The following is a 43,128-nucleotide window of genomic DNA, read 5'->3' on the forward strand; positions in this document are numbered from 1 at the left end:
GAGACAAACGATGCTAAAGTGAATATTGAGGCGATTGCTTCCTAATAGTCACCGATTACGGGTGACCTTCTCAAACACCATCTCCCTGGGCGCGGCCCCAGCTTGTTCGCTGTGCGGCGCTATATCTTCACGCGGGGTTCATAGATCCCCAGCAAGTCTCGTGTGTCGAGGCAGATCATCTAACTGGCCGTAGGCGTGTCCTCCACCACGCTGCTCATCACGGTGCCGTCGGGTGAACGCAGATCAGGGTTCGTCACCTCGGCGAACTCATGGATCGCTGGCCCGAGCTCGCCCAGAGAGATCGGCTTCTGGTGCCTGGCATCTGGCGGAAGCGGTTCGTAGCAGCGCTAAAGGGTGTCTGCCTAGACTCGTACTTTGTGACTGGCTCCATGGAGATCGCTGAACATACGTGTGAGGACGCTGCGATCGAGCGGTCAGCGAAGCCGCTGATGCTGCTGGTGGCGGGCGGCAAGTTGGGCTGCTGCCGAATTTTCGATGATGTCGGCGAGGTTCTGGATCCCGGCATCGGCGAAGCTGGGGGTTCGTGCCGCGAGGAAGAGGGTTCGTTCGATCGGTGGGTCCGGTCGGACGAGTTCGACTCCGTCCGGGACGTGCTCGATGGTCAGTTCGGGAGCGAGCGCGACGCCGACGCCTGCGGCGACGAGGTGGAGCTGGACGGAGAAGTCCATCGACTCGGCGACGATTCTGGGTGTGAAGCCGGCCAGGCCGCAGGCGCGTTCGACCATGTCGAAGCAGGTGACGTCGTCGGTCGCGGAGACCCAGGGATGATCGGCGTAGTCCTCGAGCCGCGTCGAGGATCGCGCTCCGTCCCGGTCCTGGGGGCTCCGGGTCGCGAGCCAGACGGGCTCGGTGCCGATCGTGCGGGTGGTGATGCCGCGCGGGATGTCACGGGGGACGTTGGAGTAGGAGTGGATCACGGCGAGGTGGACGGCGCCGGAGGACAGGGCGTCGAGGGCGTCTTCGGGTTCGGAGGTCGTGATGCGCAGTTCGAGCGCGGAGCCGTCATCGCCGAGGATGCGGCGGCAGGCATCGGCGATGATGGTCCGCGCGGCGGAGGGGAAGGCCGTCACCGTATAGAAGCCGGCGGTTCCGGCGCGGAGCGCTTCGAGTTCGCGCTCGGCGAGCGAGATGCGGTCGAGGATGTCGTGGCCGTGCGCGGCGAGGACGTTCCCGGCTGGTGTGAGGGTGACGCGGCGCCCCTGTCTCTGCGTGAGTTGGAGTCCGAGTTCCTTCTCCAGGGCGGTGAGCTGCGTGGAAACGCCGGGAGCACTGAGCCGGAGTTCGTCGGCGACGGCGGCGACGGTGCCGAGTCGTTGGAGTGCGGCGAGCATCCGAAGTTTGCGTACGTCGATCACGGCCACCCCGTTAGATAAGCTCTGGTTACTGTACTGATTAAAATCACTTATTTGTGCTTATCTGTCCAGTTTGGCATCATCGAATTATGCAGGTCAACGCGGGTCTCGTCGTCGTGGCGCTTGAGGTGACGACGTTCTCGGCGATCCCGGGTCGCGGCGCCGGCCATGGACGCGATCGGGGTGTCGTTCACGCGGCTCCTCATCGCGATGCTTGCCCTATCCGTCGCTAGGCCGCGACTGCCTCGGAAGCGCGACGACCTCGGCTGGAGCGTCGCCTACGACCTCTTCGGGATGACGGTTGACCTGCCCCGTTCGACGGTTTCGACCGAACTGATGAGGAACCTGCAATGATCGACCTTCGTTCTGACACATGCTCTCGTCCCACCGCCGCGATGCGTGAGGCCATCGCGCGCGCCGATGTCGGCGACGACGTCTACGGCGACGACCCCACGGTCAGGCAACTCGAGGCGGAGACGGCACGACTGCTCGGCAAGCAAGACGCGGTCTACATGCCGACCGGGACCATGACGAACCAGGTCGCGATCCGCGCTCACACCGAACACGGTGACGCGGTCCTGTTCGAGCAGTCCGCGCACGTCTACATGCTCGAAGGAGGAGCTCCATCGGCGATCTCGGGCATCCTGCCGCGACTGATCCCCGGCGATCGTGGCCTCTTCTCCAGCGACCAGGTCGTCCAGGCTGTCGGGGCGCCGCATCCGTTCTTCCCGTCGACGGTCACGTCACCGATCACACTCCTGTGCGTCGAGAACACCCACAACAACGGCGGCGGCACGGTGTGGCCGGTCGGCTTGAGCACGGACGTCGCCGAAACCGGCCGACGCCTGGGCCTCGCGGTCCACCTCGACGGTGCACGCCTCTGGCACGCGACCGCCGCGACCGGGATCTCCGAGGCGGAATACGCCGCGGCGTTCGACACGGTGAGCGTCTGTTTCTCCAAGGCGCTGGGCGCCCCCGTCGGGTCGTGCCTGGCGGGCTCGAAACAGATGATGGACCGGGCCCGCAGATTCAAGCAGAACTTCGGGGGCGGATTCCGGCAGGCCGGGATCATCGCAGCCGGCGCTCTGCACGCGCTCCACCACCACCGGGACCTGCTGCCGCGCACGCACGCGATGGCGCAGCGTTTCGCCGCCGGCCTCTCGGGGATCGACGGGATCCTGATCGACCCGTCCACGGTGCAGACCAATATCGTCCGATACCGACTCGACGGCGTCAGCTCCGCAGCGTTCGTCGACGCGCTCCATGAGCGCGGCGTGTGGATGCTGCCCTCAGGAGGCGACGGCGTCCGCGCGGTCTTCTACCTCGACATCACCGATCGCGACATCGACGACGCCCTCGACGCCATCGGCAGTGTCATGACCACCATCGAGCGCGACGCGGCGCCGATCGCCACCGCAAGATACTGAGGCCGCAGCGAGATACGGACACGTTGCGCTGGGCGATGATCACGCATCGGTAGGGCTCTGCTCGCCCAGACCGGCGCGGTGGGCGGCCTGCTCATCTACGGGCCCGATCGCCATCTGGCTGTTCGGCCGCGAGTCCAGCGACCATACCGCCAAAGACCCCACCATGGAGTGCCACCGGCGCCAGGCGAGGACCCCACTCGGGCGGATGAGACCACGCTCGGCTGAGCTTCGGCGCACCACGAGCGCGAGGAACCTGCGGTTGACCTCGGCGCGGATCTTCTTGGTCAGCTCGTCCAGCGTTGGAGGCAGTTTGTGACCAGCGGCGCGATGCGGCCGTCGTTCTGGCCGTGCAGGAGACGCAACTGTCGGCCGAGCTGGAATAATTCGCTGGTCTGTACTGCGGAACGCCTGCTAGTTTCGCCTCGTCGTTTCGTTCCGCCTCGGGCCACGCGCCCCGGAAAGGGGGGCTACATGCCCAGGCCCGCGCCGAGCGCGCCTCACCGCACCGTCTGACCGCCCAACCACTGCAGCCTCTGATCCAGACTGCAGCCGGATGTGTGGCCCGGTGTCCCGCAATCCGATGAGGCCGCTCGGCCTGCTCTTGCTGTCATCGCAGTTTTCCCAGCAAGGAGCACTCCGGGTGTCCAGCAACAACACTCTCAAGATCGATATCTTCACCTGCGTATGGTGCGGTCTGACCGTATCCGCCTCCGCTGCCGACGGCGTCCGGCGTAACCACTGTCCGTCGTGCCTGCACTCCCAGCACGTCCTCGGCCACCTCGACGGCGGCCCGAGCGAGTGCCACGGCCGGATGCCCCCGATCGCCATCGCCGTACTGCGCACCGGCGACTGGATGGTCATACACCGCTGTGTGCGCTGCGACGAGCTCACCTCGAACCCGATTTGCACGGACGACAACCAGCTCATCCTCATGCGTATGGCTGTACGGCCCCTGGCGCAGCCTCCGTTCCCGCTCGAAGTCTTCGGCACGCTCTCATGACCGCTGCCGGGAGAGAGGGAGAACCGGGCCATGCCCCGAGGCAAGACCAAGAAAGCGCGAGGGCGAACCGAGGCCGGATGGCGCCCGCAGCGCTACAAGGACGTCCTGCGCAGCCAGGGCCGCCGCCGGGCGAACGACTTCAGGTGCGTCGGCTGCAGGCTCGATGTGTCCCTGGACGCGCCGGGCACCGCCCACCGCAATCACTGCCCGAACTGCCTGGCCAGTCTCCATGTGGACCGCCGTGTTCCCGGCGACCGCGCTTCGGAGTGCCGTGGCCGGATGGAGGCGCTGGGCCTGTCGGTGCGGCCGGACGGCGAGTGGCTGATCATCCATCAGTGCCTGTCCTGCGGTGAGCTCAGCGCGAACCGTATTGCTGGGGACGACAACCCCCTGACCCTGATGCGCCTGGCGCTCAGGCCGCTGAGGGACAGCAGAATCGCCAGCCGCACGCTGCTCGCCCTGTGATCTTGTCGTTCAACGTCGGGTGTCGATCGCGCGCCGAACCTGGTGCGTGACACGCATAGCCCCTCCCGCGGTTCACGCTGCGGGAAGGGCTATGGTTCACGAGGTGTTGCAAACGGCGGGAGGTCTGAAACGCCCTCGTGAAACCGTCAGGGCTCGTGAGCGACGAGTTCCGTGCTGCTCATGTCTGCTGTGGGCCGGGTCGTACGCGTCGCGGGGGGCGAGGACTTCGTCCCGCACGGGGTGTGGCAGGCCCTCGGCACCATCGCCCCCCACTGCTGGACTTCGGCCTGATGCCGGGGATCAGGAACTGGCAGGAACCGCCGGGGTGTCCGCCAGCAGGACGATGGGTTCGGACATCACGCCGTCCACCTCGACCCAGCCCACGAACGGCGGGGCGGCCTCATAGCCGAGGAGTCGCTGCACCGGCTCGGGCAGTGCCTTGACCGTCTCACGGGGCAGGGCGAGGTAGTGGTTCTCCTCCTGGCGCAGGAATCCGAGGTCGAGTGACATGGTGATGCCCATACGTGGTGCGTCGCTGCTGTTGGAGCCCCCGCCGTGGTAGGTGGCGCCGATCCAGATCAGGGCGGAGCCGGCGGTCATTTCGGTTGGGACCGTCTCCTCGGGGCGGGGCGCCCGCTCGTCGTCCCACTTGTGGCTGCCTGGGATGACCCGCGTGCCGCCGTTGTCGGCGGTGAAGTCGGTGACGGCGACCATGATCTGCACGCGGGCCTGCCGGCCGCCCTCGGGGTGACGCCAGTGCCACACTGAGTCGTCCCGGTGCAGCGGCTGGGCTCCCTCTCCCGGGTAGATGTCGATGGCCTGGGTCATCCCGATCTGCAGGTTCGAGGGCAGTTCATCCTGACTCTCCCCCGACCACACGGCGGTCGGGAGGATGAGGAACCGTTCGGCGACTTCGTGGTACAGCGGGTGCAGGGCGATGTCGGCGACGTGCTGTGTGTGCTTGAAGAGCGCGCCGAGCCGCCGGGTCCGAACTCCCGTGAATTCGTGGCTTCCCCAGCTCGCCTTGTCCAGGGCGGGAGTGATGTCGGCCTTGAGCGCGGCCAGCGTTGCGGCATCGATGAAGTCCTTGACGATCACGCCTCCGTCCCGCTGGATCACTTGGTACAGATCGTCCACGGTCGCGTCCGGCGTGAGTGTGGTGAGAGTCATGGTCTGTTTCCTCGCGTGGTGGGGCCCGCCTCGCTCCGGATGTTCTTCCGGAGCAGGAAACGGGACGGTGGAGTTCGGGTACTGGGTGCGCGGGAGAGGCGTCTCCCAGGTCATGTCGTGACCGCGACATGACCTGTCGTTTCGCTCGTCCGGTCTCTTCACGTTCCCCTGTCCGGGATGCGATGCGCCGGCGCGCAGACGGCACGCGGAAGGACCACTCGGCGCCTTGGTGGCGTCGCGCTTCGTCTGACGGGGTTCTGCATTGCCTTGAGGGGGCGTGCCGATTTGCCGACAACGACGCCGAGGCACTTCTGCGAAGGCGTGCAGGCCTTCGCGGACGTCCCTCAGCCTGGCGTTCTTCCCGGAGAAGGGTGTGCCGGACTGTTGCGATGCCTACGGGTGGTCGTGTGCGGTGACGTCGAATTCCCGGGGAACGAGCCGGTGGACGAGTACTGCTGTGGCGAGCAGGCCGCCACCGACGATCGGCCCGAGAGCGGCACTTGTGGCGGCGACGGCGCCCCAGAGCCCGAGCGCGGTGGCTCGTTCCTTCGGGTCAAGGAACAAGGTGCGGATCATGGACAGGGTTGTCGGCAGGATCATGGCCCCGCCGATCCCCAGGAGGGCGCGCACGGCGATGACTGCCAGCGGCCCCGTGGCCAGCAGGACACACAGGGATCCGGCTCCGAACACCACGAAACCAGGGTGCGTTACCGAGTCAGTAGTCGGTTCCGATATCGACCCTGTACGTCGGGCCGAAGTTGTAGGTGTTGAATGTGCCGCTGGTCGCGCCGACCTTCAGATCGACGGTGTCGCCGGCCTGGTGCCTGTACCCGAAGGCGTGGATGGGGACTGGCGTGTCAGCGCACCAGAATCTGTGGATCGTCCCGGCGCCGTGTGTGGCGCCGGCGTCCAGCCGGACGGACTGGTGCGTCAAGGTGCCGTGGTGGCAGTAGGCGTCGAGTTCGCCCTGGATGATGTACCCGTTGGGGCCTTGGGAGGTGACGGTGCCGTTGAACCGGACGTCGTACTGGATGTTGCCCAAGCCGTCCGTGTCCATGTACTGGACCTGGACGGGGACGCTGGCGGCGCTCGCCGGTGTCGCGGTGGACACCGTCAGCAGAGCCGAACCGAGGATAGCCCCGGCGATTCCCGCGCAACGCGAGCGGCGTGATGAGGTACGGGCCATGCGCACTTCCTTCCGGCTGAAAGGGGGCGGCTGCTGTCCACGCCGCCACTGTCGACTCTAAGTAATCATGTGACAGCGTTGAGTGATGTTTCCTGAAGGTGAGAGCCTGCTGGCCCGCGACAGAAATTCCATTGCCTGTCACACACCGCAGGCCTCGCTGAACCGCAAGGCGCAGCGCCTAATGCGGGAGCTGGACATGAAGCAGCAGCCGATGCCGAGCGCACGTCAGCGCCTCCTCCTCCGCCTGGATCTCCAGGAGTTTCGCGCTGAGGTCCCGGCGGCTGCGGACCCCGAGTTTGCGAAACACCCGGGTCATGATCGAGATCCCCCAGAGGAACCGCACTCGTACAGGCGCGGGAGCGCTGTAACGGCCGTGTGACTGCCGTGTCGGTAGTCTGGCGATCGTTACGGTCCCGCGGTCGAACAGAGTCGAACAGATCGGGAAGAAGACGGATGAGGGTCCTGGTGGTTGAGGATCATGTGCGGCTGGCCGATTTGGTGGCGCGGGTATTGCGACGCGAGGGCATGGCGGTGGATGTGGTGCACGACGGGACGGCGGCGCTCGACCGCACCGTCGAGGTGGACTATGACGTGGTGGTCCTCGACCGGGACCTGCCGGGTGTGCACGGCGACGATGTGTGCCGGCAGCTGATGTAATGTGCCCCCGATCGGGATCTCTGGCGTCATACCTGGGCGCGTCCGTGCGTGGGCGGCCGCCGCCCTCGGGGCCTGGCAGGGCTGGCGCGGCGGAGGAGAGGAAGGGTGCCAGGCGCCCGCGTCCCGGAGCGGCGCTCTCCGAGCGGGCGGGGCAAGGTTGAGGGTTGGCGCTGAGAACGATCTCGCGCGTACCGGGCTGCGGCGATAATCAAAGAACGTCAAGGGTGACTGTCAAGCAGGGTGACTTCGGTGGTTCTGACACTGCCGTCGGGCCTGCGGTAGGTGACGGGGACCGTGGCTCCCGCGCGAACCTGTCCGATGCGGGCGGCACGCTGCTTGCTGGCGTTGGTGATGGTCTTGCCGTTGAAGGCGATGATGACGTCACCGGCGCGGATCCCGGCCTTCTCGGCTGGGCCGCCCGGCCAGGTGGCGGTCACCAGCGCGCCGCTGTTGTCGGGGGTGTCCTGGGGCGCGATTCCCCACACGCCCTGCTTGCCCTCGGTAATGATCACGTCGAGGGGCTGCTGCTCGCCATCGACGTTCAGGCTTCCGCTGTAGCGGGCCCGGGGCATGGGGGCGTTGGGGTCGGACTGGAGCCAGACGCGTACGGGCGTTCTCCACCGCCACCGTCCCGGGGGTGTGCGGATGGTGGCGGTGGAGCCGTCCGCGGCGATGGCCTCCGCGCACAGGCGGGGGCGGCAGTCCATCTCCAAGCGGGTGATGCACTGGTGACGCTCGACCTAGAGCTGTGTGCAGATCGGACGAACAGCCCCTCGCGCCTGCGGGGGGCCGTTACTTTCACGCACGCACCCCCGAGCGATGGGGACGGCCACTACCTGGGTACGGGGGCGCTGTCGGTGCTGGCTGCCATCCATCGCCATTACAGAGAGACAGTATATTATTACTGTGAGTTATTGGTGGCGAGGGTTAACAATGAGAAAGGAGCGCTGACAGGGCGCAGCGGATAAGGCGAAGCAGAAGACGATGGATACGGATCTTCCTGAGCTTGGATCGGGCCTTGGGTACCGAGCCCAGCTTGACGAGGCAATCGCGGCACACGCCGATCGGATAGATTGGCTGGAGGTGATCAGCGAGCACTTCATGTTCGCCCCGCCGGAGCGGCGGGAGAAATTGCGGTCGCTCGCCGAGCGGTTCCCGATCGTGCCGCACGGCATCGAACTGTCCGTCGGCTCGCCGGGGCCGCTGGACGCTGACTATGTCGACGCGTTGGCCACGCTGGTGGCGGAGGTTGACGCGCCCTGGTTCAGCGACCACCTGTGCTTCACCCGTACCGATGAGGTGGCACTGAGCACGCTGGTGCCGTTGCCGCGCACCCTGCAGGTGGCACGGGCGGTGGCGCGCAAGGCGCGACAGGTCCAGCGGGCGGTGGGTGCCCCTCTGCTGCTGGAGAACATCACCGACTACCTGGGCATGGCGGCCCCGCTGACCGAGGCGCAGTTCATCTGCGAGGTGCTGGAGCACTGCGAGTGCGGGCTGCTGCTGGATCTAGCGAACCTGGACATCAACGCCCGCAACCATGCGTTCGACCCGGTGGAGTTCCTGGAGAACATTCCGCTCGAAAGGGTTGTCCAGGTGCATCTGGCAGGCGGGATCGAGGACGGGCCGCTGGCGATCGACAGCCACAGTACGCCTGTGCCGCCCGGCGTGTGGGCGCTCCTGCGGGAGCTGCGGGCCCGCGCGCCCGTCCGCGCGAGCCTGCTGGAGCGCGACCAGGACTTCCCCGACGACTTCGGCACCCTGCTCGCCGACATCAACCGGGCGCGTGCCGTGCTGACGGGACAGTCCCATGCCCTCCCCGGCAGGGAGGCGCTCGATGGGAGTGCGTGAGGCGCTGAGCGCTTTGCTGACCGACGAGGCTGAACTGGACCTCCTGCGCCGGGACCCGGACGGGCTGGGTGCGCGCCATGGCCTGACGGCTGAGGACTTGGCCATGCTCACCAGCGTGGCGTCCACCGGCTACGACGTGATGTACCGGGCTGTGCGTGGCAAGTTCGCCCGGCTCGTCGGCGTGTGCCTGCCGGGCACTGTCGCGGAGCTGCGCGAGCAGCACACTGCCAGGTGGCATGAGTTCCTGGACGGCACGGTGCGCCCGGCGCAGCCGGTCCGCAGGGCACTGCTGGGAGAGGGCGAGCAACTGGTCGCGTGGCTCGCGGTCCACGGGCCGGCCGCGCTCGCCGACTACGCCGCCTATGAGCTGGAGCGGGCGCGCCTGGCCCATGAGGGCCAGGCGCTGGAGGCCGTACACCCGGCCGAGGACCCCGCCTGGCAAGGGCTGGTGGCGGTCAGCCCGGCGGCGCGCGTTCTGCGGTTCGGCCATGACGTCACCGCCGGCACCGCGCCGAGCCGGCTGCCCCGCCGAGCCGTTACCGTGCTCATGCTGCGCCGGCAAGGCGATCGTCCCGTGGTGGTTCACCGGATCGGCGGGAAGACGGCGAACCTGCTGGCGCTGTGTGACGGCAGCCGTACTGCGGCACAGGTGGTCGTCGCTGCCGGAGGAGACCCCCGCAGCACCGGCGCGACGCTCGCCCGGCTACAGGCGGCGCACGTGCTCAGGGCCGCACCTGTCAGCCAGGCCGTGCCTACGGGAAGGACATGATCGATGCGCATCTGCGCGATCGTCAAGTATCCGCCGATCCAGGGCGGTGTCAGCGCCATGGGTTATTGGACGGTCCGCGGCATGGCCGAGGCCGGCCACCAGATCACGGTGGTCACCAACGCCGAAGCGGTGGAAAGCGACTACCGGATCTGGATCCCCCCGGGCGATCGGGCGATGCTGCAGGGCGACTTCCCCGGCGGCGGCAAGGTCAGGCTCACGACCACCGCTGCGCGAACCCCGGCCCACATCCCGCATTCACCGCTGTATGTGACCAAACTGGCCGCGCGTGCGGCCGAGGCGATCCGCCGGGACCACTGCGAGATCATCTACTCGCACTACCTGGAGCCGTACGGTATGGCGGCCTTCCTCGCCTCGCAGTGGACCGGCGTGCCGTACGTACTGCGCATGGCGGGCAGCGATCGGACTCGGCTGCTGGCAGACCCGGAACTGAGCACCGCCTACCGGGAGATCCTCCGCGCGGCCGACGCGGTGGCGGCCTCACCCGAATCGATCCAGGGCTTCGAGGCCCGAGCAGAGCCCATCCCCTACCCGCCGGGACGCTTCGTCCCCGCCTGCTGGCGAGCGGCCGAACCGCTCGACGTTGACGCGTTCCTGGCCGACCCGCACGTGCACGACCATCCATGGACGACCAACCGGGCCCCGCTGCCCGCGGACGCGCCGGTCATCGCCGTCTACGGCAAGCTGGGGGAGTTCAAGGGCAGCTTCGACCTTCTGCGAGCCCTGCGGCGACTGCACGACGGCGGACGACGCTTCAGCCTGCTGGTGCTGGGCGGAGGACGCGACCGCCAGGCCTTCAACGAGGCGGTGCGCGAGAGCGGCCTGGCCTCCGTCACCTGGACCCTGCCCTTCCTGCCTTCGTGGCGGGTGCCCGAACTGCTCCGCCGTGCCGACGCGGTCTGCGTTCTGGAGCGGGAGTTCCCTGTCGCCATCCACACGCCGTCCCAGCCGACCGAGGTGCTGGCGGCGGGACGGTGCCCGGTGGTCTCCGCCGAGATCGCCGGCAAGCAGTCTCCGGAGAATGCCCTGCGCGACGGGGTGAACGCGCTCGTCGTCCGGGACCCTCGCGACACGGACTGCCTGTCCGGCGTCCTGAGCCGGGTGATCGATGACCCGGAGACCACACGGAAGATCGGCGCCCGCGCCGCACTCGACGTGGTCACTTTCGACGAGCAGCAGCTCGGCGAGGCCACCGTCAGCATGCTGGAGCGGACACTCAGCACCCACCGTGACGGATTGTCCCCGCGGCCGCGGCTGGAGCAAACCGGCCTGCTGGGCAGGCAGATGCCGGCCGCGACGACGCTGGCCGGCCTTCCCGCTCCTGCCGAGCTGTCCCATCCCGCGGACATCTACCGTGCCGCTTGGGAACTGGTCACCCGGATCGACAGCCGCCACGAGGACCTGCCCGAGGGAGCGGCAGAGATCGCCCGCTATGAGCTGGACCGACTCTGGCTGTGCCTGGATCTGGAACTGGATGACGGCCAGGCCGTGTTTCCCTCCCCGGACCCTGCGCTGCCGCTGGCCGACATCGTGCCGCAGCGCAGCGTGTGGGCGCGTAGCCGCCGCTACCGCACTGACATCACCGCGGCGGCTCAGGCCCTGGCCGACGGCCGCGAAGCCGCCCCCCATCCAGGAACACAACAACGCCTGCTGTTTTGCAAGCTGCCCAGCCTGTTCGGACGGATCGTCAAGATCAATGACCGCACCCATCGACTCATCGAACTCTGCGACGGCCGCAACAGCCTGCGGGCCATCGCCACCATGCTCCGTGCCGACCTTGACGAGGTCACACGCGCGGCACGGACCCTGGCCCGGCTACGGGTCATCCATGAATGACCGCGAAAGGAGGAAGGCAGATGGACAGCGAGTTCGAGTTCGCCCTGGTCGAGGAGATCACCGGGGGCAACGAAGAGTACGCGATCTGCAGCTGCAGCTGCAGCTGGCAAGGCGGCTGAGCACTGAGGCACGAAGCGGGGCCCGGCCGGGCCTCGCTTCTGCCCCGAACCCACCGCAGATCCCTGATGTATGACGTGATCGTGGTCGGTGCCCGTTGCGCCGGGGCCAGCATTGCGATGCTGCTGAGCAGGCAAGGACGTAGGGTGTTGCTGCTGGACCGGGCCGGCTTGCCCGCAGACACCGTCTCCACGCTGCTCATCCAGCAGCCAGGACTTCTGCGGCTGCACCAGTGGGGACTGCTGGACGACATCCTCGCCACTGGAGCACCCGTTCTCAGCCGGGCATCCGTCACCGCCGGTGCTGTGCGCCTGACCGGCACTGCGCCCGTGCTCGATCCGACCCGCGGCCCCTGCGCGCCGCGGCGCTACGCGCTCGACCAGATCCTCCTCGACGCCGCCATCGCCGCCGGCGCGCTGTTCCGGCCCCGTGCCAACGTCTCGGACCTGCACTGGGACGGCGGACGAGTGGCGGGCGTGGTGCACACAACCCCGTCCGGTCGCCGCACCCTGGAACGAGCCACTCTCGTGATCGGAGCGGACGGCCGTCACTCCACGGTCGCTAAGCTCGTCGGAGCCGCCTACCTACGCCACACCCCGCCGGTCACCCGCGCCATCTACACCTATTACAGCGGCCTGCCACAACAAGGCCTGAGCTTCTACTCCGGGGTCCGCAACAGCGCCGTCTGCCTCCCCACCCAGGACGGGCTCACCCTCGTCAACACCACCATCCCGCACTACCCCGCCAATCGCGACGTGCAGGGCTCGCGGGAAGAGATCTACCGGACGATGATCCGACGCCTGAGCCAGGAACTTCACGAGAGCCTGGCCCAGGCCCGCCGCCATGATCGCCTTTACTACTGCACCGACTTGCCCAACTTCTTCCGTCAGCCATACGGGCCCGGCTGGGTCCTGGCCGGCGATGCCGCACACCACAAGGACCCCCTGCCGGCCACGGGCATCTCCGACGCCTTCGCCCAGGCGGACCAGCTGGCCTGCCTGCTCACCGGCCCGCTGGACGATCACGCGCACGTGGCCGCCAGGCTGGCCGGTTACGCCGATTATCTACGGCGCGGCTTCACCCCCACTTACGAACGGATCCTCGCCATCCCTCACCGGGAAGGCGTCATGCATCAGGCGATCCACGACAACCAACACAATCCGCACTTCGTCAACGACTGGATGAACCGCTTTGCAGGCCTTCGATGAGACAAAGAGCGCGAGCCCGGTGAGTCCTCACCGGGCATCCACCTGCTGGGACGATGTGGACAATGCCGACAGCTACGCACGGTTCGTCCAAAACTACTCGCCCTACGCCGACGCAAGCCGCGACCTCGCGCTCCGCGCCGGTATCGGCGGCGAACACGTGGTCATCGATCTGTGCGGCGGGACGGGCGTCGCCGCCGTCACCCTACTGGAGGGCATGCCACCCCACGCACGGATCATCTCGGTCGACGGCTCGGCGGCCATGCAGGAAGCTGGCAGGCGCGTCTACGACGACCCGCGCATCACCTGGGTCACTTGCAAAGCCGAGCAGCTCGCTGACCACATCCTGGAGATGGTAGATGCCGTGGTGTGCAACTCCGCCATCTGGATGACCGACACGCGCGCGACGTTCGCGGCAGTCAAGGCGATCTTGCGGCCGGGCGGCCGGTTCGTCTTCAACATACCGGGCAGAGCCGCCGGCCTCAGAGACGCGGCACCGGCGCTGCTCGAAATGATCGACGTCATCGCAAGAGCCGACTACGGCTACGTGCCTCCGCACGATGAGCGTCTCAACCGGCCCCTCCTACCTGGCCTGCTCCAAGCGCAACTGGCGGAAGCCGGCTTCTCCACGCTCGAGACGGAGATCGTTGCTCAGCCCTGCAGTGTGGAAGCGATGCGGGCCTGGCTGTCCATCCCCTGCTTCGCGCGGCCCGCAGGGCAGCTTCGTCACGAACAGCGTCTGGAGATCCTGGAGAAGGCATACTCCCTGGTGGATCGGAACCAGGTCAGCCACATCGAGTGGTTCGTCGCCGCCGCGACGGCCTGAAGGCTGACCGTCACGAAAACCGTCCGCACAAATGCACGATAGATGGACACGCGACTCCATCAGATACCGAGGGCCGATACGCCTGGGGCCCGGTGCCGGGCAGGCATGCCGGTCACCGGCGCGCGCCGTGTGCTTCGGCGACGGCCTGCACGATGACCAGGCCTAGTCCGTGGCCGTCGGCGGTGTGGGTTCGTTGGGTACCGAGTCGCTGGAACGGTTGGAACAGCCGTCGTAGGTCCTGCGATCGGATGGTTGGGCCGGTGTTGCCGACCGATTAAGGGGGTCCCGGTAGCAATGGCGGAAAATCCAACGGATATGCCCCTGGCCTGCGGTGGCTCGCTATCTGAGCAGGTCGGAGGGGGTTGACGACTACCTCGGTACGCATCCGATGCTGAACTCACGGGTGCTCGCGGTGAAGGTTCTTCAGCAAGGGTGAACCCGAGGTGGAGGGACGTGCAGGCTGGTTTCGGCTCGAACACGGCGGGATAAGTCAGGCTCGATAACGATCAGTAGCAGGTTTCCGCAGGTAGCACTGCTCGATATCTTGTACCGCGTCAAAATGCAGCCACGACGGCTCTGACCTGTGGTTTGACGAGGTCCGTACCTGCGGGCAGATCGCGTCTTGTGCTTGTCCGCCTGCTGTATCTGATCGCACTTCGGGTGTTCGGCTGGCTGATGTTGCTGGGCCGCGGCCAGGCGTCGAAGGACGTTGAGATCATGGTGTTGCGTCATGAGGTGGCGGTGCTGCGGCGTCAGGTCGGGCGCCCGAAGCCGGACTGGGCCGATCGGGCCGTTCTCGCGGCGCTGGCCCGGTGGTTGCCGGCGGTGCTGCGCGCTCATCGTCTGGTCACCCAGGCGACGTTGCTGGCGTGGCATCGTCGCCTGGTGCGACGGGCCTGGACGTACCCGCATCGGCCCGGGCGTCCAGGAACGACTCCGGAGCTTCGGAACCTGATCGTGCGCCTGGCGCGGGAGAACCCCGGATGGGGCCATCGACGGGTGCACGGGGAGTTGGTGCGGCTTGGGTTCCAGGTCAGCGAGGCGACCGTGCGGCGCATCCTGCGCTCGCACCATTTCGGTCCGGCACCCCGGCATCTCGACACGTCATGGCGCTCCTTCTTACGCTCGCAAGCCGAAGGGCTCCTGGCCTGCGATTTCTTCCATGTTGACACGATCTTTCTGAAGCGCTTGTACGTGTTGTTCGTGATGGAGGTCCGCACGCGGCAGGTGCACATTCTGGGCGTGACCAGCCATCCGACCGGCGCATGGACCGCTCAGCAGGCCCGCAACCTCCTGATCGACCTTGGCCAGCGAGCAGGGTCCTTTCGTTTCCTTATCCGCGATCGGGACGCTAAGTTCACTGCCGTCTTCGATGAGGTGTTCGCCGCCGTGGGTATCACGGTGTTGAAGACACCGCCGCGGACACCAAGGGCGAACTGCTACGCCGAGCGCTGGATCCGGACGGTACGCGGCGAGTGCACCGACCGAATGCTGATCTACGGCGAACGTCACCTGCGCGTGGTTCTGAACGAGTATCTCGATCACTACAACGCGCATCGGCCACATCAGGGCCGTGGACAGCGACCGCCGGATCACGATGAGCATGTAGTGGTGCCGATGGAAGGCCGGATCGAACGCCACGCGATACTCGGGGGAGTGATCAACGAGTATCGCCGAGCCGCATAGCTCGGTCGGAGAAACCCCAGCTCAAACCATGCACGCGAGTTTTGACGCCCTACACGCCGCCATGAAGGCACGTGGATTTGGCCGGAGGCGGCTTGACCTGTGCTTGGACGGGACTGCGGTCAATCCGGGCGTGTCTCGCCCGCCATCTCTTCCGTCATGGTCATCTGTTGGGTGTCGCTTGGGTCTGGCTTGACGATCCGGTCTCAGGCGACCGATGCCCGGCAGCGCAAACCGGCGCATTTCGATTTTGCTGTCAGCCCGCCGATGTGCCGGACGCGTGCCGAAGAGCATGTGGCGAGCATGGACTCGGCCATCTTCGCCTCGCAGGAGACGGTCGAGAACCGAGAAAGTGCAGGTCGGATGGGGTTTGGAGTGGTAGGGCGCCCGGGGCTCGAACCCGGAACCTACGGATTAAAAGTCGCCGTTTTAAATGCCGACCACTATCGAATCGTGTCTCATTGTGTCGCGGTGTCATGCATTGCCCGCAGTCGAAATGTCCAAGAATGCCGCCCGGTGTTATGCCGTATCAGGTGCCGACGAGCATCGAACGAGCAACTACGGGGCGGATAGCATCCCTTGACCGTTCTTACTTTACCTCCGATTGGCGAGCTGATATCCCGGATGGTTTGCGGTCCCCAACGGACCTGCGATGATCGTTCAGAAACGAGCGAATCCGGGATGGGGCCGCCACGCACAGTTCGACGACCACGTCACGGCACCTGGCCGGCAGATCGGCCAGGCGCCGCTGGTAGAGCCACTAAAGCCGGATGACCTGCGCGGATGGCATTATCGGCAGGCGCACTGCTGTCCAAGCGGCTGCTGGGGCGGGGCCGTTCGGCTCGGCACCGCGCCCAGCAGGTCCTCACCAAGGGCAACGGCATTCCGTACGCCGATGTGCCGCTATGGAGCATGCCCCTGGTCCGCCTCTGCACACCGACGCGGGCGTCGGGCAGCTACACCCCGACCCGTGGCAGGTCTATCTCCTGCTGGCTGACTGGGCCAACGTGCGCAGCCAGGTCGCCGCAACCTCGGCACGGATCGGAAAGCAGCTCGGCGTCAGCGGCCGAACCGTCCGCAGCGCCTCCGGCACCTCCTGGCCGACGAGGGGGCACTCCTCCCACCGGACGCCATCGCGCTTTGCCGCCAGCTCGCCGTCGCCGGGCTCGCCACCGCTCGCGGCGGCAATGGTCGATTCAGTAGGTGCCGTAGAGCCAGTTTCCAGGGGCGTCGGAGTCCGTGCTCGTGAAGAACTCTTCGACCAAGTTGCGCCACTCGTCCAGGTCCAGGTAGCCCCGACCTTGGAGATCCAGGCGCTGGAACGCCTGAATCATGTCTCGCCGCGCCAGCCCGCACCCGACGGCGAAGATATCCACATACTCGTCCTTGATCAGGCGTCCGTCCCCGTTGGCGTCGGCGACCTCGAAGAACGCGTCGCCGGCACCACGGAACGCCTCGGCGCCCTTGACGTCGGAGAGCGCCGCCGCCACCCTCTGCGCGACCTCCTCGCGGGTGATTCGATGATCGCCGTCGGCGTCCATGGGGCACAGGACTGTCTTCCACCAGTGCTCCAGAGCCGCGCGCAGGCGCTGCGCCTCGGCGGAAGTGGGGGCATAGCCGCGGATCCGGGCGTAGCGGTCACCGATGGCTACGATTGTTGGCAAGGTCAGCGCGCCGGACCCATCCGGGTCGAGTACGTTGAAGAAGTGGTTGATCTTGCGCTCTTGAAGCTTGGTGAACATGGGGGATCCTTTCCGTTGTGACTCTCCGATAACACACCGTTGCGTCGATTTTTAGTCGCCTGCATCACGAAGAATGTCGATACTGGCCTTCTGAGAGAGGGTTTGGACAGCTGCGATAAGGAACAGGCCGGGCATCTTCGGAAATACCGAAGCATCTACGATGCGCAGCCCTTCCACTCCATGGACCTTGAAGGAGCTGTCGACGACCGAGTCATCGATGGTCCTTCCGAGCGGGTTGGAGCACGCCGCATGGTGGCCGTAGTGCTCCTTACGAATGAAGTCGCCGAGATCCTGGACGTCGGGGCCGGGGAAGATCTCGCCTTCGCCGGGTTCGACGCGATTCAGCTCGCGGCACATCTCGATGGCCTGTGTCAGTGCGGCAAGGTCCTTTTCTCCACCCGCACCGTTGCCGAACGCACGGAAGTTGATATCCGGACAGCGGGTTGGGTCGCCTGAACGCAGGCGCACGTAGCCGTTCCGATCCCCGGTGTACCCCATGAGCGTCAACCAGGTCCAGGACTGCCCGACGTGTGCGAACGCCTCCTTGACCCAGCCCGGGTGGTGGGCCCGGAACTGGATAGGCACGCCTATCGTGACGCAGTTGGTGGCGGATCCGTCGGCGCCCTCGGTGCGATAGGTGATGCAGGGAATGCCGAACTGGCCCAGCTGAGAATTCTCTGGGTCGGCCCGCCACCCGGACAGGCAGACGCTCAGCCGTGGTCCTGTCGGGCTGAGCGACTTGATGAGTGCGCCTACATAGGGATTTTCCGCCAGCTCCGGTAGGGGGTAGCGGTCGATGACTGAGATTTCACGCCGGTCCTGCAGGTTGGTGCCGACGCAAGGTGAGTCGACGAGGACTTCGATGCCGTGGGCCCGCAGGTGGTCGGCGGGGCCGATTCCACTCAGCATGAGGATCTGCGGGCTGTTGTAGGTGCCGCCCGCGATGATGACCTCGCGACGAGCTCGGACCACCTGTCGAAGAGCTGCCCGCTCCTCCTCGGTCGTTTCCTGATATTTTGGTGAGGCTTCGTATAGATGACGTCCGTTCAGGAATTGGACGCCTACCGCCCTAGGGGCTGTCTGCCCGGGCTCGAAGAGGATTTTCTCTACCAATGCATCGCACTGGATTTCCAGCATCGGGCAGTTTCGCTCGGCCGAGATGAGGCGATCCCGGACACCTTGGCGCACGCCGGCCTTGATCCCGATCTGGAGGTTCCAGGGTCCTGCGGTGCCGACGTTGTCCTTGTCATTGAGCTCTCCCGAACGTTCGGCATCCCCCATTGACTTGAGGAACCAGTTCGGGCCCTCAAGTGACGTGATCAGGCTGCCAGGATCGGTTCGCGGAGACTCCAGCGGGGCGAACGGGTTCTTGGAGGAAACGGCCTGCCATTCGAGCACCTTTTGCCAGTGCTGCCACATGGCTTCGTGGTGCCATCCATTGTCACCCGTCAACTCCATGATGTCGTCCCAGTCGCTGTGCGCTGGGTACATGATGATGCCGGAATTGTGAATGGCACAGCCGCCGAGGGCCGACGCTCGGGGATAGAGGACCCCGTCCTTTTCATCGACCCACATGTCACCATGAGCGGCTTTGCCCCCGTCGTTATGCTGAACCCAGTACTCCCAGGCCACCTCAGGGTCCTCGGTGGCTTGTGCGAAGAATATGGGAACGTCCCGGTAGACCTCGTTACCGCTGGGCGGACCCGCCTCGAGAACGAGTACCGAGAAGCCAGCCTCGGCGAGATTCGCGGCGACAGATCCGCCACCAGGCCCAGAGCCGACAACGATGTAGTCGTAGGTGGACGTTTCGAGCGAATCATCTGTTGGAAAGTTTTCCATTTGATGTCCCAGAGAATCGCAGGTCCGGTCCCTTGCGCATTAAACCGCCACAGGAACCGTTGGGTACGGACAGTGTTCACTTAAGCACGTAGCGTAATGAGCGTCTGTGGCTGCCTGGTGACCCTTTGGTAGCCAGCTAGGCGGCGAAGGACCCGGTGAATGCCTGCGGGCAAGGGCAAAGCGATCCTCGGAGCCAGATCCACGAATGGCCCGTGATCGTCGTTTTGGTCGCTTTCGATCTTGCTATCCTGGTAAGCCGGGCAGCCCTATGAGCCGTCTGTCGCTGCGGTGGGCGGAGGCTCCACGGGCCTCGGGGGTTTCCGGATCGAAGGGGCCGATTAGTGCTGGTCAGCCAGGGTCGGGCAGGAGGGCGAGCCGGTTCAGGACCGTGCTGAGGAGCCGTGCTCCGGGCGGCAGATGCACCTGGAGGCGGCGGGCGTGGGTGGCGATCCGGGCGGGCGCGGACCCGAGTGGTGGGCCTTTCGGCTCGCAACTCGGTGACTCCTCGTGGATCCGGGTCAGAGAAGGCCTCCGGTGGCACTGATGGTCTGCCCGGTGATCCAGCCGGCATCGGGGCCCGCGAGGAAGGCGATGATGCCGGCGATGTCGTCACCAGTTCCCAGACGGCCCAGGACGGTGTTGCGTGCGGCGCGTGCGTGGAGCTTTTGCGGCAGCGATTGCTCTAGCATGGCGGTGTCGGTGGCGCCGGGGGCGACACAGTTGACCGTGATGCGGCGTACTCCCAGTTCCAGAGCGGCGATGGCGGTGAACTGCTCGACAGCGGCCTTGCTGGCCGCGTAGATGGCGTTGCCCGGGGCCGGACGCTGCGTGCCGATCGAGGACATGTTGATCACGCGGCCCTCGTCGGCGAGGCGGATTGCCGCGTGCTGGAGTGCAAGGAATGTGCCTTTGGCGTTGACGGCCATCACCGTCTCGTAGGTTGCTTCGCTGGCCTCTTCGATCCGTCCGCCAGGCAGCCAGACCGCGGCGTTGTTCACCAGGATGTCGAGGCGCCCGACAAACTGCTCGGCCAGGTCGAACAGGCCGGCGACGTCGGAGGCTACTCCGATATCGGCTTGTATCGGCCGTGCGCCGGTGGCGGCCGCGACCTCGTGGGCCGCATCCGCGGCTTGGCGGTATCCGAAGGCGACCTGTGCTCCTTCTGCCGTGAGCCTTTCGACGATGGATCGTCCGATACCGCGAGATCCGCCAGTGACCAGTGCCGTCTTACCCGACAGTGAGCCCATGCCCATCCCTTGACTCTGAGTTTTGATACACATACACAGGGTAACCATCATGGCGAGAAACCCTACGTCTGGGAGGGCATCTGTTGAGTGCCCGGAAAACGAACAGCCAAGCGATCCTTGAGGTCCTGGTGGCAGCTGTCCGCAGTATCCGGCCGGAGTTGACCGGGCCGATCAGCGGCGAGGAGCACATCGCCGCCGAACTGGGCCTGGATTCGATCGATCGAGTGGAGCTGCTATTGGCGCTGGAAGAGGCGTTCGGCATGGAGGAGGAAGTGGATCCGCGGATCTTCATGACCCCCCCGACCCTCAACGGCCTAGTGGAGCAGATCTGTGTCTCACAGGTGGCTTCCCGATGAGCGGTTGCCCGGTTCCTGGATCGCGGATCTACCTACGTGGCTCGGCCATGGCCGAGCACTTCTTCGACGCCGCCGACTCGGAGCTGTCCCACGCTCATGGCTGGGACCTGATCTTCGGTGACCGGTTCGGCAGAGGACTGCTGAACCTTGACGATGAACCGCACAGAGCAGCCCGCAGAGCGTTGATGGCGGTCCTGAACCGGAAGGCGACGGCCGAGTACGCCTCGGTGGCCGGCGAGATCCTCGACCGCGTCGTCCCGGCACTGCCCGTCGATGAGCCCGTCGACCTGCACGCCTTCACCAAAAAGGTGACATTCGAGGTCGCGGCGGCTGTCTTCGCGGGGCTGTCGGCCTCGGAGGCGTCGGAACTCCTTGGTTTGTTCACCACGCTGCAAGCGCCCGATCTCGAACTCGGCACACCCGGCGGGGACCGTCTGATCCGTGACATCGCCCGGAGCCGCCGCCGGGTTCGCGCGCTCTTGTTGACCGCGGTCGACCGGGCACACGCCGTGGAAGACTCGCGGAGCTACGGGGTGGCGAGGCTGGTGGCGCGCCTGCGCACATTGCCCGGCCCTCCGACGGATGAGGAGATCGCCGGCCACATCACGATCTTGCTTCTCGCTGGATTCGAGACAACGGCGTATCTTTCGGCCCGATTGTTGTGGCTGCTCGCTCGCCACCCGGCAGAGCAGAGCGCCGTTCGCAGGGATCTCGCTGCCTCGGAGCCAGGCGACTCACAACTCTTGGAGGCCGCCTTCTCCGAAACCGCGCGGCTGCACCCGCCGCTGTTCTGGTTGCCGCGCCGAGCCGAGACGGACCTGATCTTCGGAGACACATTGCTACCTGCCGGCACTGAAGTGTTCTACTCCATCGCCGACACACAGCGCGATCCCGCGTCCTTCGCCGATCCAGACGAATTCCGACCCCAGCGATTCACCTCAACCGACACCACGCGCGGCCGCTTCGCGATGACTCCGTTCAGCGCAGGCCGACGGCTCTGCGCAGGTATCCACGTGGGGACAATGGAGACCAAGCTGATCGCCGCTACCGTACTGCACCACTTCAGCCTCCATGCTCCACCAGGCCCTCACATCGGCGACACATCGCCCAACGGCACCAGCATCACCCCCTCCGAGCCGCTCCTGGTGCGGCTGCAGGAGGTCATGCGATGAGTAGCGGAGGCGACAGGGGCCGAGCTCTGGACTGTGCCACCCTGGCCGAAGCAGCGTCCTTGCTGGATCCCGGTGTGACGGTGTCCTTCCCCGGCACCGGAGAGCGGCTCACGGCTGCCGACCTGGACCGCAAATCCGAGCGATTCGCGGCCGGGCTGGTGGCCGCCGGAGTGAAACCTGGCGAGGTCGTCGGACTGCTGCTGCCCACCGGCCCTCAGGTGTTGCTCGGGTTGCTGGGCGTGGTGCGCGCCGGCGCCGCAGCCAGCATGCTGAGCGCGGCCGCCGGGACACCCGAACGGTCCGCCGAGAGGCTGGCGCTCGTTGTCAGCACCGCTCGGATGCGCTACCTCGTCGTGCATGAGGACCACTCCGACATCGCGCACATCCTCCAGCGGATGTCCCCCGGCCTTGTAGTGCTGGACGCGAACCTGACCGCGCCACCCGGCCGGCTTCCGGAGGTCGCCGAGGGTGACCTGGCCGTCCTGCAGTACACCTCGGGCAGCACCGGCCATCCCAAAGGGGTGATGCTGCCGCACTCGGCCGTGCAAGCCGCGCTCCGGTCGATCGTCGCCTCCGCGCGCCTGACCCGGCAAGACACAATGGTGACCTGGCTGCCGCACTACCACGACATGGGCCTGTTCGGCCTGCTGGCGCCGCTCATGGCCGGTGGCAGCGCCCAGGTCCTGCCCCCGCTGGCCTTCATCCGGCGGCCGGCCCGCGTCCTGCAACTCCTGTCCGACCACGGCGGAACCCTGCTCATGGGACCGAACTTCTCCTACGACCGGATCGTGGCCGCCGCCACCCCCGAGCTTCTGTCCAACCTTGACCTCTCCCGCTGGAGGCTGGCGTTCAACGGCGCCGAACCGGTGAAGGCCTCCACCGTGGAAGCCTTCACCAAATGCTTCGCCTCAGCGGGAGTACCGGAGTCTGTGATGTACCCGGTGTACGGAATGGCCGAAGCCACCCTGCCCATCACGTTTCCCGAACCTGGAACCGTCCCGCGCATCATCCACGTGGACCGGACGGAACTCTCCGACCACGGCCGGTGCGCTCTGGTAGCTCCCCACCATCCAGCCGCCAAACCACTAGTGAGCGTCGGCCGCCCGGTCCAGGACATGCAATTGAGACTCATCGATGCGACCGGAGCCGACTGCGCGCCGGGACAAGTCGGCGAGATCCAGATCAGCGGCCCTTGCGTGACCTCCGGCTACTTCGCCAACCGATCCGCCACCGCCGCACTTTTCGAAGGCCCATGGCTGCACACCGGCGACCTCGGATTCCAACTCGACGGCGACCTGTTCATCGCCGGACGCACCAAAGAAATGATCATCGTTCGAGGGCAGAACTACTTCCCCGAAGACGTCGAAGACCTCGCCGCCCGGCAGACCGGTGTACATCGCGGCCGGTGCGTCGCCTACGCCGAGAACGAACACGTCGTGGTCGTCGCCGAAATCGCCCCCAACTACGACCCGTCCGTCGTCTGCACCGAAATCCGCCAGTTGATAGCCGATCACCTGGCGCTAACGGCCGTGCACGTCCACCCGGTGCGGCCGGGCTGGCTGTCCCGCACCACCAGCGGGAAATGGCAACGTGCCCTGACCCAAACGCGGATCAGAGAACAGAACACCATCCTCGCCAGCACCGACCCCGACGCCCCAGGCGACTAGCGATCTTTGGTCGCGGCTTTCTGTAGGTTTGCGTCAAGTTTCACGACGCCCGGGGAAGGCGAGCTTGGGCGGCGTAGCCGTCGGCGCCCAAGTAGCGGCGGGCTTCGATCTATTCGTTGGTCTGCTCGGCCGGCACCGCGTCGACCAGCCGGATGATCGAGGCCCGGTCCGTGTGGATCCGTTTGGTAGCTCGTCCAGGGTCTTTGTTCTCGCCTGGTTGTCGGCGGGCGATATCGGTGTTGTCCTGCCCTTAACGGCGATCAAGAAAGGACGGGACAATGAGACATCGCCAGGATCGCATCGTGGTGTACAAGCGATGTGGATGCGTCGATGCGCGTACGAGTAGGCAGTTGGGCGGACGCTGCGTGCAGCTGGACAAGGACGGGCACGGTAGCTGGTACTTCGCGGTCCAGGTAAGTGGCCCGGCCGGGCGTCGCGAGCGGCTCCGGCGTGGCGGGTTCACCACTGCCGAACAGGCTTACCGCGCGGGTGGTGAGGTGATCGCGGCCGATCAGGACGGTGGGCTGGGGGCGGGATACACGGTGGCGCGATGGCTGCGCTGCTGGCTGCAGGCTCAGCAGGGACTGCGGCCCAGCACCCGCGAAGGCTACGCCGATCACGTACGCCTGCATCTGATCCCGTATCTGGGCCGGATCGAGTTGGCCCAGCTGACCACCCGGGACATCGGCCGCATGTTCGCCGCCCTCGCCGGACGGTGCACCCGCTACGGCAAGCCGATCGCGCCCTCCACCCTGCACCGCATCCGCGCCACGCTGCGCGCGGCATTGAACGCCGCAGTGCGCGAGGGCCTGATCGCCTCCAACCCGGCACGCATGATCCGGCTGCCCGCGTCCTCCCGGCCGTATCCGCAGGTGTGGACCGACCGGCGGGTGGCCGCCTGGCGGCGCGAGGGCGAACACCCGACGGTGGCGGTGTGGACCGCCGACCAACTGGCCGAGTTCCTCGCCTTCGCCAGCAACGATCGGCTGCACGTGCTGTGGCAGTTGATCGCGCTGCGCGGGCTACGCCGCGGAGAGGCAGCCGGGCTACGCTGGATCGACCTGGACCTGGACCGGCGGGAACTGGCCGTCAACCGGCAACTAGTGCACACCGACGCCGGGCTGATCGTCTGCCCGCCGAAAAGCGCCGCCAGCCAGCGGATCATCGCCCTGGATACGGAAACCGTTCGCTTGCTGCGCCGTCACGAGCAGACCGAGCGGCAGCGATTGGGCGACGCCTGGCGGGAAACGGGCCCGATCTTCACGCGGATGGATGGATCTCCACTTCGGCCGGACTATCTCACCGTCCGGTTCCGTAACCTCGTGCACGCGAGCGGTCTGCCCCCGATCCGATTGCACGACCTGCGCCACGGCACCGCCAGCCTCGCCTTGGCCTGCGGCTCCGACCTGCGGGTCGTGCAGGGCACGCTGGGACACGGCAGCATCGTGGTGACCTCCGACATCTACACCTCGGTGTTGCCAGAGGTGTATCACCGCTCAGCGCAGGCGATTGCGCGGCTGGTCCTGGGTAAGGCGCGCAGGACCGCCCGCAACCTCCGGAAGGCGGCGGCATGACGAAGTGACCCAGGTGTGACCCACATGTGTCTCACGATCAGCAAGAAACCTTCCCATAAGGGAAGGAGTCGCAGGTGGAGGTGGTAGGGCGCCCGGGGCTCGAACCCGGAACCTACGGATTAAAAGCTTTATGTCATCCCATGCCGCAGCGTATTTTATTGTATCGCTCCGCCCGCAAATGTCGCTTTCAAAATGTCCAAGAATGCCGCCCGGTGCTAGCCCGTATCGCGGGCCGAAGAGCATCCACCGAGCATGTAACCATGGCGTCGGTGGCGGTACCCCGATGCTGATTGCATGGCCTTGACTATTCAATTTGCGCTGTAAATGCGTCTTTGGGCTCGATCTCAAGCTGCCCGCTCATGACCATGCTCGGGGATCGCGCTCGCACTGGCGGCAGCCATAGGTGGCATGGTCGCCGGCGCGTGGTCGCTGCGTGTGGTGGTCGTGCTGTCGGTCGTGCCGCAGGTGCTGTGCGTGCTCGTCGCCTTGCGGGTCCGGGAACCGCGGGTGCACGACCCGCTGGAATCGAACGTGCTGGTGCATCTCGGATCGGCCGTGCGCGGCATCCGCCGTCATCCGGTGCTCCGCCGGATGACTCTGGTGTCGGCGCTTCGTTACAGCAGCGAAAGCGCGGCCCAGTTGTCGCCTGTTTTCGTGGCAGGGCTGTGGCTGCTCTGGGCGCTGGGCCTGTGGCGCGCCTTCGGCCATGGCGTGGCCTTCGTCGGCTTCCGCGTCAGTGGTTGGGTGATCGGCCGGGTGGGCGCGGCCCGCACTCTGTTGTTCGGTGAGCTGTTCGACAACGTGGCGAACTTCGTGGCGCTGGTCAAGCCGACGGTATTTTCGCCCGTGCTGCTTGGGTCACCGGCCTACGGCATGTCGACAATCGCCCAGCAGACGTTGCTGCAGCGCGAGTTCACCGACCGGGAACGCGCGACGATGGGTTCGCTTGCGTCGCTGCTCGGCAGCGTGCTTTACGCGCTCGTCGCCCTGGGAGCCGGCCTGGTGGCAGACCGTTGGGGTATCGTTCCGGCGTTGCTCGCGATCCAGGCGGTGGTGCTGATCGCACTTCCGCTCGCCTGGTGGGTGCACGCGCACGCTTCTTCGCTCCCCGCGGGCGCTGGGACGGTGACGGGATGAGCGCCTTCTCGGCCCCGGTCAGGCCTGCGGTCGACGTCGCAGTGCTGCAGGGTGAGATCGAAGCGATTTTCGGCTTCCGCTGCTCGGTGCCCTCTTTCGTCGCTGGCGGGCAGGACACCGATGCCGAGCTAATCGAGGTTGGGCAGGTGGTCGGGGAGCAGGTGGACCGCCAGGCGGGTTAGGCTTCGGTCGCCACAGCCGCAGGAGAGGGTCTGACATGACCGGACTGACCGACCCCAACCGTCGCCCCGACTGGGAGTACCTCGTGCAGTGCGAGTTCCGCCTGCGAGAGCTGGAGCAGATGGTGGACTGGGTCGTGAAGTATCTTCCGGACAGTGCCGAGCACTGGTGCGCGAACCGCTTCATGGGGCACGTGAAGGCGATCATGGAGCCCTTCGTGGGCATGACGCGCGGCTACCCGGTCGAAGAAGCGCGGAACCCGGCCGATCGGAAGATCGAGATCAAGACGCTGGACGCCTTTCTCGCCGATGATGAGGACGACCAGTATCTGCGCCCCGCGAAGACCGTTCAGGAGAGCTTGCTCCGCAGTTCCGAGGCGTACGATGCGGTCTCTTCTCATCTGTACGCGAAGTTGCCGCACTGCCGCGGCTGCTCCTGCATCTGAGTGCCGCGGTGCGCCGGTGGCTGGCTACCTGGGAAACGCAAGGCGGGCCGACCGCGGGCGTCGTCTGAGCGAGCGACCTGGCCGTCACAATCCGCAACGAACTCAGCGCGAGACGTAAACCGGGATGATGGTGTCTACTCTCTCCGCACGTCCTCAACGAGGACCAAAGACGGAGGTGACCCCAATGTCCCGCACCAAGGGACAGCTCGCCGGCGAACTGGTGGCCCGGGCGCAGACGGCGGGGATCGGCTTTCGCGCGCTGGTGGCCGACTGCTTCTACGGTCCCGGCGAAAGTCCGCACTTCATCGCCGGGCTGGAGGCCGCCGCACATCCCGTACGTGGTGGCCGTCAAGCCGAACACCCCGATCCGGATCGACACCGGTGGCACGCTGACCCCGGCCCAGCGCGTCCGGCAGGCCGGATGGTCCTCACGGTCTCATCTAGGCCGCTGGCGTCCGGTCCGGCGCCGCTTCCGCGATGGGCATACTGAGTCGTGGTGGGCCATCGAACTCACCCTGGGCCATTACGGCCCGAGCGCCCCCATCGACTCATCGTGGCCACCGCCAGGCCAGCCACGATGCCCAAGATCGGCACGTACTACCTGGTCACCAACATCCCCCGCCGACATCACCGCGGCGCCCCGCCACCGGCACCGCTCAGCGAGATCGTCCGCCTCTACGGTCTGCGCGGCTGGATCGAGCAGGACTACAAGCAGGTCAAACACGAACTGGGCTGGGCCGACTTCCAACTCCGCTCCGGCCGGGCCATCCGACGTCATTGGGCCCTGGTCAACCTGGCCTTCAGCTTCTGCTGGCTGCACGACGACCATCCGGACGACCGCCTAAAGGACCTCAGCCGCCAACCGGCGCCTGCTCGCCCCCGGCCGGCCAACTGGCCACAGCGGCTGCGCCGCGTCCGCTCTTACCTCACCCCGCTACGCGACCTCACCCGCCTGGCCCGCGCCGGAGCGATCAACCTGTGCACCCGCGAGCTCGCCGCCCCCTCACGGCCGACTTGACCAGAGGTATCGGTGTCAATCTCTACCTGCCGCCCTAGCATCCAGATCAACGATCACAACAGACTAGGGATGGATGCATAGCCACGCCTTCGTCAGACAATCAGATCCGAGCGGTTTAAAAGCTCCTTGAGGAACCTGGTTACGCGGGAGAATCCTGAGGGGTCGGGCAGTCGCCTCGCGGGCGGTTGGTCAGGACGTAGGCCGAGCGTCGCCGCAGGGCAGCTGCTGTGGCTCTGAAGGGAGGGTTAACGTGGCCGTTCCAGTGGCAGAGCAACGCAAGCTTCTCCAGCGCTCTGGGGGTGTTTGCGCGTTTCCCCAGTGTCGCCGGGCACTAACCGCCGAGCCAAGCGTGGTCAACCAGATCGCTTCGCTAGGCGAGATCGCGCACATCGTGGGAGACAGTCCGAACGGACCCCGTGGCATCTCGCCTCTCACCCCTGAGGAACGCAACCGCTGCGATAACCTCATCCTGCTGTGTAGCCACCATCATCAACTTATCGACTCCCAGCCGAGGACCTGGACAGTCGATCGGCTCTTGGCCATGAAACAGGCACATGAGCAGCGAGTGTTGCGACGCCTAGGAGCGATTGACGCAGTCACCACAGCTGGCACCGGCGGCGAACCCGTAGACAGTGATTTCCTAGACTGGTTCGTGCGCGTCGGTGACGCCTTGCCCAGGGTCTGCGACGTGACCAATCGCGCCATTCTTGGAATCCATGCTGCGAGACCGCTTCCGAAGCAGGCCAGCGAGGAGCTCTCGCCTGAGCTCCCGACCTATATCCGACGAGACATCGATGGCGAATTGCGGAGGTACCTCGAAAGTGCCCGCAGCGGCGGAGGCTTCGCGGTCTTGCTCGGTGCCGCAACCGCAGGAAAGACGCGCAGTGCCTTCGAAGCGATTCGCGCAGTGCTTCCGGAGTGGGGCTTCATCCTGCCGCCATCTCCCGACGACCTGGCTTCTTTGATCGACTCTGGGATCCCGTTCGGTCGTTGTGTGATCTGGCTCGACCGTCTCGCTGGCTTTCTCGAATCCGGGCGTCTCTCAAGCAGCACGGTGCGAAGGCTTCTGGGAAACAAGCAAGAGCCAATCGTGCTGATGGGCACTCTGTGGTCCATTGACTATGAACGTATCCACGAACAAGCCAGCGTCAGCGGGATGATGAGCACGAGCGGAGAGGCGCGGGCCGTCCTCAGCTTGGCGCAGCTTATCGATCTCCCTGAGCGTTTCTCGGACTCGGAGGCCGCCCGAACTCGCGAGATCGCCCTCGTCGATCCACGCGTCATGGAGGCGGCAGCGGCCGTTGGCGACGGTGCACCCCCAGCGGTGTTGGCATGCGCCCCGGAGCTGCTTCGCCGCCGGGCGGCTCCCGGCAACGCGATGGGAGCCGCAGTGATCACAGCTGCTGTGGAGGCCCGACTCTGCGGCCACCCTGACGTGATTCCACCCAGCGTATTGCAACGCCTTGCAGAGGAATATCTGACGCCAGCTCAGCGCGCGCTTGCGGAACCAGACTGGTTCGCCTCAGCAATTAGCTGGGCTTGCAGGCCCGTACTCGGCGAGGTGGCCCCAATGTCTCCGTCAGCTCTCAAGGTCGGCGAACTGGATGGCTACGCTGTCTCAGACGTGCTCGTCTACCACGAATCCAGAAAGTGGAGCACGGCCAGGCGCGTGCCGGACACTCCATGGGACATCCTCGTCGCTCACACGGACTTGGACGCCTGCGCCCAAGTAGGAATGCGAGCGATGATGTACGGCCTCGTGCAGTACGTCATCCCCGCTCTGAAGCGTGTGGCCGATGCTGGGGATGAGGATGCCCTCTTCGTCTTCACCCTCGCCATGGCGCATTACGATCAGGGTGATCTGGAGTCGGCCCGGACTTGGTTCCTGAAGGCACACGATGTTGGATGTGTCGAGGCGGCGGGGATGCTGGCCGTCATGCACAAGGAACTGGGCGACCTGGATGGCGCGAGGTCATGGCTGCGGCGCGGAGCCGAAGCCGGAGATCCTGGTGCGATGGCCGGCTGGGGAAGCGAACTTGAGGACGATGGCGACCTGGACTCCGCACGTTACTGGTACGAACGATCCGCTCAATCTCCAAACGGCTATGGTTCGCTCTTTCTAGGAACATTCCTGCGGAACCACGGAGACTTGGAAGGCGCGCGCGATTGGTTCCGAAAGGCAGTCGATCACGCCCAAGCCGAGGCCGCCTACGTCCTGCCTCACCTCCTAACCGATGACGGCGACCAAGACGCGCCGGGAACCAGGATCCGTCAGACCTATCTCAACAACTTCGCCGATGCCGCTGCCAGGCTCGGCGAAGTACATCGCGCCTTGGGCGAGTCGGACACGGCGTACACGTGGTTGAACCAAGCCGCTGGGCTCGGCAACATCCAGGCCATGGCTCAACTTGGGGCGATGCTGTGGGACCTCGGCAGGTACGACGAGGCTGTTCGCTGGCTTGAACCGGCCGCCGACGCTGGGGTCCACGACGCCATGTTCTACCTCGCCCTCATTATGGACGACCGAGGCAACACAGCACGTGCAGGAGCATGGCTGGCTAAAGCCGCCGACGGCGGCGCCCCGTACGCGATGGGCCGGTTCGCACTTCACCTGCTCGAACACGGAGACATCGATGAGGCAACGAGTTGGGCGCAACGAGCCCATGAGGCTGGCGATCCTCTTATCGAGCATGCCTTCGCGGCGGTCTCCGAACGCATGGGCCAAACTGAGGAAAGGCCCCAATCCACTAACAGCACGGGCGATATCTACTGGACGCCGTTTGAACACCCATGCGGATGTGTCATCGACTGGGGTTGGTCAAGCCAAGAGGCCGATCCGCGTTCCTTCATCGCGTGGTGCACGTACGTCATCAATGAGGTCTGCCCGTGGCACGCTGAGGGTTCAACAATCGCTCCAGAGGCACGGAAGTCGATGGTTTTCCTGCGGTGGCGCGCTGAGCAGGGCGGATTCTTTGCCCGCGAGGCAACGGGCCACGATGTTGAACTAGGGTGCAGCCTAACTGAAAGCTTGCGGACTCTCATCGGACAACTCGCATCCGCCACTGACAATTCGATTGATGTAGAGATCCCGGCGGCCTACAGTGCGGCGCTCAGGCGCCATGGCTTCGATCCTCGCTCCGCATGGTTCGAGCAGCGGTTGACCGACATAATCCTCAACCGCGGAGAGTCGGAATTGGAGCCGCTGCTTCGTACTCTGGAATCCCGCGAAGGAGACCCGGAACGATAGCCAGAGCCGTGCCGTCGCCGATGGCCAGCACCGGCGCGCGCATACTTCGCCGCTTGGCATCGTGCAGCAGATCGCAGCTGCGTGTCATGATGAACTATTTAAGGAGAACGCTCTTTAGGATCTCGTAAGCAGCGTTTCCTGCAATCCCACTGAGCAGGGCAACCGATATGGCCTTCAGGCCGGGTTGAAGTGAGAGTGCAGATATATGTAGCGGAAGTTCTCCGGGAGCCAAGTCTCGTATAGGTGGGCTATCCTCTCTCCATTCGGCCAGCTCTTCGACGACTTCAGCCAGGCTATATGCAGAGTAGGCCCCACTAGAATCCAGTAGACGAATATAGCGCAGCGAAAGCCAGTCTATATCCCACCCATGAACCATGAAGCTAACAAGATCGGCAGTCCCAGAAAATTTCCACCCCAGGATGCCTTCGACGGGCCGCTCGCCCAACAAAGCGGTGGCGTGCCTATTTTCGATTTCGCGGCGCACATTATTGAATCCCTCAGGGGCAAAGCTCCATTTGTTCAGAAATCGTGCCCTTTCGTATCCCACGAAAAACAGATCCCATGATTCCCCGGTGCGTGCGTTGAAGTAGGCATGATTCTTTTTAAGATCCTTGAATACTAACGAGTCTGGATGGGTGAATACCAGACTCACCATGGCCGATGAATGTCCGGATTTCTGCAAGCGATCGCGAATCGTCAACAGCATCCTCTCCCAACTGCTAAAATAGTGCATTGAGTCGCAACGGCCGTCGTTGTAGAAGGATGCGTTTATGGACGTTTTTAGCTGCACCAGCCGATTGTACGTCTCGTCATCATTCGATCGTTCTAGATAGCGGCATAGTAGAGATGTGTCTGCGTCGTCACTCTCCTCAAGAAATTCCTTGAGGGCTGATCGGTAATCGGCTTTATCGATCGGGGGGACGGGGAGAAGGGTTCGTCCCAATCCTTCTTCTCTCTCTTTGAGATATTCCTCAATGGCAAGCTTCCCTGCCTTCGATGAAGCGCATAGGTTGAATGCGCTCTTGAATTCTGGATACGAGTTGGGTGAGTAGGGTCTCATGAGTGGCGACATGAGCATAGGCTACAATGTTTATGCCCCGTTTGGCAGGGGAATGCTCGCAGGCTGCGGCCGTATCGAACTGGCGTGCGCGAGTACTTGCTATGGAGCGCGTCCATGGGGGATCCTTGACGTTAGCCAGCGGCCACGCGCGATTCACCTGTGCACCTGCCGATAATTGCGTTTGCCCAGCTTGCGTGCATGTCGGGCTGTATGCGGCGTGCGCGAGTTTCGGCCCTCAGCAGAGGCATGCGGCATGTTGATCGGCCGTGCGGGTGCCGAAATTTCATCCGTACTGATCGCAGGATCGATGGGCGATCATGCGCTTCAAATCGGGGGCGTGGGCTGTACCGAAACGGCAAGATGATCTCTCGTGCTGCTGCGCCTGGCCTATCTCACCGTCACGAACACCTTCGCCGCACTGCGACTGCTGCCCATGGGCGATCGAGACAAGGACATCGAGATTCTCGCCCTGCGCCACCAGATCGCCGTCCTCGAACGGCAGCTCGGCCCTGACATCAGGGTGAGATTTGCCCCGGAGGACCGAGCATTTCTCGCCGCCCTCCTCACCTCGCTGCCACGCGAGGTCCTGCGCCGACTGCGGCTGCTCATCGACCGGACACCGTCCTGCGCTGGCACCGAGATCTGATGCGACGGCGTCATGCCCGTACCTGCTGGCCGAAGCGGCCCGGGCGCCCGCCCACGGTGCGCTCTATCCGTGCCCTCATCCTGCGCCTGGTCCGGGAGAACCCCGGCTGGGGCTATCGGCGGGTCCACGGTGAGCTCGCCGCGCTCGGGCATCAAGGTCGCACCGTCCACGGTTGATGGCACTCGCCGCACCGATCAGCCTGGAGAACAGCGGCCCGGCGGCCGCGACTACCAGCACCGCTGGGTTGTCCGGATGCACCAGTGGTACCCGAGCCTCGGGCAGCACAAGGTCATCTATCGCGGCTCCTACATCAAAGGCCCGGACGGCAGCCTCTACTCGGCGGGGAAACCGTCCGCAGCCTCAACCGGTGACGTCCAGGGCGAGTCAAGTGACAAGGACTGTAGTTCCTGCGGGAACGCCGATGTCCGAAGTCGCCTGCACGCCCATCCCGTAAATGACCGTTTCGCGCAGGCGTGATGACAGGTAACACGTTCGTCACTATGGGCCCCGCTCGGCCGATACGGGAGCACTCTGGACGCATGTCGAAGACGACGCCAGGGGCGGACCGCGAGCCTGGCTCGTGGCTGTGGCGCGGCGTGGCGATCGCCGCGATCGTAGTGTTGACGGCCTCACTGGCAGCAGGGCTGGTCTGGTTCTTCGCCGATCCGCTGCAACTGCCCGCGGAGGTGCTGGAGATGCTGGATCAGCGGGCCAGCGTGGTCGGCATGTTCACCGGCATGACGGTCGGCGTGGCAGGGCTGGTGGTCGCCATGGTGGCGTTGCGAGCGCAGATGCGCGCCGAGCGAATGCAGCAGGCCACCCCTGCAACGACCGCTTCGCCGGAAGCCGAGCACAAGGCGCCGCCGCAGGTGTCGGCCTCGGGTGAGCGGTCGATCGCCATCGGCGGTGACAACTCCGGCATCGTCTCGAGCGGCGATGGCGCGCGAACTGTGCAGATGCGGGCGCAGGCCTCGGGGCAGGGCCGGGTGTATCAGGCCGGCGGCGACCAGACCATCAATGAGCGATGACCCCGCCAGCAGACAACGCATCGGACCGGCAGTCGCACGTCTGTCTGGACGCCACCGCCTCGGGGCAGGGCCAGGTGTATCAGGCCGGCGGCCACCAGACCATCAACCACAACTACCCGCCCCAACCGGAGCCAGGGCAGATTGTTGAGGGCGACATTCCGCAGCGCCCGCCCGGTTTCCAGGAGCGCCCGCACTTGATGGAGCGGCTCGCCGAGTTGCTCGGTGAGCCGGGCACGAGCGGACCGGATGCGGGCATCGGGGCGGCAGTGATCTGCGCGGTTGGAGGCACACCCGGGGTGGGCAAGACCCTCATGGCCGCCTCCTACGCCTGGGCCTGCCAGGCCGCCCGCTGGCCGGTGGTGGCCTGGATCCCCGCCGAGACCACCGAGCAGATCCACACCGGGCTGGCCGCCCTGGCCCAGCGGCTCGACCAGCGCCAGGCCGACGATGATGCCGCCACCGCCGCCACCCGAGTTAAGGCATGGCTGGCCGCCACTGAGCGGCCGACGTTGCTGGTGTTCGACAACGCCACCGATGTGGCGACGGTACGCCGGTGGTGTCCGGCCACCGGCGCTACCCGAGTCGTGATTACTACCCGCAACCGTGCGTTCCTGCGCTTGTTCGAACCGGTCGAGGTCGAGGTGTTCACCTCCGCCCAAGCGCAAGCCTTCTTGTACCGGCGTACCGGCCAGGACGACCCCGCCGGTGCCACTGGCTTGGCCGATGACCTCGGGCATCTGCCGCTGGCCCTGGACCAGGCCGCCACGGTGATCGCCCGGCTTCGGCTGTCCTACGCTGCCTACCGGGCCCTGCTGCGCGATTTCCCCGTCGCGGAGTATCTGCCTGCCCGGCCTGGTGATCCCTATCCGGTCGGAGCCGCCGAAGCGATTCTGCTGTCGATCACCCAGGCGGAAAGCACCGTCCCGGACGCCGCCGCGTTGCTGTCGGTGCTGTCGGTGCTGTCGTCGGCTGGCATCCCCTTGGCCGTCCTGCACGCACTCACCGCCAGCACGGGCCTGGAGACTGTGCGCGTCCGTCAACTGCTCGCCGACCTGGCCGACACCTCGCTGATCACCTACAGCGAAGACGGCACCTCGGTCTTGATCCACCGGCTCGTGCAACGCGTGCTCCGCGAGCGCGCCGCCCACCAGGGCACCCTGGACACCGTCCTGAGCCAAGCCGTCGACCTCCTGCACACCTTCAACGCTGCTCTGCCTGATGGCCCGGCGATGTGGGCCGCTCGGGCTGTGGTCGAGATGCTGGTCGAGCAGACCGACACGGTCTACCGGTGGACCCTCATGGGTAACGGCTTGTCCGCTGACTTGCTGAGCCTCCGCCAATGGTGCGGCCGACACCTCTACGATCTGGCCGACTTCACCCGCGCCATTCCCCTACTAAAGACGACCTTGGCCGACCTGGAGCGGGTGCTTGGTGCCGACCACCCCGACACCCTGAACTCCCGCAACAACCTCGCCTACGCTTACCAGACGGCGGGCGACCTGAGCCGGGCCATCCTGCTGCACGAGGCCACCCTGGCCGACTCCGAGCGGGTTCTGGGCACCCACCACCCCGACACCCTGAACTCCCGCAACAACCTCGCCTACGCTTACCAGACGGCGGGCGACCTGAGCCGGGCCATCCTGCTGCACGAGGCCACCCTGGCCGACCGCGACCGGCTGCTCGGCCCTGACCACCCCGACACCCTGACCTCCCGCAACAACCTCGCCCTCGCCTACCAGATGGCGGGCGACCTGGGCCGCGCTATCCCACTAATGAAGGCCACCCTCGCCAACTGCGAGCGGGTGCTTGGCACCGACCACCCCGACACCCTGACCTCCCGCAACAACCTCGCCACCGCCCACCGGGAGGCGGGGGATCTGGGCCGGGCCATCCCGCTGCACGAGGCCACCCTGGCCGACCGCGACCGGCTGCTCGGCACCGACCACCCCGACACCCTGACCTCCCGTCACAACCTCGCCAGCGCTTACCGGGAGGCGGGGGACTTGGGCCGGGCCATCCCGCTGCACGAGGCCACCCTGGCCGGATTCGAGCAGCTGCTGGGCGCCGACCACCCTCACACCCTGACCTCCCGCAACAACCTCGCTGGCGTCTACGAGATGGCGGGTGATCTGGGCCGGGCCATCTTGCTGCACGAGGCCACCTTGGCCGACCGCGAGCGGGTGCTGGGTGCCGACCACCCGGACACCCTGCAATCCCGCAACAACCTCGCCGCCGCCTACCAGATGGTGGCGGATCTGGGTCGGGCCATCCCGCTGTACGAGCAGACTCTCGCCGACTATGAGCGGGTGCTGGGCGGGGACCACCCCGACACCCTGATCTCCCGCAACAACCTCGCCGCCGCCTACCAGATGGCGGGTGATCTGAGCCGGGCCATCCCGCTACTGAAGGCCGCCCTCGTCGATTGTGAGCGGGTGCTCGGCGCCGACCACTCAAGGACTCGAGTAGTCCGGAAAAATCTTGAAAAGGCCGTAAGGCGGATGCAGCCAGAGCGCAAGCATGACAGTTGATCCACAGGCAGCCCGCTATCGTCCACCACCCTTTGTTGAGAGGATGACGGGCATGAGCCCAGCCCTGGACATGCCCGACGAGCCGCTGGCGGCGTCCCCGTCCACCTCACCGAGGTCCGCATCGGGTACGCCCGTGTCTACACCAGCGGGCAGAAGCTCGAGCGCCAGCGCGACGCGTTAACCGCGGCTGGGTGCGGCCGGATCTTCGCCGACAAGAAGTCCGGGCGCAGCGCCGACCGGCCTGAACTCGACGCCTGCCACACCTTCCTCCAGCTGGCGACACCCTCGTAGTCCCGGCCCTGGACCGCTACGGCCACTCGCTCAAGGATCTGATCACCATGGTCGGCGAGCTGCGCAAGCGCGAGATCGGCTCCCGTTCCCTGCACGAGAATCTCGACACCACCACCCCCGGGGGCCGCCTGGTCTTCCACGTCTTCGCCGCCCTGGCCGATTTCAGCCGCGAACTCATCGTCGCCGGCACCAACCAGGGCCTGGCGGCCGACCCACCGTCGTCGACGCCGAACTTCTCAAGGCCGCCCGCGACCTGCTGCCCGACCCCGGACGCTGCAGCAGCTACGCGTCGGCCGGACCACAGATGCTCGCGAACTCAGCGCCCGGGAGGCAGCCTCGTGATCACCTGGCTGGGGCCTGCCGACTTCCCCGAGCACCGTCATGACACGCTGCTGCGCCGACTGGCCTGGGAGGCCAGCACCGATGACCCCGCGGCCCTGGCCGCGTTAGTCGCCGCGCGAGCTGCTCAACCCTGCTGAGTCCCCACCGGATCCGTGGCGGTCACCTCACCGATCGCAGTGCTCGGCGACGACGGCCGCTATCACCTGCCTCTTGGCACACGATATCTCTGCGCCCAGGCGTGGCGAGGCCTGAAGAAACCGCCGCCCCCGGCCCTGCCGCACGAGCAATGGTGCACGTGGTGGAGCGCAGACAGGCAGCACTATCGGGTCAACCCGCCTCCCGGCACCCGGCAGGAGGAGGGCCACCCCGGCAGAAGGACCGTGCGATGGCCGGTGCTTGCCCTCGACTCCGAGGTCGACCCCGCACTCGTCAGGCGGCGCGAGCGGTGCCCGGGCCGTCAAGACGACGGGCGATGGCCCCCTTTCCAAGGGCCTGTCCTCGGCCCGATCATCAGGACTCTGATCTCGGAACTGGGCCCTGCCTGCCACGCGTGCCGCAGCACGCCCGACGTGTTCGTCGACCACAACCCTGACAACCTCCACGTTCGCGGGCTGGTGTGCCGCCACTGCAACATCTGGCTGGAGATGTGCCCCCACCCCTCAGGCTGCGCCTGGGCCGACTACCTCAACAACCCGCCGGCCGCACACCTCGGACTGACCTACCCACGAGCCGCGATCAGCCGCAAGCCCCGGCGAACCAGATCGTGACGCGCTCAGCATCCACGGTGGCGCTCCCAGGAACGACAAGGTGGCGGCAGGGCAAGGCACAGCATCAGTCGAACAGGGCGAACGTGTCGGCGACTCGTGGAACGCTGCGGTGATGTCGGGATTCACGCGAGACACCAAGCGCTACGGCGACAACCTCGTGTACGAGGCACTCGGCTCTAAGTGGCGCCGCTACCACGACACGCACTGCGGGTGCGGCCTGAACTGGGTCACCGAGCACGCCGAACCGGCCGGATTCACAGTGGTGCGCTCTGGCACCGGCTGGGTTGCCCTGACCGGCCCGGGCCTGACCGAGGACGTCGATGAATCCGCCCTGACCGCCAATGCCCTCTGGGAGGCCGTCACCGGCAAACCCGGCGCGGGCTGGGTCGAGCCGCTGAACATCGTCGATCGTAGCGAGGCAGCCTCCAGCGGTCGCTCCACGACCGGTGCCGCCGCTGCCAAACGGCGCGAACGTCGGCCCGAAGCTGAGCCAGAGCCAGCCACCGACAAGCAACTGAAGTACCTCACCACCCTGGTCAGCAAGGTAGGGCGCGAGCGGTTCGATACCGCGTTCAACAGCGTGGTCCAAGGAACCGAGATCGCGCCACGCGGAACAGACGAGAAGACCGGCCAGGCGCTGCGGCGTCTGACCCAACCCGTTGCGCGCAAACTGATCACTACCCTGGTCGGTCCCTGACATCCCTTCCGCCCCCGCAGGCAACACCTCAGCTCTCCGAGTACCTCATCGGCAGGCAGCTGCCTGACCCGTCTAGGCACGTCGCCGCTGCTGAGCACCACGCGTGTAGGCGACTGCCGCGCGCTGCACTGCCAATATCTCCGCGATCAACACCGCACGGAGTCGCCAGCGTTCCGTCCCCTGCACTGAAACTGTCAGTGCCTCTCAGTAACGTCGCAGACACACATTGTCTCCAGCGCGCATGGGGGTGCAGGCCGATGAGCGTGACCGTGCATGGAACACCAGGTTGGAGCCTGATCGACTCAGGTGCCGCGAAGTATGGCGCGGATGCACGACGCGGAGCCTTCCACGAGCAGCAAGTGGCCAAGGCACTCGAGCAGTGGCTGGCGACCCGCCCCGACCACTTCCACCTCTTTCACGACCTAGAGGGGTTTCATCAGGTGCGCGGAGGCGGGCTGGACCCGCTCAGCCTGGGCACCTCCAACATCGACCACCTGGTACTGACCGGCGACACCTGGCTCATTATTGACGCGAAGGGATGCGGCGCGGGAACGCTAGGGCTCAACCCCCAGGGCAAGGGCGTCCTCGTCAAGACAGACGGCACCGTGGTGCCGCAGAAGTGGCTCGACGATGGGCGCGCCTACTCACGCGGCGGCGTTATCTACCGCCTTACCGACGCGACGCAGGGTCAAACAGCATGGATCGTGCCCGACAGCACGCTGCTCCATCCCAGCGTGCAGCAGGCCACCTGCCGCAAGAGGGGCGGCGACGTGCTGCCCATGCGAGCGATCATCGACGGCTACTTCGACCAACATTTTTCGCCACCGCAGGCCCCCGCTGATGCGGGCCACATCAACAAGCTGTCAGCCTACCTGAGCACGCGCCATCAGCAAGGCTGATGGCGCGTGCTCGCTAGAACAGTCAGTCGTGCTGGCCGGGGGACCAGGGCCTGGCTCTCGCAATGGCCTACTGGGGCAAGAGCACGGTTACGTGCGCTACTGACATGTCGTGTCGCGAAGCATGTGTCGACCCCTGTCGCTCAACACGGACTTCCTGTTAGTACTCGTGCGGCAGCAGACCACGACGGCCGCCATGAGTTACCGTCGAAGGGTGGCCAAGCCTCGCAGCCGTAAATCTCGGCCCGGTTCGGGCCGTGCGATCAGCCGCTCGGGTGACCCTCGGCGCCGGGTCATGGCCGAGCGCGTGGCCGAAGAGACCGATCCGGTGTATCGCGCGGCCGCGCGCATCGGTGGGACGATCGCCTACGGTTCCCCAGCTGATCCGATGCAGGTTCCCGCCGTACTGCCGCTCTTCCTCGACGTCATCGCCGCCGAGTACCTGCTGCCTGCCGAGCGCTGCCTGGACGACTGCATGACCCTTGTCCACGCTTACGCCCAGCTGGGCATCCCCGCCCAGGTCCGCGCGGTGGACCTCGCCATCACCAACGTCTCGGACATGACCGTCATCAGCCGCGGCACCCTGACCCCACGCTGGGAAGACAGTATGATCCACGGGCACACGGTCGTCTGGCTGCCGACCCTGGACCATCTGATCGACGTTACCGCCGAGCAGTTTCCCGAGATCGCTGCCCTGGATGAGGGGCCGGTCGTCGCCGGCCGCGCTGGTCCCCAAGCCGCGCAGGACCCAGCGGAACGCGTCCACTTCAAGCGCAAGCACCTGCGCATGACGTACACGCTGGCACCGTTGGAGACCACCGTCGCCTTGCTGGACCATCCGGTGCCCCGTGCCTCGATTTCCGACTACCGCCGGCGCGGCGTCAACGTCGCCACGGCGGCTGTGACCATCCTGGCCGATTCGCTGCCGCGGACGCGCCTCCCACAGGTGCCGCACAGGCGGGCCGCCGCGCTGATCGAAGCCGTGCGCGACTTACCTGAGCACCCTCACGCCGAAGGCCGACGCTTCCTGCTACAAGGTCCTGACGGCAGTCAGGTCGTGGCGCAGCTTGACGAGATCCCGCTTCCCGCAGGCACGCCCCCCATCGCCCAGCTTTCGTGGTTGCCAAGCAGCTGACACGAACTCCGCGCACGGCACTGTCAATATTTCTGCGGCCTACACCGGCGGTGTCGGTGGCGGATCGGCGGCATCGGAGTGGATACGGGCCGTGACGCCGAGCGCGTGCGCGGCCAGGGCGGCGTGGTAGACGATCAGCGCGGTGCCCGGCCTGCTGGATGCGGTACCACAGGTCGTCGAGCCGACTTGTGCCGGCCAGCGGGTCACCAGCGGGGATGGGCGCCCCAGTCCGGATTCGCCACCGGATCCCGTCGATCAACTGCCGCCTGCTCCATTTCGGCGGACGCCTCTTGCCAGATCGGGCAGGCAGGTGCGGCTCCAGCGCCGCTCACTGCGCGTCGGCGAGGTCGTGCCGCCTCGTCACCGCTACGCCTGGCCACGAGGTCTCTGGTGTTTCGTTCTTCTTGATCGTTGAACTGACTACCGGATACCCCATCCTTTAACGATCAACGACACGCCCCCACGCGTCGTGATCTTTTGAAAAGCGACCTAGAACCATTGAGAATTGGACTGATCCTCTCTCTGGCTAGAACTGAGTCAAGCGTTTAGCGTGGAATGGGAAATACGCTAATCGGAAGGACGCGGCATGGATCCGATCGTGTTGGCCGCTGGGACTGCTCTGGTGACGGCGATGGCCACAGATATGTGGCAGCAGGCCCGTTCAGGGGCGATCATGCTGTGGCGACGAGTGCGCCCCGAGCAGGAAAGGGCCGTTGAAGACGAACTGGCAGAGGTCCGCCTCCAGATCCTGGCTGCCCGCAGCGATGGAGACGCTGACACGGAACGTGCGCTTGCCGGAACCTGGCAGATACGACTGCAGCAACTTCTGCGAGAAGATCCTGATCTCGTCAACGAGCTGAAGCAAGTACTGGATAATGTTCTCACACCAGCCCTATCCCTCAGCGAGCGAGATCAGTTCAACAAAATCGCGATGAAGGCGACTGCCAATGATCAAAGCCGTATATACCAAGCTGGCCGAGATCAGCATATCACCGAGCGATGAACGACTCGGCTGGCAGTCTTCCGTCACTCCTCACGCTCATTTGTAGGCTTTTGTAAGCGATCGGGGCAGGGAGCTATTGAGAGGAACGCCGCTGATTCCCGTTGAACTCGCTCAGAAGTTCTCTGCTTGCGACCGTGAAGGGGTGATCGCGGCCGAGGCTGTTTTCCCGCCGTGCCACGACATCGCGCATTAGCTCGACAGCTGAATCCAAGCGCCCGAGTGCGGACTGAATGCGAGCGTAAAGCTGCTGGGCGGAGAGAGCGATCGGATAGTCGGGGCCAAAGCGACGTTCATATCCATCAGCGACTAGTTGGATTTGCTCGTCCGCTTCTTCGTAACGTCCTAGTACGTATAGTGCCCAGGCATAGTTGTGTCTCGCACCCAAAGTAACCGTGTGCTCGGGGCCAAGGTGCCGCTCGCATTGTGAGGGCAAGGAAAGTAGTGCAGCGTTCTCTTCAGTGGCGAGCTCGGAAGCGGACAGCATCGTCAGCAAGCTGGCTTTGGACCGAAGAGTCAACGGGTGGAAAGGCCCCAGTGCCCCTTGTCGGCCCGTCACCGTGGCCCGGAGGAGAGAGAGTGCTTCGTCGCTTCTGCCGCGGTTTCTTAGCACGAGTTGGAGGCCATGACTGCTGTCCAGGGTGTCGGGATCGTTGGCACCGAACAGTCGTTCCTGAGTAGTGCGGACCTGATGCAGCATCACTTCCGCCTCAGAATATTGTCCCAGCCGAAACAGCGCTCGGCCGGCCCTGGAGCGCGCGCTCAGCACAAGTCGGTGCTCTGCGCCGAGGGTTTGCTCCGCAAGAGCTGTTGCAGCACGGGCAGTATCCCAGGCGGACAGGTAGTCTCCGGTTCGATAGAGCGCGATGGACAAACGTGTCCCCACACTCAATACGTTAGCTACAGTGACGGGATCTGTAACGCGGCGCAACAAGGCAAGCATGTGGGGCGCGAACAGGCGTAGCTGCGGATTGTATGGGCCAGCATCGGGAATCGCAGGTACTGCGGCATCGAGCAACCGGCCGGCTGTTGAGTTGAAAGTGGCGAGTGATTCAGGCGGCGTGGCTGCGGCGACGCTATCGAGCAGCACAGCGTGGGTCTGAACACACCGCACGCCAACGTCAACCAGTTCGGTGAGTGATTGATCGAGCAGCGCTCGAAGTGCTGTTTCAGTGCGGGCACGAGGGAGGACGCCGCTAATCTCAGGGCTGTTCAGTAGAGACAGTGGCAGGGGCTCGGAAGCGAAGCGAGCCAGCAGTCTGAGCAGAGCTGCTGCTTCAGGCAGCCCGCGGGCCTCGAATGCATCTAGTGTCAGCTGCCAGGTGCGCCCAACCAAGTGTCGAGGATCCTCAGCAGACAAGACGTCAGCCCCCTGGTCTATGAGCTCGACGCGTTTCCCTTCCTCAAGGTGACGCCCGTAGGCGTCCATTGTCCAGGCGGTAACTGTCAAACTGTTTGAGACGTTTTAGGCGACTTGTTCTGTATCGGAGTTGGTTTCCTCCTTGGCGGGTTCGTTGATCCAGACGGCTTTGGG

42 protein-coding genes and 2 pseudogenes are annotated in these 43,128 nt (G+C 65.6%); 30 read left to right on the forward strand and 14 right to left on the reverse strand.

Going from position 1 to position 43,128, the window contains the following annotated elements; translation table 11 throughout:
* Window positions 1–434 precede the first annotated feature (434 nt).
* Together ACFOY2_RS52905 and ACFOY2_RS52910 are read right to left on the reverse strand one after the other, a co-directional pair.
* Window positions 435–1,382 (reverse strand): LysR family transcriptional regulator, encoded by a 948-nt coding sequence (locus ACFOY2_RS52905; protein ID WP_379535790.1) that lies wholly within the window; start codon window positions 1,380–1,382, stop codon window positions 435–437.
* Between the two features lie 41 nt (window positions 1,383–1,423).
* Entirely contained in the window at window positions 1,424–1,567 is a 144-nt protein-coding gene (locus ACFOY2_RS52910) for a hypothetical protein (protein ID WP_379535791.1), read from the reverse strand.
* A 201-nt stretch (window positions 1,568–1,768) separates the two neighbouring features.
* Here ACFOY2_RS52910 and ACFOY2_RS52915 point away from each other — a divergent pair, with 201 nt between their 5' ends.
* The 3 genes from ACFOY2_RS52915 to ACFOY2_RS52925 all read left to right on the forward strand — a co-directional run bounded on the left by ACFOY2_RS52915 (window position 1,769) and on the right by ACFOY2_RS52925 (window position 4,265).
* A complete protein-coding gene (locus ACFOY2_RS52915) occupies window positions 1,769–2,800 on the forward strand; it encodes a threonine aldolase family protein (protein WP_379535792.1) in 1,032 nt (343 codons plus the stop codon).
* Window positions 2,801–3,440: 640 nt separating this feature from the next.
* The gene (locus ACFOY2_RS52920; RefSeq protein WP_379535793.1) at window positions 3,441–3,800 is read left to right on the forward strand and encodes an RNHCP domain-containing protein; all 360 of its coding nucleotides are present in this window, start codon (window positions 3,441–3,443) and stop codon (window positions 3,798–3,800) included.
* Window positions 3,801–3,830: 30 nt separating this feature from the next.
* The gene (locus tag ACFOY2_RS52925) at window positions 3,831–4,265 is read left to right on the forward strand and encodes an RNHCP domain-containing protein (protein WP_379535794.1); all 435 of its coding nucleotides are present in this window, start codon (window positions 3,831–3,833) and stop codon (window positions 4,263–4,265) included.
* A gap of 300 nt (window positions 4,266–4,565) precedes the next feature.
* On the opposite strand, the gene ACFOY2_RS52930 is transcribed toward ACFOY2_RS52925, so the two are convergent.
* From ACFOY2_RS52930 to ACFOY2_RS52945, 4 genes are all read right to left on the reverse strand, one after another.
* The gene (locus ACFOY2_RS52930; protein WP_379535795.1) at window positions 4,566–5,435 is read right to left on the reverse strand and encodes a phytanoyl-CoA dioxygenase family protein; all 870 of its coding nucleotides are present in this window, start codon (window positions 5,433–5,435) and stop codon (window positions 4,566–4,568) included.
* Window positions 5,436–5,828: 393 nt separating this feature from the next.
* Window positions 5,829–6,128 (reverse strand): MFS transporter, encoded by a 300-nt coding sequence (locus ACFOY2_RS52935; protein ID WP_379535796.1) that lies wholly within the window; start codon window positions 6,126–6,128, stop codon window positions 5,829–5,831.
* 22 nt (window positions 6,129–6,150) lie between these two features.
* Window positions 6,151–6,621 carry a hypothetical protein gene (locus ACFOY2_RS52940; RefSeq protein WP_379535797.1) on the reverse strand — a complete coding sequence of 157 codons (471 nt, stop codon included), beginning with the start codon at window positions 6,619–6,621 and terminating at the stop codon, window positions 6,151–6,153.
* Window positions 6,622–6,799: 178 nt separating this feature from the next.
* Window positions 6,800–6,937, reverse strand: a complete 138-nt coding sequence (locus tag ACFOY2_RS52945) for a hypothetical protein (protein ID WP_379535798.1) — start codon at window positions 6,935–6,937, stop codon at window positions 6,800–6,802.
* A gap of 137 nt (window positions 6,938–7,074) precedes the next feature.
* Here ACFOY2_RS52945 and ACFOY2_RS52950 point away from each other — a divergent pair.
* Window positions 7,075–7,275 (forward strand): annotated as a pseudogene (locus ACFOY2_RS52950) (response regulator); the annotation flags it as partial.
* Window positions 7,276–7,496: 221 nt separating this feature from the next.
* Here ACFOY2_RS52950 and ACFOY2_RS52955 read toward each other — a convergent pair.
* Window positions 7,497–7,985 carry a PDZ domain-containing protein gene (locus tag ACFOY2_RS52955; protein WP_379535799.1) on the reverse strand — a complete coding sequence of 163 codons (489 nt, stop codon included), beginning with the start codon at window positions 7,983–7,985 and terminating at the stop codon, window positions 7,497–7,499.
* 277 nt (window positions 7,986–8,262) lie between these two features.
* Between ACFOY2_RS52955 and ACFOY2_RS52960 the strand changes: the two genes are divergently transcribed.
* From ACFOY2_RS52960 to ACFOY2_RS52980, 5 genes are all read left to right on the forward strand, one after another.
* Window positions 8,263–9,126 carry a DUF692 domain-containing protein gene (locus ACFOY2_RS52960; protein WP_379535800.1) on the forward strand — a complete coding sequence of 288 codons (864 nt, stop codon included), beginning with the start codon at window positions 8,263–8,265 and terminating at the stop codon, window positions 9,124–9,126.
* Window positions 9,113–9,895: a hypothetical protein gene (locus tag ACFOY2_RS52965; RefSeq protein WP_379535801.1), complete on the forward strand. Its 783-nt coding sequence runs from the start codon at window positions 9,113–9,115 to the stop codon at window positions 9,893–9,895. The genes ACFOY2_RS52960 and ACFOY2_RS52965 overlap by 14 nt, the downstream gene beginning before the upstream one ends.
* 3 nt (window positions 9,896–9,898) lie before the next feature.
* Entirely contained in the window at window positions 9,899–11,749 is a 1,851-nt protein-coding gene (locus tag ACFOY2_RS52970) for a glycosyltransferase family 4 protein (protein ID WP_379535802.1), read from the forward strand.
* 185 nt (window positions 11,750–11,934) lie between these two features.
* A complete protein-coding gene (locus ACFOY2_RS52975; RefSeq protein WP_379535803.1) occupies window positions 11,935–13,074 on the forward strand; it encodes an NAD(P)/FAD-dependent oxidoreductase in 1,140 nt (379 codons plus the stop codon).
* 55 nt (window positions 13,075–13,129) lie between these two features.
* Entirely contained in the window at window positions 13,130–13,897 is a 768-nt protein-coding gene (locus tag ACFOY2_RS52980; protein ID WP_379535804.1) for a class I SAM-dependent methyltransferase, read from the forward strand.
* Window positions 13,898–14,009: 112 nt separating this feature from the next.
* On the opposite strand, the pseudogene ACFOY2_RS52985 reads toward ACFOY2_RS52980, so the two are convergent.
* Window positions 14,010–14,156: pseudogene (locus ACFOY2_RS52985) on the reverse strand (ATP-binding protein); the annotation flags it as partial.
* Between the two features lie 365 nt (window positions 14,157–14,521).
* On the opposite strand from ACFOY2_RS52985, the gene ACFOY2_RS52990 reads away from it, so the two are divergent.
* On the forward strand, window positions 14,522–15,583 hold the full coding sequence (locus ACFOY2_RS52990; protein WP_379535805.1) for an integrase core domain-containing protein: 1,062 nt from the start codon (window positions 14,522–14,524) through the stop codon (window positions 15,581–15,583).
* Window positions 15,584–16,776: 1,193 nt separating this feature from the next.
* Here the strand turns inward: ACFOY2_RS52990 and ACFOY2_RS52995 are convergent.
* The 3 genes from ACFOY2_RS52995 to ACFOY2_RS53005 form a co-directional block, all read right to left on the reverse strand.
* Window positions 16,777–17,322, reverse strand: a complete 546-nt coding sequence (locus ACFOY2_RS52995; protein WP_379535806.1) for an EF-hand domain-containing protein — start codon at window positions 17,320–17,322, stop codon at window positions 16,777–16,779.
* Window positions 17,323–17,373: 51 nt separating this feature from the next.
* Window positions 17,374–19,161, reverse strand: coding sequence for a GMC family oxidoreductase (locus ACFOY2_RS53000; RefSeq protein ID WP_379535807.1), 1,788 nt, complete (start codon window positions 19,159–19,161; stop codon window positions 17,374–17,376).
* Window positions 19,162–19,679: 518 nt separating this feature from the next.
* Window positions 19,680–20,414 (reverse strand): SDR family oxidoreductase, encoded by a 735-nt coding sequence (locus ACFOY2_RS53005; protein WP_379535808.1) that lies wholly within the window; start codon window positions 20,412–20,414, stop codon window positions 19,680–19,682.
* Between the two features lie 77 nt (window positions 20,415–20,491).
* On the opposite strand from ACFOY2_RS53005, the gene ACFOY2_RS53010 reads away from it, so the two are divergent.
* The 10 genes from ACFOY2_RS53010 (at window position 20,492) to ACFOY2_RS53055 (ending at window position 31,204) form a co-directional block, all read left to right on the forward strand.
* Window positions 20,492–20,764 carry an acyl carrier protein gene (locus ACFOY2_RS53010; RefSeq protein WP_350741335.1) on the forward strand — a complete coding sequence of 91 codons (273 nt, stop codon included), beginning with the start codon at window positions 20,492–20,494 and terminating at the stop codon, window positions 20,762–20,764.
* 47 nt (window positions 20,765–20,811) lie between these two features.
* Complete coding sequence (locus ACFOY2_RS53015; RefSeq protein WP_379535809.1) at window positions 20,812–21,936, forward strand: cytochrome P450; 1,125 nt, start codon at window positions 20,812–20,814, stop codon at window positions 21,934–21,936.
* Complete coding sequence (locus ACFOY2_RS53020; protein ID WP_379535810.1) at window positions 21,933–23,603, forward strand: AMP-binding protein; 1,671 nt, start codon at window positions 21,933–21,935, stop codon at window positions 23,601–23,603. The genes ACFOY2_RS53015 and ACFOY2_RS53020 overlap by 4 nt, the downstream gene beginning before the upstream one ends.
* 365 nt (window positions 23,604–23,968) lie before the next feature.
* Window positions 23,969–25,177: a site-specific integrase gene (locus ACFOY2_RS53025; protein ID WP_379535811.1), complete on the forward strand. Its 1,209-nt coding sequence runs from the start codon at window positions 23,969–23,971 to the stop codon at window positions 25,175–25,177.
* Window positions 25,178–25,552: 375 nt separating this feature from the next.
* A complete protein-coding gene (locus ACFOY2_RS53030) occupies window positions 25,553–26,314 on the forward strand; it encodes a hypothetical protein (RefSeq protein WP_379535828.1) in 762 nt (253 codons plus the stop codon).
* Window positions 26,311–26,496, forward strand: coding sequence for a hypothetical protein (locus ACFOY2_RS53035; protein WP_379535812.1), 186 nt, complete (start codon window positions 26,311–26,313; stop codon window positions 26,494–26,496). Before ACFOY2_RS53030 ends, ACFOY2_RS53035 begins: the two co-directional genes overlap by 4 nt.
* 35 nt (window positions 26,497–26,531) lie before the next feature.
* Window positions 26,532–26,939, forward strand: a complete 408-nt coding sequence (locus ACFOY2_RS53040; protein ID WP_379535813.1) for a hypothetical protein — start codon at window positions 26,532–26,534, stop codon at window positions 26,937–26,939.
* A 184-nt stretch (window positions 26,940–27,123) separates the two neighbouring features.
* Window positions 27,124–27,429, forward strand: a complete 306-nt coding sequence (locus tag ACFOY2_RS53045) for a hypothetical protein (RefSeq protein ID WP_379535814.1) — start codon at window positions 27,124–27,126, stop codon at window positions 27,427–27,429.
* Window positions 27,430–27,516: 87 nt separating this feature from the next.
* The gene (locus ACFOY2_RS53050; RefSeq protein ID WP_379535815.1) at window positions 27,517–27,957 is read left to right on the forward strand and encodes a hypothetical protein; all 441 of its coding nucleotides are present in this window, start codon (window positions 27,517–27,519) and stop codon (window positions 27,955–27,957) included.
* Window positions 27,958–28,306: 349 nt separating this feature from the next.
* Window positions 28,307–31,204 (forward strand): tetratricopeptide repeat protein, encoded by a 2,898-nt coding sequence (locus ACFOY2_RS53055; RefSeq protein ID WP_379535816.1) that lies wholly within the window; start codon window positions 28,307–28,309, stop codon window positions 31,202–31,204.
* 94 nt (window positions 31,205–31,298) lie between these two features.
* On the opposite strand, the gene ACFOY2_RS53060 is transcribed toward ACFOY2_RS53055, so the two are convergent.
* Window positions 31,299–32,276, reverse strand: coding sequence for a hypothetical protein (locus ACFOY2_RS53060; RefSeq protein ID WP_379535817.1), 978 nt, complete (start codon window positions 32,274–32,276; stop codon window positions 31,299–31,301).
* Window positions 32,277–32,634: 358 nt separating this feature from the next.
* Here ACFOY2_RS53060 and ACFOY2_RS53065 point away from each other — a divergent pair, with 358 nt between their 5' ends.
* The 9 genes from ACFOY2_RS53065 to ACFOY2_RS53105 all read left to right on the forward strand — a co-directional run bounded on the left by ACFOY2_RS53065 (window position 32,635) and on the right by ACFOY2_RS53105 (window position 40,594).
* Entirely contained in the window at window positions 32,635–32,910 is a 276-nt protein-coding gene (locus tag ACFOY2_RS53065) for a hypothetical protein (protein ID WP_379535818.1), read from the forward strand.
* A 539-nt stretch (window positions 32,911–33,449) separates the two neighbouring features.
* Window positions 33,450–33,938, forward strand: coding sequence for a hypothetical protein (locus tag ACFOY2_RS53070; RefSeq protein WP_379535819.1), 489 nt, complete (start codon window positions 33,450–33,452; stop codon window positions 33,936–33,938).
* Window positions 33,935–36,466, forward strand: a complete 2,532-nt coding sequence (locus ACFOY2_RS53075; protein ID WP_379535820.1) for a tetratricopeptide repeat protein — start codon at window positions 33,935–33,937, stop codon at window positions 36,464–36,466. Before ACFOY2_RS53070 ends, ACFOY2_RS53075 begins: the two co-directional genes overlap by 4 nt.
* Before the next feature lie 120 nt (window positions 36,467–36,586).
* A complete protein-coding gene (locus ACFOY2_RS53080) occupies window positions 36,587–36,757 on the forward strand; it encodes a recombinase family protein (protein ID WP_379535829.1) in 171 nt (56 codons plus the stop codon).
* A 41-nt stretch (window positions 36,758–36,798) separates the two neighbouring features.
* Window positions 36,799–37,236, forward strand: coding sequence for a recombinase family protein (locus ACFOY2_RS53085; protein ID WP_379535830.1), 438 nt, complete (start codon window positions 36,799–36,801; stop codon window positions 37,234–37,236).
* Between the two features lie 15 nt (window positions 37,237–37,251).
* Complete coding sequence (locus ACFOY2_RS53090) at window positions 37,252–37,866, forward strand: endonuclease domain-containing protein (protein ID WP_379535821.1); 615 nt, start codon at window positions 37,252–37,254, stop codon at window positions 37,864–37,866.
* A 112-nt stretch (window positions 37,867–37,978) separates the two neighbouring features.
* Window positions 37,979–38,563: a hypothetical protein gene (locus ACFOY2_RS53095; protein ID WP_379535822.1), complete on the forward strand. Its 585-nt coding sequence runs from the start codon at window positions 37,979–37,981 to the stop codon at window positions 38,561–38,563.
* A gap of 257 nt (window positions 38,564–38,820) precedes the next feature.
* Window positions 38,821–39,462: a nuclease-related domain-containing protein gene (locus tag ACFOY2_RS53100; protein WP_379535823.1), complete on the forward strand. Its 642-nt coding sequence runs from the start codon at window positions 38,821–38,823 to the stop codon at window positions 39,460–39,462.
* 292 nt (window positions 39,463–39,754) lie between these two features.
* Window positions 39,755–40,594 carry a hypothetical protein gene (locus ACFOY2_RS53105; RefSeq protein ID WP_379535824.1) on the forward strand — a complete coding sequence of 280 codons (840 nt, stop codon included), beginning with the start codon at window positions 39,755–39,757 and terminating at the stop codon, window positions 40,592–40,594.
* Window positions 40,595–40,633: 39 nt separating this feature from the next.
* Here ACFOY2_RS53105 and ACFOY2_RS53110 read toward each other — a convergent pair whose 3' ends face one another.
* Complete coding sequence (locus tag ACFOY2_RS53110; RefSeq protein WP_379535825.1) at window positions 40,634–40,801, reverse strand: hypothetical protein; 168 nt, start codon at window positions 40,799–40,801, stop codon at window positions 40,634–40,636.
* Between the two features lie 379 nt (window positions 40,802–41,180).
* Between ACFOY2_RS53110 and ACFOY2_RS53115 the strand changes: the two genes are divergently transcribed.
* Window positions 41,181–41,597, forward strand: coding sequence for a hypothetical protein (locus ACFOY2_RS53115; protein ID WP_379535826.1), 417 nt, complete (start codon window positions 41,181–41,183; stop codon window positions 41,595–41,597).
* Between the two features lie 73 nt (window positions 41,598–41,670).
* Here the strand turns inward: ACFOY2_RS53115 and ACFOY2_RS53120 are convergent, their stop codons facing one another.
* The gene (locus ACFOY2_RS53120; RefSeq protein WP_379535827.1) at window positions 41,671–43,023 is read right to left on the reverse strand and encodes a tetratricopeptide repeat protein; all 1,353 of its coding nucleotides are present in this window, start codon (window positions 43,021–43,023) and stop codon (window positions 41,671–41,673) included.
* Between the last annotated feature and the right edge of the window lie 105 nt (window positions 43,024–43,128).

Origin of the sequence: Nonomuraea purpurea, assembly GCF_042650645.1 — a bacterium.
Lineage (GTDB): Bacteria > Actinomycetota > Actinomycetes > Streptosporangiales > Streptosporangiaceae > Nonomuraea > Nonomuraea purpurea.

Coding starts and splice junctions, on each gene's coding strand:
- ACFOY2_RS52995 (WP_379535806.1), bottom strand. CDS start 17,322: ATGTTCACCAAGCTTCAAGAGCGCAAGATCAACCACTTCTTCAACGTA.
- ACFOY2_RS52970 (WP_379535802.1), top strand. CDS start 9,899: ATGCGCATCTGCGCGATCGTCAAGTATCCGCCGATCCAGGGCGGTGTC.
- ACFOY2_RS53070 (WP_379535819.1), top strand. CDS start 33,450: ATGTCGAAGACGACGCCAGGGGCGGACCGCGAGCCTGGCTCGTGGCTG.
- ACFOY2_RS52940 (WP_379535797.1), bottom strand. CDS start 6,621: ATGGCCCGTACCTCATCACGCCGCTCGCGTTGCGCGGGAATCGCCGGG.
- ACFOY2_RS52960 (WP_379535800.1), top strand. CDS start 8,263: ATGGATACGGATCTTCCTGAGCTTGGATCGGGCCTTGGGTACCGAGCC.
- ACFOY2_RS53105 (WP_379535824.1), top strand. CDS start 39,755: ATGGCCGAGCGCGTGGCCGAAGAGACCGATCCGGTGTATCGCGCGGCC.
- ACFOY2_RS53035 (WP_379535812.1), top strand. CDS start 26,311: ATGAGCGCCTTCTCGGCCCCGGTCAGGCCTGCGGTCGACGTCGCAGTG.
- ACFOY2_RS53000 (WP_379535807.1), bottom strand. CDS start 19,161: ATGGAAAACTTTCCAACAGATGATTCGCTCGAAACGTCCACCTACGAC.
- ACFOY2_RS53095 (WP_379535822.1), top strand. CDS start 37,979: ATGTCGGGATTCACGCGAGACACCAAGCGCTACGGCGACAACCTCGTG.
- ACFOY2_RS52945 (WP_379535798.1), bottom strand. CDS start 6,937: ATGACCCGGGTGTTTCGCAAACTCGGGGTCCGCAGCCGCCGGGACCTC.
- ACFOY2_RS53120 (WP_379535827.1), bottom strand. CDS start 43,023: ATGGACGCCTACGGGCGTCACCTTGAGGAAGGGAAACGCGTCGAGCTC.
- ACFOY2_RS52965 (WP_379535801.1), top strand. CDS start 9,113: ATGGGAGTGCGTGAGGCGCTGAGCGCTTTGCTGACCGACGAGGCTGAA.
- ACFOY2_RS52975 (WP_379535803.1), top strand. CDS start 11,935: ATGTATGACGTGATCGTGGTCGGTGCCCGTTGCGCCGGGGCCAGCATT.
- ACFOY2_RS52925 (WP_379535794.1), top strand. CDS start 3,831: ATGCCCCGAGGCAAGACCAAGAAAGCGCGAGGGCGAACCGAGGCCGGA.
- ACFOY2_RS53040 (WP_379535813.1), top strand. CDS start 26,532: ATGACCGGACTGACCGACCCCAACCGTCGCCCCGACTGGGAGTACCTC.
- ACFOY2_RS52955 (WP_379535799.1), bottom strand. CDS start 7,985: ATGGACTGCCGCCCCCGCCTGTGCGCGGAGGCCATCGCCGCGGACGGC.
- ACFOY2_RS53075 (WP_379535820.1), top strand. CDS start 33,935: ATGACCCCGCCAGCAGACAACGCATCGGACCGGCAGTCGCACGTCTGT.
- ACFOY2_RS52930 (WP_379535795.1), bottom strand. CDS start 5,435: ATGACTCTCACCACACTCACGCCGGACGCGACCGTGGACGATCTGTAC.
- ACFOY2_RS53045 (WP_379535814.1), top strand. CDS start 27,124: ATGTCCCGCACCAAGGGACAGCTCGCCGGCGAACTGGTGGCCCGGGCG.
- ACFOY2_RS53050 (WP_379535815.1), top strand. CDS start 27,517: ATGCCCAAGATCGGCACGTACTACCTGGTCACCAACATCCCCCGCCGA.
- ACFOY2_RS53005 (WP_379535808.1), bottom strand. CDS start 20,414: ATGGGCATGGGCTCACTGTCGGGTAAGACGGCACTGGTCACTGGCGGA.
- ACFOY2_RS53060 (WP_379535817.1), bottom strand. CDS start 32,276: ATGTCGCCACTCATGAGACCCTACTCACCCAACTCGTATCCAGAATTC.
- ACFOY2_RS53020 (WP_379535810.1), top strand. CDS start 21,933: ATGAGTAGCGGAGGCGACAGGGGCCGAGCTCTGGACTGTGCCACCCTG.
- ACFOY2_RS53115 (WP_379535826.1), top strand. CDS start 41,181: ATGGATCCGATCGTGTTGGCCGCTGGGACTGCTCTGGTGACGGCGATG.
- ACFOY2_RS53015 (WP_379535809.1), top strand. CDS start 20,812: ATGGCCGAGCACTTCTTCGACGCCGCCGACTCGGAGCTGTCCCACGCT.
- ACFOY2_RS53100 (WP_379535823.1), top strand. CDS start 38,821: ATGAGCGTGACCGTGCATGGAACACCAGGTTGGAGCCTGATCGACTCA.
- ACFOY2_RS52915 (WP_379535792.1), top strand. CDS start 1,769: ATGCGTGAGGCCATCGCGCGCGCCGATGTCGGCGACGACGTCTACGGC.